General features: G+C 61.9%; 56 protein-coding genes and 1 tRNA gene (1 of these 57 cut by a window edge). 25 read left to right on the plus strand and 32 right to left on the minus strand.

Going from position 1 to position 55,661, the window contains the following annotated elements; translation table 11 throughout:
• Positions 1-464 precede the first annotated feature (464 nt).
• Positions 465-1,226: an SH3 domain-containing protein gene (locus LC298_RS03015; RefSeq protein WP_131564797.1), complete on the minus strand. Its 762-nt coding sequence runs from the start codon at positions 1,224-1,226 to the stop codon at positions 465-467.
• 370 nt (positions 1,227-1,596) lie between these two features.
• Here LC298_RS03015 and LC298_RS03020 point away from each other — a divergent pair, with 370 nt between their 5' ends.
• The 3 genes from LC298_RS03020 to LC298_RS03030 all read left to right on the plus strand — a co-directional run bounded on the left by LC298_RS03020 (position 1,597) and on the right by LC298_RS03030 (position 4,964).
• Positions 1,597-2,583 carry a glycosyltransferase family 2 protein gene (locus LC298_RS03020; RefSeq protein WP_131564795.1) on the plus strand — a complete coding sequence of 329 codons (987 nt, stop codon included), beginning with the start codon at positions 1,597-1,599 and terminating at the stop codon, positions 2,581-2,583.
• Between the two features lie 240 nt (positions 2,584-2,823).
• Positions 2,824-3,000, plus strand: a complete 177-nt coding sequence (locus tag LC298_RS03025; protein ID WP_158284660.1) for a Flp family type IVb pilin — start codon at positions 2,824-2,826, stop codon at positions 2,998-3,000.
• Between the two features lie 305 nt (positions 3,001-3,305).
• Positions 3,306-4,964 carry an ArnT family glycosyltransferase gene (locus LC298_RS03030; protein WP_131564793.1) on the plus strand — a complete coding sequence of 553 codons (1,659 nt, stop codon included), beginning with the start codon at positions 3,306-3,308 and terminating at the stop codon, positions 4,962-4,964.
• 106 nt (positions 4,965-5,070) lie between these two features.
• On the opposite strand, the gene LC298_RS03035 is transcribed toward LC298_RS03030, so the two are convergent.
• The 4 genes from LC298_RS03035 to hppD form a co-directional block, all read right to left on the minus strand.
• Positions 5,071-5,147, minus strand: a tRNA-Arg gene (locus tag LC298_RS03035).
• A 149-nt stretch (positions 5,148-5,296) separates the two neighbouring features.
• Positions 5,297-5,641 carry an SHOCT domain-containing protein gene (locus LC298_RS03040; RefSeq protein ID WP_158284659.1) on the minus strand — a complete coding sequence of 115 codons (345 nt, stop codon included), beginning with the start codon at positions 5,639-5,641 and terminating at the stop codon, positions 5,297-5,299.
• A gap of 138 nt (positions 5,642-5,779) precedes the next feature.
• Positions 5,780-6,337, minus strand: a complete 558-nt coding sequence (locus tag LC298_RS03045; protein WP_131564789.1) for a cell wall hydrolase — start codon at positions 6,335-6,337, stop codon at positions 5,780-5,782.
• A 220-nt stretch (positions 6,338-6,557) separates the two neighbouring features.
• Complete coding sequence (gene hppD / locus LC298_RS03050; protein ID WP_131564786.1) at positions 6,558-7,670, minus strand: 4-hydroxyphenylpyruvate dioxygenase; 1,113 nt, start codon at positions 7,668-7,670, stop codon at positions 6,558-6,560.
• Between the two features lie 115 nt (positions 7,671-7,785).
• Between hppD and LC298_RS03055 the strand changes: the two genes are divergently transcribed.
• The gene (locus LC298_RS03055; RefSeq protein WP_131564784.1) at positions 7,786-8,256 is read left to right on the plus strand and encodes an Lrp/AsnC family transcriptional regulator; all 471 of its coding nucleotides are present in this window, start codon (positions 7,786-7,788) and stop codon (positions 8,254-8,256) included.
• A 38-nt stretch (positions 8,257-8,294) separates the two neighbouring features.
• On the opposite strand, the gene LC298_RS03060 is transcribed toward LC298_RS03055, so the two are convergent.
• The 4 genes from LC298_RS03060 to LC298_RS03075 form a co-directional block, all read right to left on the minus strand.
• Positions 8,295-10,673 carry a dipeptide ABC transporter ATP-binding protein gene (locus LC298_RS03060; RefSeq protein ID WP_223385514.1) on the minus strand — a complete coding sequence of 793 codons (2,379 nt, stop codon included), beginning with the start codon at positions 10,671-10,673 and terminating at the stop codon, positions 8,295-8,297.
• Between the two features lie 10 nt (positions 10,674-10,683).
• Complete coding sequence (locus LC298_RS03065; RefSeq protein WP_131564782.1) at positions 10,684-11,895, minus strand: ABC transporter permease; 1,212 nt, start codon at positions 11,893-11,895, stop codon at positions 10,684-10,686.
• A gap of 20 nt (positions 11,896-11,915) precedes the next feature.
• Positions 11,916-12,920 carry an ABC transporter permease gene (locus LC298_RS03070; RefSeq protein ID WP_199223192.1) on the minus strand — a complete coding sequence of 335 codons (1,005 nt, stop codon included), beginning with the start codon at positions 12,918-12,920 and terminating at the stop codon, positions 11,916-11,918.
• A 124-nt stretch (positions 12,921-13,044) separates the two neighbouring features.
• Positions 13,045-14,688, minus strand: coding sequence for an ABC transporter substrate-binding protein (locus tag LC298_RS03075; protein WP_131564777.1), 1,644 nt, complete (start codon positions 14,686-14,688; stop codon positions 13,045-13,047).
• A gap of 433 nt (positions 14,689-15,121) precedes the next feature.
• On the opposite strand from LC298_RS03075, the gene LC298_RS03080 reads away from it, so the two are divergent.
• Positions 15,122-15,928: an undecaprenyl-diphosphate phosphatase gene (locus LC298_RS03080; RefSeq protein ID WP_131564775.1), complete on the plus strand. Its 807-nt coding sequence runs from the start codon at positions 15,122-15,124 to the stop codon at positions 15,926-15,928.
• A gap of 42 nt (positions 15,929-15,970) precedes the next feature.
• Here the strand turns inward: LC298_RS03080 and LC298_RS03085 are convergent, their stop codons facing one another.
• Positions 15,971-16,969, minus strand: coding sequence for a complex I NDUFA9 subunit family protein (locus LC298_RS03085; RefSeq protein ID WP_131564773.1), 999 nt, complete (start codon positions 16,967-16,969; stop codon positions 15,971-15,973).
• Positions 16,970-17,103: 134 nt separating this feature from the next.
• On the opposite strand from LC298_RS03085, the gene LC298_RS03090 reads away from it, so the two are divergent.
• Entirely contained in the window at positions 17,104-18,099 is a 996-nt protein-coding gene (locus LC298_RS03090) for a 2-dehydropantoate 2-reductase (RefSeq protein WP_131564772.1), read from the plus strand.
• On the opposite strand, the gene LC298_RS03095 is transcribed toward LC298_RS03090, so the two are convergent.
• Positions 18,096-18,593 carry a pyridoxamine 5'-phosphate oxidase family protein gene (locus LC298_RS03095; protein WP_131564770.1) on the minus strand — a complete coding sequence of 166 codons (498 nt, stop codon included), beginning with the start codon at positions 18,591-18,593 and terminating at the stop codon, positions 18,096-18,098. The two genes, LC298_RS03090 and LC298_RS03095, sit on opposite strands and share 4 nt — an antisense overlap.
• A 196-nt stretch (positions 18,594-18,789) precedes the next feature.
• Between LC298_RS03095 and LC298_RS03100 the strand changes: the two genes are divergently transcribed.
• The 4 genes from LC298_RS03100 (at position 18,790) to LC298_RS03115 (ending at position 23,143) form a co-directional block, all read left to right on the plus strand.
• Positions 18,790-19,173, plus strand: coding sequence for a response regulator (locus LC298_RS03100; protein WP_131564768.1), 384 nt, complete (start codon positions 18,790-18,792; stop codon positions 19,171-19,173).
• A gap of 82 nt (positions 19,174-19,255) precedes the next feature.
• Positions 19,256-21,820, plus strand: a complete 2,565-nt coding sequence (locus tag LC298_RS03105; RefSeq protein WP_199223165.1) for a GAF domain-containing hybrid sensor histidine kinase/response regulator — start codon at positions 19,256-19,258, stop codon at positions 21,818-21,820.
• 99 nt (positions 21,821-21,919) lie between these two features.
• Positions 21,920-22,306 (plus strand): PRC-barrel domain-containing protein, encoded by a 387-nt coding sequence (locus tag LC298_RS03110; RefSeq protein ID WP_131564766.1) that lies wholly within the window; start codon positions 21,920-21,922, stop codon positions 22,304-22,306.
• A 69-nt stretch (positions 22,307-22,375) separates the two neighbouring features.
• Positions 22,376-23,143 carry a glutathione S-transferase family protein gene (locus LC298_RS03115; protein WP_131564764.1) on the plus strand — a complete coding sequence of 256 codons (768 nt, stop codon included), beginning with the start codon at positions 22,376-22,378 and terminating at the stop codon, positions 23,141-23,143.
• A gap of 7 nt (positions 23,144-23,150) precedes the next feature.
• Here the strand turns inward: LC298_RS03115 and LC298_RS03120 are convergent, their stop codons facing one another.
• Positions 23,151-23,579 carry a hypothetical protein gene (locus tag LC298_RS03120; protein WP_131564762.1) on the minus strand — a complete coding sequence of 143 codons (429 nt, stop codon included), beginning with the start codon at positions 23,577-23,579 and terminating at the stop codon, positions 23,151-23,153.
• A 683-nt stretch (positions 23,580-24,262) separates the two neighbouring features.
• On the opposite strand from LC298_RS03120, the gene LC298_RS03125 reads away from it, so the two are divergent.
• A complete protein-coding gene (locus LC298_RS03125; RefSeq protein WP_131564760.1) occupies positions 24,263-25,225 on the plus strand; it encodes a LysR family transcriptional regulator in 963 nt (320 codons plus the stop codon).
• Here LC298_RS03125 and LC298_RS03130 read toward each other — a convergent pair.
• The 4 genes from LC298_RS03130 to LC298_RS03145 form a co-directional block, all read right to left on the minus strand.
• Positions 25,179-25,646, minus strand: a complete 468-nt coding sequence (locus tag LC298_RS03130) for a hypothetical protein (RefSeq protein ID WP_131564758.1) — start codon at positions 25,644-25,646, stop codon at positions 25,179-25,181. The two genes, LC298_RS03125 and LC298_RS03130, sit on opposite strands and share 47 nt — an antisense overlap.
• Before the next feature lie 32 nt (positions 25,647-25,678).
• Positions 25,679-26,482: a MipA/OmpV family protein gene (locus tag LC298_RS03135; RefSeq protein WP_131564756.1), complete on the minus strand. Its 804-nt coding sequence runs from the start codon at positions 26,480-26,482 to the stop codon at positions 25,679-25,681.
• Positions 26,483-26,505: 23 nt separating this feature from the next.
• Positions 26,506-26,985 carry a DUF992 domain-containing protein gene (locus LC298_RS03140; protein ID WP_131564754.1) on the minus strand — a complete coding sequence of 160 codons (480 nt, stop codon included), beginning with the start codon at positions 26,983-26,985 and terminating at the stop codon, positions 26,506-26,508.
• 61 nt (positions 26,986-27,046) lie between these two features.
• Positions 27,047-27,373 (minus strand): hypothetical protein, encoded by a 327-nt coding sequence (locus LC298_RS03145; protein ID WP_131564752.1) that lies wholly within the window; start codon positions 27,371-27,373, stop codon positions 27,047-27,049.
• A 210-nt stretch (positions 27,374-27,583) separates the two neighbouring features.
• Between LC298_RS03145 and LC298_RS03150 the strand changes: the two genes are divergently transcribed.
• Positions 27,584-27,862, plus strand: a complete 279-nt coding sequence (locus tag LC298_RS03150; protein ID WP_131564750.1) for a DUF1294 domain-containing protein — start codon at positions 27,584-27,586, stop codon at positions 27,860-27,862.
• 191 nt (positions 27,863-28,053) lie between these two features.
• Here the strand turns inward: LC298_RS03150 and gyrB are convergent, their stop codons facing one another.
• Both gyrB and LC298_RS03160 read right to left on the minus strand, forming a co-directional pair.
• The gene (gene gyrB, locus LC298_RS03155) at positions 28,054-30,510 is read right to left on the minus strand and encodes a DNA topoisomerase (ATP-hydrolyzing) subunit B (protein ID WP_131564748.1); all 2,457 of its coding nucleotides are present in this window, start codon (positions 30,508-30,510) and stop codon (positions 28,054-28,056) included.
• Between the two features lie 157 nt (positions 30,511-30,667).
• Positions 30,668-31,609: a LysR family transcriptional regulator gene (locus tag LC298_RS03160; protein ID WP_131564746.1), complete on the minus strand. Its 942-nt coding sequence runs from the start codon at positions 31,607-31,609 to the stop codon at positions 30,668-30,670.
• Positions 31,610-31,681: 72 nt separating this feature from the next.
• Between LC298_RS03160 and LC298_RS03165 the strand changes: the two genes are divergently transcribed.
• The 6 genes from LC298_RS03165 (at position 31,682) to LC298_RS03190 (ending at position 36,103) form a co-directional block, all read left to right on the plus strand.
• Positions 31,682-32,104: a GFA family protein gene (locus LC298_RS03165; protein WP_131564744.1), complete on the plus strand. Its 423-nt coding sequence runs from the start codon at positions 31,682-31,684 to the stop codon at positions 32,102-32,104.
• 197 nt (positions 32,105-32,301) lie between these two features.
• Complete coding sequence (locus LC298_RS03170; RefSeq protein WP_131564742.1) at positions 32,302-33,192, plus strand: STAS domain-containing protein; 891 nt, start codon at positions 32,302-32,304, stop codon at positions 33,190-33,192.
• Entirely contained in the window at positions 33,185-33,547 is a 363-nt protein-coding gene (locus tag LC298_RS03175; RefSeq protein WP_199223164.1) for an STAS domain-containing protein, read from the plus strand. Before LC298_RS03170 ends, LC298_RS03175 begins: the two co-directional genes overlap by 8 nt.
• Positions 33,544-33,951, plus strand: coding sequence for an ATP-binding protein (locus LC298_RS03180; protein ID WP_131564737.1), 408 nt, complete (start codon positions 33,544-33,546; stop codon positions 33,949-33,951). Before LC298_RS03175 ends, LC298_RS03180 begins: the two co-directional genes overlap by 4 nt.
• Positions 33,948-34,958 (plus strand): ATP-binding protein, encoded by a 1,011-nt coding sequence (locus LC298_RS03185; protein ID WP_131564735.1) that lies wholly within the window; start codon positions 33,948-33,950, stop codon positions 34,956-34,958. Before LC298_RS03180 ends, LC298_RS03185 begins: the two co-directional genes overlap by 4 nt.
• A complete protein-coding gene (locus tag LC298_RS03190) occupies positions 34,955-36,103 on the plus strand; it encodes a sensor histidine kinase (protein ID WP_131564733.1) in 1,149 nt (382 codons plus the stop codon). Before LC298_RS03185 ends, LC298_RS03190 begins: the two co-directional genes overlap by 4 nt.
• Before the next feature lie 36 nt (positions 36,104-36,139).
• Here LC298_RS03190 and LC298_RS03195 read toward each other — a convergent pair whose 3' ends face one another.
• The 6 genes from LC298_RS03195 to LC298_RS03220 form a co-directional block, all read right to left on the minus strand.
• Complete coding sequence (locus LC298_RS03195) at positions 36,140-37,765, minus strand: long-chain-fatty-acid--CoA ligase (protein WP_131564731.1); 1,626 nt, start codon at positions 37,763-37,765, stop codon at positions 36,140-36,142.
• 486 nt (positions 37,766-38,251) lie between these two features.
• Positions 38,252-38,740: a c-type cytochrome gene (locus LC298_RS03200; RefSeq protein ID WP_131564729.1), complete on the minus strand. Its 489-nt coding sequence runs from the start codon at positions 38,738-38,740 to the stop codon at positions 38,252-38,254.
• A gap of 72 nt (positions 38,741-38,812) precedes the next feature.
• Positions 38,813-39,586, minus strand: coding sequence for a hypothetical protein (locus tag LC298_RS03205; RefSeq protein WP_223385515.1), 774 nt, complete (start codon positions 39,584-39,586; stop codon positions 38,813-38,815).
• Between the two features lie 235 nt (positions 39,587-39,821).
• Positions 39,822-41,180, minus strand: a complete 1,359-nt coding sequence (locus LC298_RS03210) for a GAF domain-containing protein (RefSeq protein WP_131564727.1) — start codon at positions 41,178-41,180, stop codon at positions 39,822-39,824.
• The gene (locus tag LC298_RS03215) at positions 41,177-41,722 is read right to left on the minus strand and encodes a hypothetical protein (protein ID WP_131564725.1); all 546 of its coding nucleotides are present in this window, start codon (positions 41,720-41,722) and stop codon (positions 41,177-41,179) included. Before LC298_RS03215 ends, LC298_RS03210 begins: the two co-directional genes overlap by 4 nt.
• Positions 41,723-41,883: 161 nt before the next feature.
• The gene (locus tag LC298_RS03220; protein ID WP_131564722.1) at positions 41,884-42,348 is read right to left on the minus strand and encodes a cupin domain-containing protein; all 465 of its coding nucleotides are present in this window, start codon (positions 42,346-42,348) and stop codon (positions 41,884-41,886) included.
• 211 nt (positions 42,349-42,559) lie between these two features.
• Between LC298_RS03220 and LC298_RS03225 the strand changes: the two genes are divergently transcribed.
• Positions 42,560-42,832, plus strand: coding sequence for an usg protein (locus LC298_RS03225; protein WP_131564720.1), 273 nt, complete (start codon positions 42,560-42,562; stop codon positions 42,830-42,832).
• A 3-nt stretch (positions 42,833-42,835) separates the two neighbouring features.
• On the opposite strand, the gene LC298_RS03230 is transcribed toward LC298_RS03225, so the two are convergent.
• Positions 42,836-43,291 carry a thermonuclease family protein gene (locus LC298_RS03230; protein ID WP_223385516.1) on the minus strand — a complete coding sequence of 152 codons (456 nt, stop codon included), beginning with the start codon at positions 43,289-43,291 and terminating at the stop codon, positions 42,836-42,838.
• Between the two features lie 204 nt (positions 43,292-43,495).
• A complete protein-coding gene (locus LC298_RS03235) occupies positions 43,496-44,071 on the minus strand; it encodes a thermonuclease family protein (RefSeq protein WP_158284658.1) in 576 nt (191 codons plus the stop codon).
• Positions 44,072-44,238: 167 nt separating this feature from the next.
• Here LC298_RS03235 and pncA point away from each other — a divergent pair, with 167 nt between their 5' ends.
• From pncA to LC298_RS03250, 3 genes are all read left to right on the plus strand, one after another.
• Positions 44,239-44,838, plus strand: a complete 600-nt coding sequence (gene pncA / locus LC298_RS03240) for a bifunctional nicotinamidase/pyrazinamidase (RefSeq protein WP_131564716.1) — start codon at positions 44,239-44,241, stop codon at positions 44,836-44,838.
• A gap of 9 nt (positions 44,839-44,847) precedes the next feature.
• Positions 44,848-46,155, plus strand: a complete 1,308-nt coding sequence (pncB, locus tag LC298_RS03245) for a nicotinate phosphoribosyltransferase (RefSeq protein ID WP_131564714.1) — start codon at positions 44,848-44,850, stop codon at positions 46,153-46,155.
• A 102-nt stretch (positions 46,156-46,257) separates the two neighbouring features.
• Entirely contained in the window at positions 46,258-46,770 is a 513-nt protein-coding gene (locus tag LC298_RS03250; protein ID WP_131564713.1) for a thioesterase family protein, read from the plus strand.
• On the opposite strand, the gene LC298_RS03255 is transcribed toward LC298_RS03250, so the two are convergent.
• The 5 genes from LC298_RS03255 to LC298_RS03275 all read right to left on the minus strand — a co-directional run bounded on the left by LC298_RS03255 (position 46,771) and on the right by LC298_RS03275 (position 51,801).
• Positions 46,771-47,814: an aldo/keto reductase gene (locus LC298_RS03255; RefSeq protein ID WP_131564712.1), complete on the minus strand. Its 1,044-nt coding sequence runs from the start codon at positions 47,812-47,814 to the stop codon at positions 46,771-46,773.
• A gap of 89 nt (positions 47,815-47,903) precedes the next feature.
• Positions 47,904-48,626: a polyamine aminopropyltransferase gene (locus LC298_RS03260; protein ID WP_131564711.1), complete on the minus strand. Its 723-nt coding sequence runs from the start codon at positions 48,624-48,626 to the stop codon at positions 47,904-47,906.
• A gap of 31 nt (positions 48,627-48,657) precedes the next feature.
• A complete protein-coding gene (locus tag LC298_RS03265) occupies positions 48,658-49,722 on the minus strand; it encodes an ABC transporter substrate-binding protein (RefSeq protein ID WP_223385517.1) in 1,065 nt (354 codons plus the stop codon).
• A complete protein-coding gene (locus LC298_RS03270; RefSeq protein ID WP_131564710.1) occupies positions 49,719-51,125 on the minus strand; it encodes a sensor histidine kinase in 1,407 nt (468 codons plus the stop codon). Before LC298_RS03270 ends, LC298_RS03265 begins: the two co-directional genes overlap by 4 nt.
• On the minus strand, positions 51,118-51,801 hold the full coding sequence (locus tag LC298_RS03275; RefSeq protein ID WP_131564709.1) for a response regulator transcription factor: 684 nt from the start codon (positions 51,799-51,801) through the stop codon (positions 51,118-51,120). Before LC298_RS03275 ends, LC298_RS03270 begins: the two co-directional genes overlap by 8 nt.
• Positions 51,802-51,900: 99 nt before the next feature.
• On the opposite strand from LC298_RS03275, the gene LC298_RS03280 reads away from it, so the two are divergent.
• From LC298_RS03280 to LC298_RS03290, 3 genes are all read left to right on the plus strand, one after another.
• The gene (locus LC298_RS03280; RefSeq protein WP_131564708.1) at positions 51,901-52,875 is read left to right on the plus strand and encodes a Bug family tripartite tricarboxylate transporter substrate binding protein; all 975 of its coding nucleotides are present in this window, start codon (positions 51,901-51,903) and stop codon (positions 52,873-52,875) included.
• A 79-nt stretch (positions 52,876-52,954) separates the two neighbouring features.
• Positions 52,955-53,386, plus strand: coding sequence for a tripartite tricarboxylate transporter TctB family protein (locus LC298_RS03285; RefSeq protein ID WP_131564707.1), 432 nt, complete (start codon positions 52,955-52,957; stop codon positions 53,384-53,386).
• A gap of 18 nt (positions 53,387-53,404) precedes the next feature.
• On the plus strand, positions 53,405-54,928 hold the full coding sequence (locus LC298_RS03290; RefSeq protein ID WP_131564706.1) for a tripartite tricarboxylate transporter permease: 1,524 nt from the start codon (positions 53,405-53,407) through the stop codon (positions 54,926-54,928).
• Positions 54,929-54,938: 10 nt separating this feature from the next.
• Here LC298_RS03290 and LC298_RS03295 read toward each other — a convergent pair whose 3' ends face one another.
• Positions 54,939-55,661: the 3' portion of an efflux RND transporter periplasmic adaptor subunit gene (locus LC298_RS03295; protein ID WP_223385518.1), read on the minus strand. It continues 489 nt past the right edge of the window; 723 of the gene's 1,212 nt are visible here — the last part of the coding sequence; the start codon falls outside the window, past its right edge; its stop codon occupies positions 54,939-54,941.

Below are 55,661 nucleotides of genomic sequence, written 5' to 3' on the forward strand. Positions count from 1 at the left end.
GCGACACATTTCCTCGCGCGCTTGAACATCATATCCAGCCTCGATCGAAACGTCGTCTGATCAGATTACTCCAGCCCATACGAATACCAAAACGAACTGCCTGAAGGCTGCCATCGCAACCCACCATGCGCTCAACAGAGATGATCGTCTCGAGACATCAGCGGCGCCCTGGAGAAATCTTCAAGGCCGGCACGATCATCGGCACAGTCGCCGCGTAGGCGGCGTAGTCGGGAAACACGGATCGCAATATCCTTTCCTCGTTAAACATGCGCCGGAACTGAAATGCGATCTGGAGTGGGCCGCGAAAAAAGCCCGAGATGGAAAAGTGGGACAAGACCACTCCGATGACCGTTGTCGCTTCACTCAGGTAAAGGGGATGGCGTACACACCTCTTCTCGATACATTTCCGCGGACTTTCGTCCACCGGATACAGTCGGAATCTTCCACCTAAACAACGGCTGTTATCAGCGGAAACCTCGCTTGGTCTTGACGTCTGCGAAGACGCGGTCCCCCATGGTATCGCCTCCGCAATATGCGAGGTAGATATTTTCATCCGCAGCGCCGCCTGCACGACTGAAGCCTCCCTGCCGGCTGATTTCCGCCTTGGTGCAGAAACCCCGTTGCACCAGCTCCATCGCGGCCTCGGCGAAAGCGTCGCGATGCAACCTGAAGTTTTCAGACCCTGCCACAATCGCCTCGAATTCATCGATTTCCCTGGAGCCGCTGGACGGCAGCGCCCGCGAGAGATATTTTATGAGTGTCCATTCAGAGTAGCGGCCCTGGCTGATCCCGTTCGAAGGTTCGCAAACATCATTTCCGACCCGAATTCGCCGCGAACGTCCATTGACGCATAACGCTTTCCGGTTCTCAGCAATCTTGACCCATTCCCCTGACCGATCGAGCACAGTCACCGGATCGCGAAATCGGACTATCCCGGCGACACCACAATCGAGCGATGGGCAAGTTCGGGTTTCCGCTCGCTCGGCGGACAGCCAGTAATGGTCCCCCTCATTGTCGGATGGATGAAGATAAGACAGAGCGGTCGTCAGTTCGGGATCGCCGAGCCGGCTGGCGAATGTGAACCCGATTATTATCATGGTGAAAGCATTCAAGCCGATGACCAGAATGATCGCGCCCCAACGCCCTCCCCTTGCTCGAACTCGAATCAGCCTGAAAACTGAAAACGCCAGAACGAAAGATGCAACCGCGAAAATCAACCACAACATCGGAAATCGAATGCTCCTACCCCCGGATCACCGAGGTCTATGACGGCGTTCCGATTGTCTGGCTCTCTAATCCCAGAACCGGTTTCGAGCAACGGAGCCGTCCTTCAATAAGCAAAGCGCTACCTTTCATCCGAGTTTAAAAGAGGGGCCTATGGAATTGCTACCCTTGGCGGCGGCCGCCATATTCCCACGGTCATCGGCTGCCCTCTGAACCGTCCAGCAGAAGTACAAGCGACCTGACCTCGGTTGTTATCGGAAGGGGCGCACAGTCGCAGATGTTGACAGCGACATCAATCTGGCCGCTTTCTTGTCGGGCGCGATGAAACCGGAACTATACTCGGGTTCGTGGAGAACGTGAATTGGGGGCCGTTTGAAACTGATCATCCAGATTCCCTGTCTCAATGAAGCAGAAAGCCTGCCCGCTACCCTTGCCTCTCTGCCGAAGCAGGTCACCTATTTTGATACGGTTGAGTGGCTGGTGATCGACGATGGCTCGACTGACAACACTTCCGAAGTGGCCCACCAAAGCGGTGTCGATCACGTCCTTCGTCTGCCGCACAATCAGGGATTGGCCAAGGCGTTCATGGCAGGTCTGGAGGAATCGCTCCGTCAGGGCGCGGACGTCATCGTCAACACGGATGCCGATAACCAATACGACGCCTCATGCATCCCTGACCTGGTAGCGCCGATCATGTCTGGGGAGGCGCAAATCGTTATCGGGGCCCGCCCTATCGAGGAAATAGCGCACTTCTCGCCCCTCAAGAGGCGACTGCAGCGTCTTGGGAGTTTCGCCGTGCGGTTGGCGAGCGGCACGAGCATCCCCGATGCCGCCAGCGGGTTCAGGGCCTTCCATCGCGACGCGGCGATGCAGCTTTATGTTTTCAACCCTTTTACCTATACGCTTGAAACCATTATCCAAGCCGGTCGAAAATATATCCCGATCACCAGTGTGCCAGTTCGTGTCAACGGCCCAACGCGGCCATCGCGACTGTTTCGCAGCACCCCGGTATATATTTGGCAATCGATCAAAACGACGCTTCGCATTGCCACGCTGTATCGCCCATTGCGCACTCTGAGCTGGGTCGCCCTTTTCATGGCTCTTCCTGGCGTTATCGCGATATTGCGTTTCCTTTTTCTTTACGTGTCCGGTGATGGCCGCGGGCATATACAGTCGCTGGCAATCGCCGGGACTCTCTTGTCGATCGCTGCGATTATCGCGATGGGCGGCCTGATCGCCGATCTGGTCGCTGCGAACAGGCGGTTGCTGGAGGATATTCGCTCGCGGCTGTTGCGAGGCGAGATCGAGCGAGCTTCTTCTGTAAAGCGAGATGCGCAGGTTCGGTCCCCGTCCACGTGAGAACAGTGAGACGGAGCTTCATTTTTTCGCTTGAGAGGCCGATGTCGGAGGGCGAAGACGCCGCCGGCCATAGCACCGAGTTCGACGGGAATAAAAAATCCTGTGGCAGTTCATGAGAAGCACCCGCTCCTGTTATGCGCGGAATCGATTTTTTGATATGGTGCGAATCATGATGGTTAAAGGGATATTGAACCGTCTTCATGCAAATCGCTTGGCTTCGATCCAACTAGACGGTTAGCGATGATTCCGAAACTTTCAGATTTCTTTAAAAATGACGTGGGCGTTTCGCAGGTCGAGTATCTCGTACTCCTCGGCCTAATGATTGGCGGCGTGATCGTCTCCGTTTCGCTTGCCACCGCAGCATTGAGCCAGTCCTTCGGCAGCTGGGCGCAGTTTTTCCTATATCTTCGAGTTTGAGACGGCGCCACAGGGCACATTGGCGCCTTGGAACATTTCTGATTAAGTTCTTCGATGACAAACCCATAGTCGGACGACGCTGTTCGCAAGACCAGGGACAGAATTTTTGATTTTTTTATGGTGTACGCATGCCATGTTGCCAGCGGACCGCCATTTTTTTCTACGTTGTTTGCATCGTCCCAATCCTCGTGCCGCCGTATTTCTGGCCACCTTGGCCGCGGCTCTCCGGATCGCAACTCAGAGGAGAACTGAAAAATAGAGATGAGATTTGTCGACGAATGCTGTGCCGCAGGAGCATTCTGAAAATGCAACGCGCTGCGTACCTCTTCATGATCGCTGTGATTGAGGGAGCGATCTTACTGAACGTCTTCGTTCGTCAAATTCACTTGGACGAATATCTGTTTCTTGAGCAGATATACAAACATGTCTTGGGCGAACTAGAAAAACCTGTTCAGACATTTTACGTATATATCTTTGAATGGGTTGTATTTTTGCCGCTCGACGACATTGAAAAAGTTGTCACGGGCCGCTTCGTGATGTGGTTATTCCATCTCTCAACGCTTTTCTTCGTTTTCCGAATATCGGAGTCGTTTGGTACGAAGAAGGGTGCGTGGCTCAGCGTTCTTGCCTACGCCTCGTTTATCTACACAGTTCAGCACGCTGCGAGTTTTCGTGCCGATCCACTCGTTACCGCCCTTCTGATGGCGGTTCTGTTCACCTTGACAAGAATGACGATCTCTCTACCAGGCTTGCTGCTTTCGGGAGTTACTACCGCGATTGCGGGCCTTATATCGATAAAATCGATTTTCTACCTTCCTCTTATCGGAGCGGTCGTCTGGCAGCACTTTCGACACAGCCGTAGTTCCAAGCTGTTCTGGTCGCTTCTGGCCTCGCTGTTGGTTGCGATTATTGCCTTTTCCGGACTGATGTTCTTGCATTTGGACGGAGCCGATCGCCTGAACGACCTCGTTATTCCGTATATATTTGGAGCCGTCAGAAAGCAGTTTGGTGAGAAAGAGCCATTCGATACCGTTTGGTACCTGCTGGTCCTCATTATTTTCAATTTGCCCAACTGGATTGTTATCACATACGGGCTTGTGCAGGCAGCGAACCTTGCTTGGTCAGGTCCACCCGCGATCCGGGACCGTGCCCGTCTCGCTCTCGTCTTCTTTCTCCCGATCATGCTCGTCTTCGTGTACCGGAACAGCTTCCCGTATTTCTACGTTTTTGCCCTCGCGCCGGTGGTCATTCTGGCTGGGTTTTCGATCCCGTCAGGCAGCACCAACGTCATCCAACGGTTAAGCCTTCCGATTGCCGTCACGTTGACGTTCTTGGGAGTCCTCCATGGCAGTAGGGAACTCTCGCTGAGTAATTCCGGACAGAAATCCATGCTCGAAGCAGTCTCGGCCGTATATCCCGACAGGGTGCCTTACTATGATGGTTTTGCCAGTATCCCGAGTTACCCGAGAATCGGGCCATACCTTACATCCTGGGTGATGGAGGACTACCGCCGTCGGGGACGGCCGGAGATTGCACGCCTTGTCAGAGAGATGAAACCGCGCTTCGTTATTGCCCAGCACGATCTGATTCTGGACGCGCTCACAATGGGTGCGCAGGTTCCACAGAAGCAATACAGCCTGTTCCCCCCCGACGCCGAGGCATTGCACAACAATTTCATACCGCATTGGGGCCAGTTTTGGATCGCCGGAAAGCGTCTCCGCCCGCGCAACGCTGCCGCGCAGGAATTCGAAATCAATATTGCCGGAAAGTACACATTCGAAGGAAAAACGGCTGGCCTAATCGATGACAGGTCCGTCAAGCCGGGTGAGGTTGTCAATCTCCGCGAGGGCAATCATCTTTACGAAGGCGCCGCTGCCCTTCTCCGCTATGGTGACCACCCCCCGGTCCCCGACCGAGATCCGCCGGCGCATCTGTATCGGAAACACTTTGCATCCGGATTTTGAGTTGGAGAAGTTCGGGCGTGCTGGTCGAGGGGGCTGATGACGGCCGGCTTTCGTCTCAATTCCGGATGTGCCTCGATACAGCCCACTGTGCGGATGATCGAAATCATGGCGCACCCGACAGGATTCGAACCTGTGACCTCTGCCTTCGGAGGGCAGCGCTCTATCCAACTGAGCTACGGGTGCCTGCGGCCTGAGGCCGAGGACGCAGCCCGCGCGAACACGAGCCTGCGCCTAGTTAACCCAGCCGGCGTCAAGCTTCAATGCGGAAAGTAGCATCTTCTTGCGAGCCGGATCGATGCGTGTTTCCGGTGAAAGCCGGGTAGAGGCCGCTATCAATCCGTTAGCGTCCGACGCCGTTCGTCGAACTCCTTGGCGTCGATCTCCCCGCGTGCGAAGCGCTCCTTCAGTATGGTCATCGCACGGTCGGCGGACCGATGCCTATCGGGCTCAACCGCGCCCAGTCCAAAGGCGCGAAGAAGATAAATGATTCCAGCCACCGTTGCGATGAAGATCAAAATCATAAGGAACGGTCCGAAGATCATGCCAAACCCGGTCCCGTATCCGCCCCACATCATGCCCGGCCCGTAAGCGCCGCGAATAAACGTGTCCGCATCCTGGGCCATGGCGGCGGGTACCGCTCCGCCCAAGGCAACACTTCCCAAGAGAATTTTCTGCAATCCGGAAGACATATCCTAAACCTCGTCATGGTAGCGGCGCATTGTGCGCCGTCATCGATTGCAGATTAGATGCGAGACGATCCGTGGCCATGACATGGATCAACCGCCACGGAAGCTCGTGTTGAATCGCAGTTCACGTCAGCCGCGATAGAAGATATGCCTCCCGACGGCGGAAAGGCGCTTCATCTTCGGAGCCCAGTAAGGCTTCACATAATCGGCATGATAGTGAGTAGCGGTCGCTATATCGCGCACGAGACTCCGCCCCTCCAATACCGCGGTGGCGACATCTTCTGCCTTGTCCCAAGCATGCTTCTCGTTTACCGCCTCCGGCAGGCCGTCACAGGCGAACGAGAACTGACAAGCATTGCGCATATGATCGTTCTGATACACCACGTCGCAGATCGTGTCCGGATATCGATCGTTCCTCACCCGATTCAGGATAACCTGCGCGACCGCAGCCTGTCCGGCCTTGGGTTCACTGCGGGCCTCAAAATAGATTGCAGTGGCAAGACAATTTTTCTGTTTGACCGACAGATCCGTCCATTCTTCGGCTGCTGTTGCCCCCACCGCGACCCTCGGATTGGGATAGTCGGCAAGCGCAGGCGACGCGACACTGGCGAATATCGCTGCACACCCGAAAAAGGCCGAGCAAAAGAAACGGCGCGGCGTGGCACGCCGATTTTTTTTCCGGATCATGGAACTTTTCTCTTTAGCTGATCGTTGTTGAAGGTTGGCCCGCGTTCACGCGACCGCGACTTGGACGCTTAGAGCCGCCGAACTTGATCAGACCGCGTCGCCTTTAAGACAATCTCTGGACTATTCGGTGTCCGAAATTTGTTGGATGGTGCACCGCACATGCAGGATGACAACTACGCTTCTGGGGCTGTTATTCACGATCCATGGCGTGAAGTTCCGTCTATCCCAACGCGTCGGCTTTCAATTCCCCGCTGTCGATCTGCTCGCGCTCGATTGATTCGAAAAGTGCGCGGAAGTTTCCTTCGCCGAAGCCCTCGTCGCCCTTGCGCTGGATGAACTCGAAAAAGATCGGGCCTATTACGGTCTTTGAAAAAATCTGTAGCAGGATTTTGGTCTCGCTGCCGCCGACGACGCCTTCTCCGTCGATCAGGATGCCATGTTTCTTCATCCGGTCGATCGGCTCCTCATGGCCTTTCACCCGGTCGCTGCTCATTGCATAATAGGCATCCGGCGGCCCGGGCATGAATTGCAATCCGTTGGCAGCAAGCGCATCGGTTGCGTCGTAGATGTGCTGCGCTCCCACCGCGATGTGCTGGATGCCCTCGCCGTTGTATTTCCTAAGATAACTTTCGATCTGACTCTTGTCGTCGGTCGATTCGTTCAGCGGAATGCGGATCTTGCCGCAAGGCGACGTGATTGCGCGGGAGACGAGCCCGGTCAGCTTACCCTCGATGTCAAAGAAGTGGATCTGCTCGAAGCCGAATAGTTTACGATAGAAGTCCCACCACTTGTCCATGTTGCCGCGATAGACGTTATGGGTCAGGTGGTCGAGATAGTAGAAACCGACGCCTTCGGGCTTGGGATCCCGCTCGCCAGTCCAATCGAACTCCGCCTCGTATGCCGATCCCCTGTCGCCGTAATTGTCGATGAAATAGAGTAGCGACCCGCCGATACCGACGATCGCCGGAACGTCCAGCACCCTCTCGTCGCCCTCATAGGGCTCGGCACCTTTAGAGACCGCATGTTGAAATGCATGTCGTGCGTCGACGACTCGCCACGCCATGGACGGCGCGCATGGACCGTGCTCCGCCGCGAAACGTACCGCGTGCGAACCGGGTTCCGCGTTGACGATGTAGTTGATGTCACCTTGACGCCACACGGTGATCGCCTTGGTTCTGTGCTTCGCGACGGGCTCATAACCCATTCGCGCGAACAGCATCTCCAGATGCTTTGGCTCGGGATGGGCAAATTCAACAAATTCAAAGCCGTCGGTACCGGCGGGGTTCTCTTCGGTGATTTGCGCCCGAGGCGCATCGTGCGGGAACGGGCCCATCAACTTTCCTCCAATACCACCGAGCCCACAATATCGCATCCGGCTTGCAACATGGTTGCGAAGCGATGCTCTCCAAACCATAATCATGCACGAATTGTGCACGTTGAGATTTAGAATGATCGAACATAGAATCCTGGATAAGAGTGATCGCAAGATCCTTGCGCTCCTTCAGGAGGATGCTCACCTCACGAACAACGATCTCTCCGAGCGGGTGAATCTGTCGGCATCGCAATGCTCGAGACGACGGGCCAAACTCGAACGCGATGGCATCATCGCCGGTTATCACGCACGGGTCGATCGCGAGAAAACCGGGTTCGGGATCGTCAATTTCATCTCTGTGACGCTGGCGACGCACGACCGCGACAATGCCGCGCGCTTCGCGACACTGATGGCCCAATTGCCTGAAGTTCAGGAAGCGCACGCGCTAACCGGTGAAATGGATTACTTGCTGAAAGTCGTTACATGCGATCTGCGGGAGCTTTCCGATTTTGTCAACGAGACCCTTCTGCCCCACGAGGCGGTTCAGAATGTGAAGACCACGATCGTTCTGCAAACCCTGAAGGAGACAGGTGTCCTGCCCTTGTAAGCGCATCGACAGGGCGACTCCCCAGATGCCTTGAGGCGTCAGGTCCTGCGCGCCGGTCGACCGTTGCGGGGCGATCTTGTATCCGGCTCGGACTGCGGCTTCGATACATCGTCAGAAATCAGCTTGCCGTCCGTTGTCTCGACGACGCCGGACCTCGGATCCTCGACCCTTGTCGCGATCCCGCTGGCGCCGGGCGCGCGCGCCGTCCTCCCGCCGCCCTTGCCCTTGATTCCCTTCACCTGAGCCGGGGCCTTCTTTTCTTTCGCGGTATCGATCTTCTTCGACGGGTCCCTCGGCTCCGTGGAGTCGAAGGAAATCACCGGCTCCATCGCAGCGAAATCGGCGTCGGACAGGTGGCAGAGAACCGTATGTCCCTCTTCGATGCGCCGCACGGGAGGAACCTCCGTCTCACACTTGTTGCCCGGCACCTGATGTTTATGCGGGCAGCGCGTCTGGAAGGGACATCCGGATGGTGGGTTGAGCGCCGACGGGATCTCTCCCTCGAGGATGATGTGCTTCTTCTTGACGCTGGTATCGGCTATCGGGATCGCGGAAAGCAACGCTTCCGTGTAGGGATGGTAAGGGGGCGCGAACACTTGGTCAGTGGTTCCCTGCTCGACAATGTAGCCGAGATACATGACGACCACGCGATCGGCGATATATCGCACCACGGAAAGGTCGTGGCTGATAAACAGCATGGTCGTACGGGAATCGCGCTGAATGTCCATCAACAATTCCGTCACCGCCGCCTGCACCGACACATCGAGCGCAGAGACCGGCTCGTCGGCAACGACAACCTTCGGGCCGCCCGCAAAGGCGCGTGCGACGCCTATGCGCTGTTTCTGGCCGCCCGACAACTGGCGCGGCATGCGGTTCTCAAAGGCCCGGGGCAGCTTCACCAAATCGAGAAGTTCAAGCATACGTTGCCGGCGTTCCTCCTGATTGGCGCCAACCTTGAATTTCTCCAATGTCCGTATGATCTGGTTGCCCACCGAGTGGCTTGGGTTAAGCGTGTCGAACGGGTTCTGGAACACCATCTGGATATCAGAGACCAGTTCCGCTCCGCGGTTCTGCACCTCGACGGTTTCAATCCTCTGGTTGCCAAGAGTGATTGAGCCGGCCGTTGCCGTCTCCAGCCCCAGGAGCACCTTGGCAAGCGTCGACTTTCCGCAACCGGACTCGCCAACGATGGCGACCGTTTCGGCTTCGCGTGCCTCGAAGGAAATACTCTCATTCGCCTTGACCGTTCGGGTTTCGCCGGCACCGAAGATGGCGTTGGCGGCGACGTCGTAATATTTCCGCAAATTATCAATTTGCAGAATCGGGCCGCCCGGATCGACCTTGGCGTGCGTCTTCAAACCTTCCGGCATTGCGGTCCAGTCAACTTCCCGGAACCGCTCGCAGCGTGTGAAATGCGCGTCGTGGTCCGGGACCGCATACATCGGCACCTCGGCGGCGTTGCAGACACCGTCGACAAAATGGTGGCAGCGCGGGCCGAAATTGCATCCCTTCGGCCGTTCATGCGGCAACGGCAACTGACCCGGGATGGCGATCAGTGGACGGTCGTTCTTGTCGGCGCCCGGCAAGGGGATCGAGCGAAAGAGTCCCTGTGTGTAAGGATGGCGCATGCGGTCGAAAACGTCGCCGACGGAACCCGTCTCCACCGCTTCGCCCGAATACATCACGGTTATACGGTCGCAGGTCTCGAGGATCAGGCCGAGATTGTGGGAGATGAAAAGCATAGACGTACCAAGACGCTTGCCGAGGTCCTTCACCAGTTCGACAATGCCAGCCTCGACGGTAACGTCCAGCGCAGTGGTCGGTTCGTCGAGTAGCAGCAATTCCGGGTTCGAAAGAAGCGCCATGGCAATGACCACACGCTGCTGCTGCCCGCCCGATATCTGATGCGGATAGGAACCCATCACGCGTTCCGGATCGGGCAGACGCACGGCGGCCAGCATCTCGACGGAACGCCGATAGGCCTCTTCCTTCGAAACGTTTTCGTGAATGATCGGCACTTCCATCAATTGTTTGCCAACCTTCATCGCTGGATTGAGCGAGGCCATCGGCTCTTGATAGATCATCGCGATCTTGGAGCCGCGGAGATCACGTAGTTCGGCACGACTCATCTCGCCCATGTCGCGGCCCTTGAATTTAATGGTGCCGGACTTGATGTGACCGCGGTTGCCCATGTCGCGCATGATGCCGAGAGCTACCGTCGATTTGCCGCATCCCGATTCGCCGACGATGCCCATTGCCTCGCCAGGCATGACCTTGCACGAAAAATCCATGACGGCGGGGATCTCGCCGGCGCGCGTGTAGAATGAGATATGCAGATTCTCAATCTCGAGGATCGGCGTTTGGTCGCCCCCTGCCAAAGCGGTATCGCGAGATTCCTCGGTAGCGGTGATTGCCATTCTCGTTACCTCAATCCTTCAGCGATTCTTCACGCAGTGCATCGGCAAGCAAGTTCAGACCCAGAACGAACGACATCAGCGCGATGGCGGGTACGATCGCCGGCCAAGGTGTTAGCCGCAGAAGCTGCGATCCGTCCTTGATGGCGGTGCCCCAGTCGGGACTCTCGGGCGGCATGCCAAGACCGAAATAACCGAGCGTGCCGAGCAGGATGGTGGTGTAGCCGATGCGCAGGCACGCATCGACAATCAGCGGCCCGCGCGAGTTGGGCAGCACTTCCCACAGCATAATGTACCAAGGGCTTTCGCCGCGCGTCTGGGCAGCGGCGACATAGTCCCTGGTCTTGATGTCCATAACGAGCCCGCGCACGATCCGGAACACGCCCGGTGACGAAGCGAAGACTACGGCGACGAAAATGTTGAGTTGCCCCGGCTCGATCGAGATGACCTTGAAGACCGGAAGATCGAAAAACCATCCCAGCGGCGAAAGGCCGACCCGATACAGAGCGGCCACGACAATCTCATTGGAAACCAGCGAGACCCAGACCCAGACGCCGACCACCACTGACAAGATGATACCTGTCCACATGACCATCGGCCGCGGCTGATAGCGCGTGTAAAACAACGTGACGAAGAAGATGATCGGGAAAACGAAAAACAGCCCGGCCATGGAGTATGGAATGGGGGTTTCGATAATGCCGGGAGTTACCAGCAGATAGAAGAGCAGGATCACCGGAAATGCGAGCACGAGATTGGCGAGAAAGGAAAGCGTGGAATCTATCTTCCCGCCATAGTAGCCCGCCGGAAGCCCCAGGGTGATCCCGACCATCAACGCGAAAGCGGTGGCCGCCGGCGCGATGACGAGAACAATCCGCGATCCGAAGACCATCCGCGAAAAGACATCGCGGGCGAGCTTGTCTCCACCCAGAAGGAAGGCCTCGCCCGACCCGGCGTCGACGGCTCCGGGCGCAGCGTTCTTCATGATCGGGACGACACCGATCGGATCGAACGGCGCGATTATACCGGCGAAGATGGCGGTGAAGACCCAGAAGCCGACGAACAGCACGCCGGCGACCCCGACGCTGGTGTCGAAAAGGTGTCCGTAAAGGCCGAGCCGCGAACGGTAGACGTAGGATAAACCTCCGGCGACCACGAGCGAGAGCCAGACCGGCCAGAAGCGCCAGACAATCTGAAAAATGATTTCGAAGGTCGAAAGGCTCTCCATATCCCGGTCTCCGTTCGTAGTCAGGACACGCGGATGCGCGGGTTGAGAAGGGCGTAACCGACGTCCGACAGGAGCTGGGTCACGAGAACCACAATCACCGACACGAGCGAACAGGCCAGCAGCAGGTCAATGTCGTTATTGCTTGCTGCCTGAACCAGCGTGTAGCCAAAGCCCTGGTAGCGGAACATTGATTCAACAATTACGACACCGGTCAAGAGCCACGGAAACTGCAGCATGATGACTGTGAACGGGGCGATCAGGGCATTGCGCAGAGCGTGTTTAATGACCACGGCGTTGAATGACAGGCCTTTCAGCCGGGCGGTGCGGATATATTGCGCGGTCATGACCTCGGCCATGGAAGCCCGCGTCATACGTGCAATGTAGCCCATGCCATAGATCGCCATGGTCATCACGGGCAAGGTGAAGTTGTAGAATGAGATCCCCGAACGTGTCGCGGTGGCCGCTGAGCCGTTCAGCCACCCGAGCCAGGAAGCGAACACGACAGTGAATATGATACCGGAGACGTATTCCGGCGTCGCCGTCGAGGCGATGGAGGCAACCGACAAGCTCCGGTCCATACGAGAACCCTCGCGCATACCGGCCAACACTCCGACGATAAGAGCGCCGGGAACCATCACCAGCATCACGTAAAACATCAGCCAACCGGTGGCGACCAGCGCCGGAAAGAGTTTCTCGCCGACGGTTGTCTTGAATTTCGTCGAGCAGCCAAAATCCCCTTGCAGGACACCGGAAAATCGAGCCTCCGAGGGCTCATCACAGAAGCGGAAGCGGGGAGAAGCCTCTCCCGTGGCAGCGTCGATGTTCGGCTGTTTGGGGTAGACGCCGAGCCAGGCACCGTAACGCTCGAAGAAATTGTCCCGATAACCGTTTCTGACGAGCCAACTCTCAATCTGCGCATCGGTTGCGCGCATGTTCGTTTGACTGATCGAGAGCTTGCGTAAATTGGGTTCAAGATTGACGAGAAAGAACACCACGATGGTCAGACAGAGCATGGTGAGCACCATCACGCCCAACCGCCGAAGCAGGAATGTCAGCACAAAACCCCTCCCGTGAAACCCTGCCGCCTTGTGTAGCGGTCTATCAAGTGGCGGGCGCCCGGCTGAAAGCCAGGCGCCTCGCGGATGTTACTCAACTGTCGAGGGAGACCCCGGCCAGATCGAGCTCGTAGGTCGGATGCTGGTAGTAGTTCACAACCTCGTCAGTATTGAAGTTGAACAGCGACCGCCAGTAAGCCTGAATGATGATGCCGGAATCCTGCAATATCTTCTCGATGTCCACCATCAGTTCGCGGCGTTTGTCGACATCGGCGACGCCGAGCGCCTCGTTCAGCTTCGCGTCAAATTCCGGGTTGGAATAGGCTGCTTCGTTCCACGCTTCGCCCGTACGATATGCGAGAGCGAGAATCTGCACGCCAAGCGGCCGGTGATTCCAGTTCGTGGAGGAATATGGATACTTCGTCCAGTCGTTCCAGAAAGTCGAGCCTGGAAGGACCGTGCGTTTCACCTTGAAACCGGCTTCGCGAAGCTGCGCCGCGACCGCATCCGTGGTGTTCTTGCGGTAGTCGTCGTCGATGGAAATGAGCTCGTGCTCGAAATCCATTTGGCCTGCCTCCTCCATCAACGCCTTGGCGGCCTCGATGTCGCGGGAGATCGGCGGCAACTCCGCATACTCCGGATGGATGGGAGCCACATGGTGATTCTCGGCAACCGTGCCCTGCCCGGCGATGCCGAGCTGGAGAACGACATTGTTGTCCACGGCGAGCTGTAGCGCGTTCCGAACTTTCGGATCGTCGTATGGCGGATTGTTCGTGTTGGTGCGAACAACCACAGTCGCACCGGTCACGGCCTCGTTCTTCTGCAAGCCGAGCCCCTCAAACACTTCAACGAAGTCCCCCGTGGTCTCGTAGTTCGCGTGAATCTCCCCGGACTCGAAGGCAGCGATCTGCGCCGACTGATCCGTGCCGTAATCGATGAACTCGATGCCATCCAGCAGCGCCTCGCCGCCCCACCATGCGCTTTCCCTTCGCTTGTACTCGGCGCGGTTGCCAACCTCAAAGGAGACAAGCTCGAACGGGCCGGTTCCGATTGGGTTTGCCGCAAGCTCGCCCGTCTCTGCATAGGACCGGTGCACGAGCAGAGCCGGATAATCGGCCATGCCGGCAATCAGCGTGATGTCGGGGTTCGGCAGGTTGAGCTTGACCGTGTGGTCATCAACTTTCTCTATTGCCCCTTCCATCGCCGTGTTGGTTTCGGGATCGATAATGACAGCGAAGCGAGACGCCATCGAGTTGCCTTCGACGTCCTTCTCACACCAGCGAGTGAGATTGAAGATGACGTCGTCGGCCGTGAAGTCGTCGCCATTGTTCCATTGGACGCCCTTGCGCACGTTCAATGTGTAAGTCTTGGCATCATCCGAGATATCCCAACTCTCCAGAAGCTTGCCTTCGAATGTGAATTCATTGGTGTATTTGACGAGCGGCTCGAGGAACTGACGTCCGAGATTGCCCATCTGAGACCAGTCGAACGTGCGAGGATCTTTCAACTCGCGAACATCCATCGCGATCCGGATAGTTCCACCCTTCGTGCCCTCCTGAGCCCTGGCGGACGTAGGAGCCGAAAGACCGATCATCGAGTAGGCGATCGCGGTGGATGCACCGAACGTGCTGGCGAGCGCGAGAAACTCGCGGCGATCCATTTTGCCATTTTTCGTGGCTTCCGCCATCTCGACCACATGGTCGGGCATGCGTTCACCACTGCGTTTGAAGAATGCCATCTCATTACCTCCCGGAGTTGGGTACTTCGTCAATCAGCTTTTACCATCGCGTTCACGATGTCAAAACGAGTTGCAGCATGACGCGGCGTCCAAGGATCGTTTTTCCTTGCCCGACATGCGCCACGATAACTTAGCCGGATGAACGGTTAGGCTGGACTGACTCATTTCCCAGCTAGCGGAGGATGTCCGGACATATGGTTCCCGCCGGCTTGCTCCTGACGGATAGTCCGATCCGGCAAGAAATGCCAAGGGTATAATTCCACTGCCGGCTTTTCCGAGACAGTATGTGGGCCAGGATGCCGAAACCGAGCAGGTAGCAAGGATCGTGCAGGGGAATCGCGGGGCTGTAACGGCCACTGCTTTTCGTGTATGGCCGCGCGGAGTCACGCCATACCGATTCCCTTCAAGGCGGCAACACCGGATTTTCCACACAATGGCAGAGCAGACGATCGTCGAAGCATTGCTTCTCGGGATCATCGAGGGACTGACTGAGTTCATTCCGGTTTCGTCCACCGCACATGTCTTGCTGGCCGGGCATTTTCTCGGCTTCGAGTCGACAGGAAAAACATTCGAGGTGCTGATCCAGCTTGGCGCAATCCTGGCCATTCTGAGCGTCTATTCCGCGCGCCTGTTGCGCATCGCGACTAATTTTCCGTCAGACGGCAAAACGCAGCGTTTCGTCGCCGGCGTGCTTCTCGCCTTCCTTCCTGCTGCAGTCGCGGGAGCGCTGGCGCACAATTTCATCAAGACTGTCTTGTTCGAAAGCCCACTGCTGATCTGCATCGTCCTGATCGTCGGCGGAGTCATCCTTCTCGTGGTCGACCGGTTACCATTAAAGCCCTTCTACACCGATGTGACAGACTATCCGCTGAGCCTCTGCTTTCGGATCGGCCTTTTTCAATGCCTGGCGTTGATTCCAGGCACCTCACGATCCGGCGCGACGATCGTCGGTGCCCTGCTCATGGGAACCGATAAGCGCTCCGCGGCCGAGTTCTCATTTTTCCTTGCCATGCCCACCATGACAGGCGCCTTCGCGCTCGACCTGTTCAAGAACCGCGATATCCTGACGGCGGACGACGCGACGATCATCGCGATCGGGTTTGTCGCTGCGTTCATCATCGCGGTGTTCGTGGTACGGTATCTGCTCGACTACGTGTCCCGGCATGGCTTTTGGCTTTTTGCCTGGTGGCGGATCGCGATCGGCGCCGCGGGCCTCGCCGGCCTTCTGCTTGTCGGCTGAGCGCGCCGCTACAGTAGCGAACGACCGAAGGTGCCGCAGCGTTCAGCCGGTGCCGCCATTTTCTGAGGGGGCCGCCGGATTGGTGAACTGTCCGGCCTCCCGGTAGCGCCAAAGATAGGTCGGCAGAATGGCATCGACCGACGCGGGTTTGATGCCGATGGCGTCAAGTGTCCGGCCATCGACGTCCGCTTCGGCAGAGACGACATTGTCGCGCTTGAGAAGTGTCACCTGATCGGTGGTCAGGAGCGGTTTGGGTAGCATCCCCAAAATCCTGCCCTGCATCATCGCCGCCCACCAGGGGATGTTGACGAAAAAGCGCTTGCGGCGAGTGATCTTCAATACCTCCTCGAGACACTCCCTGAAGGTGAGGACCTCCGGTCCGCCAAGTTCGTATATCCGGCCGCCGGCGACTTCGCCGTCGACGGCACGGGCAAAGGCTTCCGCGACATCACCGACATAGACGGGCTGGAATTTCGTCGTTCCGCCGCCGATCAGGGGCAGTGCGGGTGAGAACCGCGCCATGTCAGCAAACTTATTGAAGAAGTCATCCTCCGGGCCGAATATGATTGACGGCCGCATCACGATAGCCCTGTCGCCAAGCGTATCCAGCACCGCTTTCTCGGCGCGCCCCTTCGTCTTCGCGTACTCGGCTTCGCCGTCGACATTTGCTCCGATGGCGGACATATGAACGAGCGGAACGCCTGCGTCCCTGCACGCTTCAGCAACGGCCTTCGCGCCGAATTCCTGGACCGCCGAGAAAGTCTGCTTACCGGACTCGAACAGGATGCCGACGAGATTGATCACCGCATCGGCACCTTCGACGGCGCGGTCAACCGACCAGCGGTGTCTCAGGTTGGCTTGAATGGCCGTGATCTGGCCGACGTCACCGATCGGCTGCAGGTGGATTGCGAGATCGGGGCGGCGCACGGCGACGCGGACGCGGTGACCGCGTTTCACCAAGGCACGCACCACATGGCGCCCGACGAAACCTGACCCGCCAAAGACGGTCACCACTTTCGGGAGATTGGCTTTCTGGGTCATCAGGACTTCGGCCTCGTGCGGGATGGTAGCAGGCGATGCACTACCGCCTTTGATCCGGCAGGTGAAGAAAAAAGTGGGTTGACCGGTGCAAGCGCGGCGTTTCCTCTGATGGATGGGCAGAGGAGCACGCTGTAATGAAACCGGGGATATTCGGAGCTGGCTCGGTCGGCTGTCATGTTGGCGGTGCGTTGGCGGCAGCAGGGATGCAGCCGGTTTTGGTCGGGCGGGCCTCAATGGGCACGAGACTGGCAAACGGGATCAAAGTCACGCGTCATGATGGCTGGTCGCGGGAGGCCGGAGCGAAGGATTTCACATATTCTGACGAACCCGGCGCGCTGGCCGATTGCGATGCGGTCCTGGTATGCGTGAAATCGAACGCGTCCCACGAAGCCGGCGAAAAGCTCGCGGCGACCCTCAGGCCGGGGGCGCTCGTTGTCAGCCTGCAGAACGGCGTTTCCAATCCGACTGTACTGCGTGAGGCAATGCCCGGGCGCACGGTGCTTGGCGGCATGGTCGGATTCAACATAGCCCAGACCGACGGCAACCGCTTCCATTGCGGTACCGAGGGAGAGGTGGTGATCGAGGCAGGCGGCGAAGAGGTGGCACGAGCACTGAACGAAGCCGGGGTTGCGGCACACACGACCGGCGACATCGTCGCGGTTCAGTGGGGCAAGCTTCTACTCAATCTCAACAACGCTGTGAACGCGCTCTCCGACAAGCCATTGAAGGCGCAACTCTCGGAACGGGCCTACCGGCAGGTGCTGGCTGCCGCCATGCGGGAAGGGCTGGCGGTCCTCGCGGCTAACGGGATTCGCCCCGCCAAGGCGGGAAGGCTCGGCCCGCGCATGATCCCGCCGCTCCTGGAAATGCCCGACTGGCTTTTTACGCGAGTCGCCGGTTCGATGCTGAAGATCGACACCGAGGCGCGCTCATCGATGGCAGAGGATCTGGAGCGCGGCCGCCCGCCAGAGATCGACTGGCTGAATGGTGAGGTAACGTGGCTGGGCCGGAAGACCGGCACACCCACGCCGGTTAATGACCGGCTGACCGAACTGGTGAAGGATGCCTTTTCCGGCACCGGGCGCGCCAGATGGAGCGGTGCGGCGCTGCGTGACGCGGTCCTCAGCTAAGCTCCCATTGCGAATTGCGCATGATGGCCAATATCCGGTTCTTCGTTCGTCAGGTTCGCCTTGGCGATCTCCCAGCCGAAGCGAAGCGAGCTGTCGGAGGAGGCCCACACGGAGGCATGGTCGGGCACCAGTTCGAGCAAAGTCATCTCGGGGTCATCCTTGCCCTCGAACCACGCAGCAACGACCGGCGACCAGAAGCGTTCGATATGCCGGGGTGACCTGTTCTCGATCAGCGCCCCTGAGACGCAAGCATGATAGTCCTGATCATCGGATACGACGCACATCTGCGCCTTTCCGGATCCCGCAGCGCGCACGAGCTCGCTGTCGCGCCTAGTGAAGAACCAGACCCGGTTCTCCTCGCGCGCCGCCATCGGCGCCATCGGTTGCATATGCTGTCCGGAGGAAGGAATGCCTAGCATGACTGCGCGGACGTCCTCAATCTCGTCCCACAATTGTTTTTTCGGATCGTTCCTCGCTTCCTTGAGGTCTACCATCAATCGCTCCCATCGGTTCTGCAAAGGAAAATCCGGCGGCGCGCCAAAGGTTCCTTCGCGGCCGTTCGGCACGGCCGGCCTTCGGGCGCTGTGAAAAAAAGCGGGTGCCATTTTTGGCCGAAATGGGAATAATGCCTGAGCCAAGATACCGAAGCCGACACAAGGCGAAAGAAGACGAGGCGACAGACCAATTGCGATGACGGACACTTCGCCCCAGAAACTGCGCATTCTTGTCGTCGAGGACGACGCCCTAATACGGTTGACGACAGTCGACATGCTACTCGATCTGGAGCACGAGACCTTCGAGGCTGCCACTGGCGCCGACGCTCTTTCGATCCTGGAGGAAAAGGACATGGACCTGCTCATCACCGATGTTGGCCTGAGCGAACTGTCCGGCGTCGACGTTGCGCTCGCTGCTGTTCGCCGCAATCCGGAAATGGCGGTAATCTTCGCGACCGGACACAGTTCCGTCGACGGGCAAAAGGAACATGATGAGCTGCGTGGCGCGGTGCTTCTCCCGAAACCGTTCGACATGGATGCACTGGCCGCGGCGATCGTCCAGTCGACGGGTGCCGGCTAGGCATGCGCGATGAGTAAAACGCCATTCCGGTCAGCGAGGCAGAAGGGTCGGTCGCTCCGGGGCAGTGCGGAGGATAGGCGACTTGCCTGATCCGGACTTCCTGGCAGGCGGTGGGCAAATGGGGGCGCTGATGCGGTCCCGTGACTGGTCGGTAACGACGCTCGGCCCCCCCGAAGAATGGCCGCAAGCCCTGCGCACCGCCGTCCGGATTCTGCTCAACACCAAACACCCGATGTACATCTTCTGGGGTCCGGCCCATGCCTGCCTCTACAACGATGCCTACAGCCTCTCGATAGGGCCGGAACGCCACCCCTGCTCGCTTGGGGAACCAGGCCGCGAGGTCTGGGACGAGATCTGGGACATCATCGGCCCGCAGATCGACCAGGTCATGAGCGGCGGCGGCGCCACATGGCACGAGAATGCGCTCGTCCCAATCACGCGAAACGGCCGCCGGGAAGACGTCTACTGGACGTACAGTTACGGGCCAATCGACGACGAAGAGTCCGACACCGGCATCGGCGGCGTACTCGTCGTCTGTTCCGAGACCACGGATGCGGTAATGGCCAACGCCCGCCAGGCGTTCTGGCTCGAACTGGGCGAACGGCTGAGAGAAATCTGCGATCCCCGCGAAATCATGATGACCGCGTCCGAAATGCTCGGCAGGCATTTGAAGGTCGGACGTTGCGGATATGGCGAGGTGGAGGACAACGGTGCATTCGCAACCATCGCCCGCGACTGGACGGACGGCGAAATGCCGAGCATCGAGGGGCGTTTGCGGCTCGACGATTTCGGCCCGGCAATAATCCGGGATCTGCGCAGCGGTCAAACAATCGTACTCGACGATCCGATGGAGGACGAGCGCACGCGCGATGTCATTGCCGCCTTCACGGCTGCAGGGGGCATGCGAGCGGGAATTTCGGTGCCGCTGATCAAGCAGGGGCGTTTCGTCGCGGTTTTCTTCGTCAACCAGACCTTGCCGCGGCGATGGACCGATAACGACTTGCTGCTGGTGCGCGGCGTGGCAGAGAGAACATGGGCAGCCGTCGAGCGGGCGCGCGCCGAGAAGGCCCAGCGTGACGCGGAGGCGGAACTGAAGGCGCTGACCCAGACACTGGAACGCCAGGTCGCCGAGCGCACAGCCGAGTTGGAGGAAAAGGAAGCCCGGCTGAGAACCATCTTCGAGACAAGCTACCAGTACCAGGGGGTACTCGACCTCGAGGGCCGGGTGCTCGATGCCAATGCCAGTTCCCTTGAGGGTATCGGCGCGAAATTGCGCGATGTGGCCGGCAAGCGCCTGTGGAACACGCCATGGTTTACCGGAACACCGGGCATGCCGGAGAACGTGGGCCAGGTTTTTTTCAAGGTCGTCCAAGGCGAGACATTCCGCAAAGAGATGCGCGTGAACCTGCCGAATGGCGGGTGGCGATGGTTCGATTTCGCGATGCGCGCAGTCCGCGACGAAAGTGGCGAGGTCATCGCCGTCGTGCCGGAAGCGGTGGAGACCACGGAGCGCCACCAGGCAGAGGACGCACTGCGCCAGGCGCAAAAGCTTGAGGCGATGGGCCAACTCACCGGCGGCGTGGCGCACGACTTCAACAACCTTCTGACACCCATCGTCGCGACGCTTGACGGTCTGCGCCGGCGTCAGGTTGTGGCGGAGCGCGATCAGCGGCTGATCCATGCCGCACTGCAGGCCGCCGACCGCGCCAAGATTCTCGTGCAGCGGCTGTTGGCCTTTGCGCGGCGCCAACCGCTGAAACCGCAACCGGTCGATGTCGTGCGTCTGGTCACCGAAATGGCGGCGCTCGTGAACAGCACGACCGGGCCGAAAATCAACGTGGTCGTCGAGGCCGGAGACGGCCTGGATGCGGCGATCGCCGACCAGAACCAGCTGGAGATGGCGATCCTCAATCTCGCCGTAAACGCCCGCGACGCCATGGCCGATGGCGGAACGCTGCGCATCTCGGTCTCGCAAAGGGAGGTAAGCGCGGAAGACAGCGCAGTCGCGATGCTGGAGCCCGGCAGCTATATATTGCTGGAGGTTGCCGACACCGGGGAGGGGATGAGTGCCGAAACGCTGGCGCATGCAATCGAGCCGTTCTTCTCGACCAAGGGGGTCGGCAAGGGAACCGGACTCGGTCTTTCGATGGTGCACGGCCTTGCCTCCCAGCTCGGTGGAGCGCTGACGCTCGAGAGCGAGGCCGGCAAGGGAACGACGGCACGGTTGTGGCTGCCGGCGAGCAGGGAAAGACCGGCGGGACGTAAATCCGTTGCGGTGGAGGCGACAGCAAACGGCGTGGGCTTGGTCCTGCTGGTCGACGACGAGGCCTCGGTGCGCGAGAGCACAGCGGAAATGCTGACCGAACTCGGATATATCGTGACCGAGGCCCGGTCTGGCGAGGAGGCCAAGGCGCTCGTCGACAAGGGGTTGCACCCCGACCTCTTGATCACCGACCACCTGATGCCCGGCATGACCGGTTCGGAACTCGCCAGGGCGGTGCGCGAGAAGATGCCGGGAACGAAGGTGCTGATCATTTCCGGCTATGCCGAGAACACTGCGCACGGCCCCGATTTTCCATGGCTCGACAAGCCGTTCCGGCAGGAGGAACTTGCGAGAAGGCTCGCAGAAATCGATGCCGATGGTTGAGCGGCGCATGTAACACAAGGTGAACGGCGCGCAGGAACGAAGGCGGCGGGGCATCGTTCTCCGGTCTGGGATGACACCCAGAACCAAAGGGAGAATGAAATGTCTGAAGCAGCACGCAATTTCGAGAACCCTGAAGTCCGCGAATCGCACGACCTGATCGGCAGCGACAAGGTGGAGGGCACCAAGGTCTATGACCGCAACGGCGACCATGTCGGCCAGATCGAGCGCATCATGCTCGAAAAGCGCGGCGGCCGCGTCTCCTACGCCGTCCTCTCGTTCGGCGGTTTCTTCGGAATCGGCCACGACCACTACCCGCTTCCGTGGGAGAAACTCGATTATGACGAAGATCTCGGCGGATACCGCGTCGACATCACGAAGGAGCAGGTGGAGAGCGCGCCGAAATCCTCGAATGAGGACCGCGACTGGACACCCGATCGCGGCCGCGAGATCTACCAGCATTACGGCGTCGCCCCGTACTGGATCTGATCGGACGACCACGGCCCGGCCATGGGCCGGGCGGTTTGCCCCGTTGCCGCCATGGGGTAGTGTGGGCGGATGACCAAGGACGTCCTGCTTTACGATTTTCCCGCCTCGATCTGCTCGCAGATGGCGCGCCTCGCGCTCGCCGAAAAGGGCGTGACGTACCGCCGCCGGATTGTCGACATCATGGACCGGGCCGAACAGTTCGAGCCCTGGTACACGGCGCTGAACCCGCAGGCGGTGGTGCCGACACTTGCGATCGGCAAGGAAATCGTCACCGACACCAAGGCCATCGTGCGGCGCATCGATGCCGATTTCGACGGCCCGCCGCTGACTCCCGCCGACCCCGACCAAGTGGCGGCGATGAACGAGACCATGGACGCGATCATGGACCTGCACTACGGCGTGCTGCTCTATGCGGGGCGGCTCGACGAGGACCGGAAATCCGACACCGTCGAAGCCCGCGGCAAATTTCTGCGCGCCATGCGGGACGATCACCGCGAGCTGGCCGACGCGCTCAATGCCCGGATCGAAGGCAATGCGCGGCTGCGGCGCATCCTCGCGGACCCGGCAGAGGTCGGCCGCCATGTCGGCGAAGCGCGCGAACTGGCCGAACGGCTGAACGGGGCGCTCGCCGAAAGCGCCTTCGTCGCCGGAGACGCCTATTCGCTGGCCGACACCTTCGCCACGGCTGCGCTGGCGCGGTTCTGCATTCACGGCTTCAACGTCTGGTGGGCGGACGGGAAGATGCCGCATCTCGCCGGCTATTACGCCCGCATGAAAGACCGGCCGAGCTTTGCGGAGGCGGGCGTCGTCGATACCGGCAGCGAGCGCGACCTGTAGGCGCGCATCACGTCCCGGTCAGGTCGGCGAGCCCCTCATGCGGATCGCCCTCCTGCAGATCGGCGCCAAAATCGCGCGCGATCGCCCAGGCCTTGTGGCGCTCGCGGATGCCGATCGCGTGGTTGTAGAGATAGATCGAAAGCAGCATCGCCGATTCGTCCCAGCCGGGGCTGGCGCAGGCGTTCGGGCCGCCGAGCGCACCGCCCCCCAGACACGCCTTTGCCGACCGGCAGGGCTTTTTCGGACACTGCACGTGACATTTCCGCAGGGTGGCGGCATCGCGCCCAGCATGCTGCTCTATCGCACGTTCGTCGTAGACCGGATCGAGCATGCCGGCGGGTATGCGGGTAAAGTTGTAGCAATCGGGGTCGTTGACGATGGGTTCAATGGTCGGGCTGGGTTCCTGGGGTTCGGGTGTGGGATTGCGCTTGGGCATCGAGGCCTCCTGTGCGGGTTGCGGAAATTATCGGGACGGTTGGCGGGAGGTGGAGACGTTCGGGCGCGCTTCTTCGCCACCGCGCTTCATCCCTGAAGCCGGGTTATGTCAAAGAAGCGGAAGACGGGCGGCCCGGGGATCGCTCATCTGATTCTTGTTACGTGCGTTCCACAGGACCGCCCGCTCGGCGTTCTTGCGGCTTCAGTCCCCGCGGCGCCGTCTCCGTGAGAGAGAGGCTTCCCGCCGGTAGAACCCGGGGCCGCTCCACTCACGGAGAAACGCCCAGGGCCGGGCGGGTCGGTGGAGTTTCAATCGCAAGCGGCAAGCCGCTATCCGAATTCTCCCTTCGTAAGCGGCAAGCCGCTGTCCGGGATCCACACGCCACGAACCATCATGCCGCCCTGCCGTGGAGGTTCACCACCAAAACCGCGACACTCCCTCGCGGCCCGACAGGCGCCGTTCCCCTCCCCGGTACCGGTGCGCATCCGGGCTTCCAACGAGAGGACAGCACCGAGAATAAGGGACGCGCGGGAGGTGTTGATAAGTTTTTGGCAGAGAAATGCGAATGCCGCGCGATCTCAACGGGTTGGGCGAAAAGCGGCGAAAAACTTATACACCCCGCGTCGCGAGCGAGATTCGATTTTCGGCTTGCGAAGTCACTCGAAAACGGATGCTCTGGACAGATGGACACCGAACTTGCCCGCACGTTCCTCGAAATCGTCACGTCCGGCAGTTTTCTCAGCGCCTCGAAGCGCCTCCACGTCACCCAATCCACTGTCAGCCTGCGGGTCAAACGTCTGGAGGAGTTGCTTGGAACGCCGGTTTTCATCCGCAACAAGGCGGGCGCGGAACTCACGCCGGCGGGCGAACAGTTCGAGCGTTTCGCGCGGTCGATGCTGAAGGTCTGGGAAGAGGCAAGGTATCAGGTTGCGGTGCCCGAAGGCTTCGAGCGCTCGCTGATCGTCGGCAGCCAGTACAGTCTGTGGCCGAAATTCTCGATGCGCTGGCTGCGCCTTCTGGAACGGCTGATGCCCGATATCGCCCTGCGTGCCGAGATGGGCGTCCCGGACGGGCTGATCCGGATGATGCTGGACGGCGTGCTCGACATCGCGGTGATGTATACGCCACAACTGAGGCCGGGCCTGGAGGTCGAGGTAATCATGGAGGACTCGCTGGTGCTGGCCTCCAGCGATCCGGAAAACGGAGGCGGTCTCGACACCGACTATATCTTCATCGACTGGGGGCCGGAGTTCGTCCAGGCGCACAAGACCTATTTTCCCGACTTTCGCGCATCGCATGTGACGCTCAGCCTCGGAACGCTGTCGGCCCGCTACGTGATCGAGCACCAGAGATCGGCCTATTTCCCGGCGCGCTTCATCGAGGACGAGGTGGAAGAGGGAACGCTGCATGTGGTACGCGACGCGCCGGTGTTTCCGTTTCCGGTCTACGCGGTCTGGCACAGCGAATCGGACACCGAGCTGGTGGAGCGGGCGCTGACGACATTGCGGCGGGTGGCGGGCCGCGTGGAGGAGGATCAGGCGGAGCTGCTGGAGGAAGCGGGCGTGGAGCCGGTCAGCATGGCGCCGCGCCTCGTCGATATTATCGAGGACACCGACCAAGTTCCGACCGGATCAGTCCCAGGCTGAGCGCCTCGGCTTCGCTTCGCGCCAGATGCAGGTCCGGATTGTCCGGCGAACTCTCAGCAAGCCAAACGGGCAGTGGCAGGGAAACGTTATCGTGTTCGACGGTCAATTCCGCGAGGTAGCAGCGCAGGCCATGCACCCGACCGGAAACCGGCAGCGTTTCGCAGAGCGAAATGCGCGCCGTAAACCGGGTCGCGGACCGGCCGGAGAACCGGAAGCTCAAGGACGGCTGCCCGAGATGGGAGTAGACCTGTGCGTCGTGCACCCAGAGAACGCTGCGGCCGAATGCATCGGAGCGGACGTAACGCAGTTCGCGGCCGCAATAGGCGGGGAGACGCAGCGCGCCAACGAAGGGCAGGGCATCCGCGCGTTCCGTGGGGGAGCGGTCAGCTCTCGACGGACCGAAAGTCGCTGCAGCAATCATTCTGCCCCTTCCTTCTGCGTCGAATGCGGCGCTCAGTCGCCGAATCCGAGTGAAAATTTTCGCACCAGGCCGATGCCGGCGGAGAACTGGTCGCGCGAACCGGCGGCGACGATCGGCGAATTCCCGGCATCGCCGATCAGACGGTTCCACGATGCTTCCGCCTCGAGCGCCCAGCGATCGTCGAATTGATAGCGCGCGGCGGTGCCGACGCCGGCGGACTTGAAGCCGCCGGACGGCGCAAACGCGGAGAACGGGCTGGCGGCCGCCTCGCCGGCGGTAACGCCGAAATAGGTGCGCATGTAACGGTCATCGGCAAAGGACAGGCGCGGGCCGGCGCTGACGGTCAGACGTTCGGCCGGGGCGGCGATCATGTCGGCGCCGATTTCGCCGGTGATGCCGTTGTGGCCGATCGCGCCGTAACGCAGATCGCCGAACAGGCGGACGTTTCCGGCGGTATAGCGCAGACCGCCGCCGATCTCGACGGCGGCGTCGACATCGCGCAGGCCGGTCAGTTCCGGCGCGTCCTCAGCCTTGCGGGCGGCGCGATACCTGAACGACGGCGCGGCCGAAAGGCCCTGCCCGTCGCCGCCGCCGAGAGCAAATCCGTTCGGCAATTGCAGATAGCCGAAGCGGATCAGCGGGAAGGGGCGGACCCGATACCGGCTGGAGCCCTCGTAATGCGGCGCGGTAAGCGCGCCCGCTCCGAGCTCGAACTCGATACCGGGGCCGCGCTCGTCGGCCGTGGCGCCTCCCGCCGCCACGGAAAGAGCGGTGGAGAGAGCCACGGCGATCAGCCGCACGCGAGGGACGTGCATGAATGGCAAACGATGCGTCATGACCCTCTCCGTCCCCCAACCGGTTACTGCGCCGCCTGCAGCGAGAGCTGCGAGACCGCGAGCGCCACATTGAGGCCGGTCTGGCCCTCGATGCTGAGCGGCTGCAGGCCGATGTTCTTTTCCTGGCCGCCGACGAGCGCATTGGCTCCGAGGCCGATGCCGAGTGACAGGCCGGTGGATACGCCCGCATATTTGCCGGCAAGCGCGAACTTGCCGATCTCGCTTCCGGCCGGCGTGAACACGATCCACTTGATGTAGGACTTGCCGGTGATGCCGACGTCGAGGCCAAGCTTGTTGATCGTGCCGGTATAGTCCTCGCTGCTGCCGTCCGCCGCAGAGAAGGTGCACTGCATCTTCTTGCTCGATCCGATCAGCAGGCCGATGCCGCCCTCGACTTCGCAATCGAGCGAGCCCACCTTGGTGCCCGTGACCTCGGCGGAGGCGGGAAGGACGGTTGCGGACGCCGCGATCGCGGCTGCTGCAAGAATGTTGATAATGCGCATGAGATGTCTCCTTTTTGAAGTAAATTCCGTTGAAACGGGATCGGTTTGGGGGGATTGCCGGTCAGCGGCATTCCGGCGTCGCGTAGCCGGTGTCCCGGCAGTAGGCTGCGCGGGCGGCCGCCATCATGGCCTCGCCCTCGCGGATGCGGTCTTCTCCGCGATTGACGCGGTTTTCGCCCTTGCGGGCGAGCTTGCGGCCCTCGCGGACATCCTTGCGGCCCGCCTCGATCAGCTTCTCGCCCTTCTTGTAGTCGCCGGCGATGGCGCTCGCCTGTTCGCTGCGCGTCTCGAGCGTCTCGCCGAAGTCGGGCGACGTGGCGCAGCCCGCCAGCAGAAGGGCGAGAGCCAGCATGGACGCCGTCAGTTTTGGTGTCGCGATGGAATGCATCGTATGGACCTCCGAAGTGTGCCGGCGGACCCATAGCCGAAAATTAACTATCGGTATAACGATATTTAATGATAGGTAAGATGAGGATTTTCGATATCTTGCGGAGGCTGGAAGGGCGCGACCGGTCCGCGCGGCAGGCTTTCCCCGCGACATTGTCATCCCCGCATCGGGCGTTTGCAAGGCGCCGCCGCACGGGATAGGCGAACCCAAATGATCGCCGAAACGCTCATCGCCCTCGCCGCCGTCAACGTGGCCTGTTGCGCCCTGTTCGGATGGGACAAGTACTGCGCGGCGAAAGGAGTGTGGCGCGTGCCGGAATCGACCCTGCTGGCCTTCGCGCTGATTGGCGGGACGCCCGGCGCGTTTGCCGGCCGTGCGCTGTTCCGCCACAAGACGCGCAAGCAGCCCTTTGTCGGGCAGCTTTATGGGATTGTGGGATTGCAGGCGGCCGGGCTGGCCCTGGCGGGGTGGTATTTACTTTTGCGGTGAAGAGCGCGCCTTATGGCGAGGACCCCCGCCCCCTCTCTTGCAATTTCCAGCACTTAGCCTGCGGCCAAGGCGCTGAATTTGCCCGGCGCTTTGCTACGGCTCCGCGCGTTCGTCGCTCCAATCGACAAATCGTTGTCGATTGGCCGCCTGCGGCGACCGCTACTCACCCCCACCAAGGGGGGAGTGGGGCGTCAGATATCCAAATTGGCCACGCTCAATGCGTTGTCCTGGATGAAGTTGCGGCGCGGCTCGACCTCATCGCCCATCAGTTGCGAGAACAGCGAATCGGCGTCGGTGGCGTCGTTGATCTTCACCTGCAGAAGCGAGCGGGCTTCGGGATCGAGCGTCGTTTCCCAGAGCTGCTCGGCGTCCATCTCGCCCAGCCCCTTGTAGCGCTGCAGGGTGAGCCCCTTGCGGCCGAAGGCGAAGACCAGATCGATCAGCTTCATCGGTCCGGGAATCGTGTCGGCCGCCTCCTTGCGGCGCAGCACCGGCGGCGCGGCGAACACTTCCTGAAGATGCGGTGACAACTGGTTGAGCGCACGCGCATCGGCCGAGCCGATCAGCGCGGCGTCGAGCACCACGGCCTCCTTCACGCCGCGCACGGTGCGCTCGAAGATCAGCCCGCCGGAGCCGTCATTCGACGGATTGATGCGGCCAGTCCAGCCGCGCTCGGTCTCCTCGGAGATCAGGTCGAGACGGCGAGCGACCTCCGCGGCGGCCTCCTCGGCGCGGGCGAGATCGGCCAGCACCGCCGGGTTCATGGCGCCGGCGATGGTGGCCTGCTCGACGACGGCGTGATCGTAGCGCGAATGCAGGCCGCCCAGCAGGGTGCGCATGTGCAGCGCGGTCTCGATGACGGCGCGCAGATCCTGCCCGGCGCGGACCTCGCCATTGGCGAGTTCCAGCGCGGTGTCATCGAGAGACAGGTCGATGAGGTAATCCTCGAGCGCCTTCTCGTCCTTCAGATATTGCGAGGCCTTGCCGCGCGTCACCTTGTAGAGCGGCGGCTGGGCTATGTAGAGATAACCGCGCTCGATCAGCTCCGGCATCTGGCGGAAGAAGAAGGTGAGCAGCAGGGTGCGGATGTGGGCGCCGTCGACATCGGCGTCCGTCATGATGATGATCTTGTGGTAGCGCGCCTTTTCGGCGTCGAACTCGTCCTTGCCGATGCCGGTGCCGAGCGCGGTGATCAGCGTGCCGACCTGGTCGGAGGACAGCATGCGGTCGAAGCGGGCGCGCTCGACATTGAGGATCTTGCCGCGCAGCGGCAGGATCGCCTGGTTCTTGCGGGAACGTCCGCCCTTGGCGGAGCCGCCGGCGCTGTCGCCCTCGACGATGAAGATTTCGGATTTCGCCGGGTCCTTCTCCTGGCAGTCGGCGAGCTTGCCGGGCAGCGAGGTGATGTCGAGCACGCCCTTGCGGCGGGTGAGCTCGCGCGCCTTGCGGGCAGCCTCGCGGGCGGCGGCGGCCTCGACCACCTTGCCGACGAGGGTCTTGGCTTCGGCAGGGTTTTCCTCCAGCCATTCCGACAGGCGCTCGTTGACGAGGCTCTCGACGACCGGCCGCACCTCCGAGGAGACCAGCTTGTCCTTGGTCTGCGATGAGAATTTCGGATCGGGCACCTTGACCGAGAGGACGCAGGTCAGCCCCTCGCGGCAATCGTCCCCGGTGAGCGACACCTTCTCCTTCTTGGTCAGGCCGGACCGCTCAGCATAGCCGGTGACCTGCCGGGTCAGCGCGCCGCGAAAGCCGGCCATGTGGGTGCCGCCGTCGCGCTGCGGGATGTTGTTGGTGAAGGCGAGCACGTTCTCGTGGTAGGAATCGTTCCACCACAGCGCCACCTCGACGGTGATGCCATCCTTCTCGCCGGTGATGTGGACCGGCATCTCGATCAGCGGCTTCTTTGCGCGGTCGAGATAGCGGACGAACTCCACAAGCCCGCCCTCGTAGAACAGTTCGGTCTCGCGCGGGTCGGCGTGGCGGTGGTCGGTCAGCCTGATGCGGACGCCGGAATTCAGGAAGGCCAGTTCGCGCAGACGATGCTCCAGCGTCTCGTAACTGAACTCGACATTGGTGAAGGTGTCCTGCGAGGGCGTGAAGGTGACTTCCGTGCCGGTGTAGTCTCCGGCCTCGCCGGTGACCGTAAGCGGACCGTCGGCGACACCGTGGGTGAAGCTCATCTCGTGGAACTTGCCGCCCCGGCCGATCTTCAATTTGAGCGAGACCGACAGCGCGTTGACCACCGAGACGCCGACGCCGTGCAGGCCGCCGGAGACCTTGTAGGAGTTCTGGTCGAACTTTCCGCCGGCGTGGAGCTGGGTCATGATGACCTCGGCGGCCGAGATGCCCTCGCCCGAATGGATGTCGGTCGGAATGCCGCGACCATTGTCGGTGACGGTCACAGAACCGTCGGCATTGAGGGTGACGGTGACTAGGTCGGCATGGCCGGCGAGGGCCTCGTCGATGGCGTTGTCCACAACCTCGTAGACCATGTGATGCAGGCCGGAACCATCGTCGGTGTCGCCGATATACATGCCGGGCCGCTTGCGCACCGCGTCGAGGCCTTTTAGCACGCGGATGGAATCAGCGCCGTACTCACCGGCATCGGCCGGAATTTCTTCTGGAATATCAGGCGTTTCGCTCATATTTTCTTGGGTCTTTCGGTGGGCGGGGCGCGCGTGATCCACTGTCCCCGAATCGTGCACGGCAAAGAGAGCCTAGATATAGGATTTCAAAGGCGAAAAGCCAAATCGGAAGGGCGGGCCGACGGACCGCTTCACAGGAGCGCGAGACAGGCCGCTGTCACGTTCCCTTCCGTTCACCGGCTTCATCGCGGGCGACGTGGACGACCTGTTCCAACAGCCACCGGTGCAGAGCACTCTTGTCGTTGCGGCGATGGATCAGCGCGTTGATCTCGAAAGTACGGATCGTAATCGGCGGCTGTCGCACAGCCAAACCGAAAGCAGTTCCGAACCGCCGGGCCAGGCCGGCCGGCACCGTGGCGATCAGATCCGTCTGCGACAGGGCCGCAAACGCGGTCAGAAACTGTGGCATTGCCGCGACGACACGGCGGGACCTTCCGAAGTCTTCCAGATGCCGGTCCACAATTCCGTAAAGGTCTCCTGCTGGGGAGACGATCAGGTGATCGGCGGCGACATATTCATCGAGGGTCGGATCCCCTCTCAACAGCGGGTGATCTGCACGCCCGACCACACGGTAGGTGTCGGTTCGCAGCAACTCTCGAATGGCGTCGTGCTCCTGCCAGAAGAAGCCGATGGCGAGATCGATCTCGCGGTTTTCAAGAGCAGCCAGCGCTGCCTCGCGGCCGAGAATCCGGAATCCGACCGATATGCCCGGCGCCTCACGGCGCATTCGCGCCAGCAAAGCGGACCCATAAACGGCAAGTTCGCCGTCGAACGCGCCGATGTCCACGCGCGCGGTGGCCCGCGCCGGATCGAACCCGGTCGCCCCCTGCAGGGCGGCGTCCAGCACATCAATCACCGCGCGGACCTGGGGCTCCAATTCGAGGGCCCGGGCGGTCGGCTCCAAGCCGTGCGGCCGGCGCAGGAACAGCGGATCGCCAAACACGTCCCGAAGGCGAGCAAGCGTGTGGCTGACCGAGGATTGGGTCAAGCCCATTTCCTGCGCGACGGTCGTCGCCTTGCCGTGCCGCAGCAGTGAAAGAAACGTCACCAGCATGGCCATGTCGAGCCGCCTGAGATTGATCTCATCAATATCTGCCATGATTATTTTTCATTTTCGTTGATAACGGTCGCCGTCCTATCGAGGTTAACGGGGATTGAAAAGGCCGACTCGATGAACATGCAGGTCGACTCGCGGGGAAAAGTGGACGGATTGACTGCCCGCTGTCATTGCGGCGGGGTGTCATTTATCCTGCCGACCAGTCGCTCTGGCGTGGTGGCCTGTCATTGTACCGATTGCCGTACTCTGCACGGCAACTACAATGCGATGCTGGCTGTTCCGCGAGAGGCGATCGTCATGCTGTTCGACGATACGCTGGCCTGGTACGACAGTTCGGAAAATGTGCGGCGCGGGTTCTGCTCCAAGTGCGGCTCGCGGCTGTTCAAGGACAGGCATCTGGCGGACCACGTCATGGTCTCTGCCGGCTCCGTGATCGGGCCAGTGGGCGCGCGCATCGTCGAAAACATGTTCGAGGAATCCAAGGGCGACTGGTACGACCTGCCGAGAACCCGTCGCGACCAACTTCCGACCGCCTAAAGCCTAAAGATTTTCGCAAGCGGCCTCGCGGCGCTAGTTCTTGCGGGTCATATTTCAGGTAACATCCTCGATTCTACCATGCGCCTCGGGAAAAATCCGCTCTTCTTATCGAAAAGATCATCAAAACATATAGCGTCGCCCCGTCTCGAAAGGTAAGGAGCCGCCAAGGGACAGACGGACACCAAAAGGGAGCGCACATGCCCAACCGGAGCGACGGCAAGGGGCTGGAAATCATCGAGGACGATTTCGACGCGGTCGTGAACGACTGGATCGAGATGCAGAAGGATGAGGGTATCCAGCGGACTGACCTTTTCTCGGAAACAGAGATACATGAGCAGACCCGCAGTTTCCTGCGGGCCTTCATCCACGGAATTCGAGCGGGCGGCTCGGTCACCGATTTCAGTCTCGAGCACAAATCCTGGCAGGAATTGCGTGACGTTCTCGACGACATCACTCGCGAGCGAATCGGCCGCGGCGTGCCTGCCGGCGAGATGGCGGGTTTCGTGCTTGCACTGAAGGAACCGGTCTTCAACCGGCTGCGCGAGCATTACGGCAAGAAGGTCGATACGATGCTCGACGAGATCGTCAAGTTCGGCAGCGTGGTCGACGAGCTCGCACTGTTCACCAACCAGCAGTTCATCATCGAACGCGAGCAGGTCATCGAACGCCAGCGCGACGAGATGCTGGAACTGTCGACCCCGGTCGTAGAGTTGTGGGAAAGGGTTCTGACCATCCCGCTGATCGGAACGCTGGATTCCGTTCGCGCGCAGGAAGTCATGGAAAATCTGCTGGAGGCAATCGTCAGACACAGGGCCGAAGTGGCCATCGTGGACATTACCGGCGTGCAAACTGTCGACACACAGGTCGCCCAACACCTGCTGCGGACCGCCGCGGCGGTACGGCTGATGGGCGCCGAGTGCATCATTTCCGGAGTGAGCCCGAAGATCGCCCAGACAATCGTCCAGCTCGGCGTCGATGTCGGCGACGTGACCACGCGTTCGTCGATCCGCACTGCGCTGGTCCATGCCTTTGAAACGGTCGGTTACACGATCACGCGGCGCGGCGGCGAGGCCGAACAGTTTGTCTAACGCGGTCGGCATCTACGCCGTCGAGGACGTGCTGCTGGTCTCCATCAAGGACGACATCACGGATAGCGACGTCATCGAGCTGCAGGACGGGCTGTCCGAGGAGGTCGTGCGAACGGGCGCGCGGGGCGTGGTGATCGACATCAGCGCTCTCGATATCGTCGACACGTTCGTCGGCCGCATCTTCGCCCAGCTTTCCGGCGTGGCCAAACTGCTCGATGCAGAAACCTACATCGTCGGCATGCGCCCCGCGGTCGCCATGACCCTGGTGGAGCTCGGCATGACATTGCCGGAGAGCAACATGGCCCTGTCCGTCAGCCAGGCGCTGCGGCGCATCAGGGCTAACCGCACGAGATGACCGTTCCCGGCGGCCGCCTGGTCGCGACAGTAAAGCTTTCCACCGACCGCGATGTGGCGCGCGCGCGACAGGCCGTGTCCCGTGCGTTCGATGACCTCAAGGCCCGCGCCATCCGGAAGACGCGATTCGTCACGGCGGTCAGCGAAATAGCGCGGAATGCCGTGACCCATGGGCGCGGCGGCGAAATGTCCATATTCGTGCACGACCGCCCGCCGGGAGTATCGGTGATATGCAGCGACAACGGGCCGGGGATCGAGAACACGGAGCAGGCAATGTCGGACGGCTTCAGCACGGGACGCAGCATGGGCAAGGGGCTTGGAGGCGCGCGGCGGCTGGCCGACACATTCGAGCTGGTTTCATCACCTGGAAGCGGCACGGTTGTACGCATGTCGGGGACGGCATGAGCGAGTTCGTCAGGATCACCGACCAGAGTTCCGCCGCGGACGCACGCCGGCGATTGCGGCGAGTTGCCGCCGCCGAGGACTTCGACAGCGACACCATCGAGCGCGCCGCCATCGTCGCGACCGAGGCCGCCACCAACATCGTCCGGTACGCCGGACGCGGCAACATCCTCATCGACACGATGCCTCTTTTCGGCACGAAGAAGCTCGTCATCATCGCCATGGACAAGGGCTCTGGCATCGCAAAGCTGGAGCGAATGATGCGGGACGGCGAATCGACGGGTGGCGGGAGCGGAACCGGCCTCGGCGCGATGCAGCGCCTGTCGGATCGCTTCGACATTCACACGGAGCCCGGGGCCGGGACGGTCGTAGCCTGCGAATTCGGCCCATCCGCCTCCGACGGCAAGACCCGGCGGTTCGACGCCGCCGGACTGCGGCTGAACCACCCCGGCGAGAGCGAATGCGGTGATGCCTGGCTGCTGCGGACCACGGGACGGAGCAGCCAGTTTTTCCTGTGCGACGGTCTCGGCCACGGTCCCCGCGCCGCTGAAGCCGCCAATCGTGCGATCGAAGGTCTGAAGAACCATGGCGGAGCGCCGGTGGAGACGATACTCGACGACCTCTCACACACAATGCGGCCGACGCGCGGAGCCGTCGCGGCGCTATGCCAGGTGGAGGGGGAATCGCCGACGATGACCTATGGGGGTATCGGCAACATATCCACACTGCACCTTTCGAACGGAGCCATACGCCGGCTGGCGTCGCGGGACGGACGGCTGGGCGCGGTCGAGCGGCGGGCGATGGTGGAGACGCTCGACATCCAGCCGGGCGACACGGTGGTGATGCACACCGACGGGATCTCCACGCTGCGCGGCTTCGAGAGCCGGACCGGCCTGCTGCGCCGCTCCGCCCTGACTATCGCCGGCGTGATCTTGCGGGATCATCTGCGCGGGCGCGACGATGCAGGGATCGTGGTCGTAAAGATCCGGAAAGACCAGGACCAACGATGAAACGGCTGGCATCCGTGCGGGTAACACGCGAACAGGACATCGTGCGAGTACGCCAGATCGGCCAACTGGTCGCGCGGACGACCGGCTTCAGCGCGTTTGCCGAAACACGGGTGGTCACAGCCTGGCTCGAACTGGCGCGCAACATCCTGCAGCACGGAGGGGGCGGCCGCATCAACTTCGCCCTCGATGCGCACCGCAGGAAGATCGCCGCGATCGGTACCGCCATCGACGAGGGCCCGGGGATCGAGCGCGTTGACGATCTGCTGCAGGGCCGGCGCCGCCCGGCGGACAAGGGGGGTCTCGGTCTGGGCCTGCGCGGCGTGCACCGCATGGCCGACCGTTTCGACATCAGGACCGGGCCTGAAGGAACACGCGTGGAAGCAGGCTTCCTGTCGGAACGGCCGGAAGGCGAATTGCTCGACACCGTGAAGGAGGCGGCCGATGCGATCGAAGCGCTGGACCAGATCGATCCCGCAGCGGTGCTGGCGCAGCAGAACGACGACCTCATGCGGGCGCTGAGCGAACGCGACCTGCTGATTGCCGAGATTCATCATCGCACGCGCAACAACCTGGCGCTCGTCTCCAGTCTGGTGCGGCTCAGCCGCTCCGGCGCGAAGCAGGAGGAAACGCGCGCGGCGCTCAAGGAACTCGAAGGCCGGATCAACGCGATCATACAGGTGCACCAGCAATTGCAGCATGCCGAAACCAGCGGCGAGATGCAGCTGGTTCCCCTGCTCGAGGAAGTCGTAGCCCAGGCACGCCGGGCATTCAGCGCCCCGAACCTGCTCATCTCGACCGAGGTTACAGGAGACCAGGTGACTGTCGGAAGCGGCGCCGCCGTGGCTCTCGGCCTGATCGTCGGAGAACTGATCACCAACGCGATGAAGCATGGCTTCGCCGGACGTTCCGAGGGACGCATTACCGTTTCGCTCGACTCATCCCAGGACGGCTACCTGACGCTGGTAACGGCCGATGACGGCAACGGCCTTCCCGCCGGCCAGGACCGCCCCGAACGGTCGTCGTCTCTCGGCTGGCGGATGATCCGCACAATGGCGGACAAATATGGCGGCCAGATTACCACCGACGGCACAAAGGGTCTGCGGGTGACCATCCGCTTCGACAGGGATCTCCTGACCGAGACCTGAGGGCGCGCTCGCCGTTAACCGCCCGTCCGCAGTTAATCAGGCCGGCAGTTTGTAATCAGCGAATTGCTTGCGCAGGGCGGTCTTCTTGATCTTGCCCGTGGCCGTGTGTGGAATCTCGTCAACGAAGGCGACATCGTCGGGCAGCCACCATTTCGCGATCTTGCCCTCCATGAAGGAGAGAATGTCGTTCTTGGCGGGGGACTTGCCGTCTTTCTTGACGATGACGAGCAGGGGCCGCTCGTCCCATTTCGGATGGGCGACGCCGATGACGGCCGCCTCGGCGACGTCGGGGTGACCAACGGCCAGATTTTCCAGATCGATGGTCGAGATCCACTCCCCGCCCGACTTGATGACGTCCTTGGAGCGGTCGGTGATCTGCATGTAGCCGAACTCATCGATATGGGCGACATCGCCGGTGTCGAACCAGCCTTCGTCGTCGAATTGCTCCGCGCCCGCGCCGCCGTAATAGGAGGAGGCGACGGCGGGTCCGCGGACCTTGAGGCGACCAAATGTCTTGCCGTCCCAGGGAAGATCGTTTCCGGCGTCGTCTGTGATCTTCATCTCCACGCCAAACGGCGCAGGGCCCTGTTTCTGCTTGATGTCCATCAGCCTGTCGCCGGTCCGATCGGCATATTCCGGTTTCATCGTGCAAAGGGAGCCGAGCGGGCTCATTTCGGTCATCCCCCAGGCGTGAACAACCTCGACATCGTAGACCTTCTCGAACTTTTCGGTGATGGCGCGCGGACAGGCCGCGCCGCCGATCACCACCTTTGTCAGATGCGGCAGCTTGTTACCGGTCTGCTCGAGATATTGCAGCAGCATCAGCCAGACTGTCGGCACGGCAGCGGTGAAGGTGACCTTCTCGGCATCGAGCAATTCGTAGATGGACTCGCCGTCCATCCGGCCGCCCGGCATGACCAGCTTGGCGCCGATCATCGGCGCGGTCTGGCCGAGGCCCCAGGCATTGGCATGGAACATCGGGACGACGGGCAGGATGACATCCCTGGCGCCGACGCCCATGGCGTCCGGCAGCGCTGCCATCATGGCGTGCAGGACGTTGGAGCGGTGCGAATAGAGCACACCCTTGGGATCGCCCGTCGTTCCGGAGGTGTAGCACATGCCGCACGCGTCGTTCTCGCCGACATCGACCCAGGCAAAATCCCCATCGGCCCCGGAAAGCCAGTCCTCGTAGCAGACGACGTTTTCCAAAACGGTTTCCGGCATGTGTGCGGCATCGGTCATCACGATGATCTTTTTCAGCGTCGGCACCTGCGAGGCGATCTTTTCGACGATCGGCACGAAGGAGAGGTCGACAAAGATCGCGCGATCCTCGGCATGGTTCATGATCCAGGCAATCTGGTCGGGAAAGAGGCGCGGATTGAGCGTGTGATAAACGCCGCCGGCACCCATGATCCCGTACCACGCTTCCAGGTGAAGCGCGGTGTTCCAGGCGAGGGTGGCAATGCGGTCGCCCTTCCTGAAGCCCTCGCGCGCCAGCAATTGCGCGATCTTCAGGGAACGGTCCCGCACATCGGAGTAGGTCGTGCGCACGATCGGTCCCTCGACCGAGCGCGAGACGACCTCGCGTCCTGGATGCTGAAGGGCGGCAAAGTCAATGATCTTGTGGCAGACGAGCGGCCATTCCTGCATCAATCCGTGCATGCGTTCCTCCCCCGGATGCTTTCCGCCCAATCTGGCGAACCGTCAGGAAATGTCCAGAGGCGATGAACACGTCCAGCAACCGATCCGGCGTTTTGGTCGGCCGTCGCGCCCGGCATCGCATCCAGGTCCGGAGATGCCGGGCACGTGCCTGCTATGCCACGAGCGGAAGGGGGATTTCGATTCGTTCGAGCGTGCCCGCCTCCAGCGCGTCCGCGAGACGTGCGGCCTGTTCGAAAAGGTCCACCGGAGGAACGACGCGAATGCCGGGCGGGAACGGCGGCGAAGTGCTTGCTCTGTTCCCGCTCGTGGCCGCGGCGCCGATTGCCCCCCGGGCGGAAGTTTCAGCGGTACTCTGAAGATACGTGCACGACATGATGTTTCTCCGTCCGCAGTGGAACGCGAGCCCTTTCGATACGCCGCCCAAGCAATCGGGCCGGCTGTGTTCATACCTGTTTTCGTCCGGTCGGGAATGTTGCCCGGCACTATCTAATCCGGCACGACCACCCTGTAGAAAGGCGCGGAGTGGTCAGACTTCGACGGGTCCGGGGACGTCCTTTCCACCGGCTCGACGGACATCAGATATGCGGCAAGTGCTCCCGCGTCTTCGGGCGTGAGCGCCGAATAGGCCATCCACGGCATGGCCGGGGAGAGCGCCCGCCCGTCGGGACGCACGCCGTAGCGCACCGCATTGATGATCTGCGCGGATGTCCATCCGCCAAGCCCGGTTGCGTGCGGCGTCAGGTTCGGCGGCCAGATCGTCCCGTCAGCCATTTCGAATCCGATATTCCCGCCCGAGAGACCGGCGTCCGCCAGCGGTTCTCCGCCGGCACCGCGCGGCATGTGGCAGCCGGCACAATCCATGATTTGCGCCAGATAGGCGCCGCGCTGCAGCTTGTCCGAATCCGTGCCGGCAGAAACCATCACGGGCAACGTGACCGCCAGTGCGGCGAAGGCAAGTGTCCTTTTCAGTGTCATCTCTCTGTCTCCCTCTGCGGCAGGGCGCCATCGGTGCCGGCCCTGCCGCGATGTCAGGCAAATTCCGGCAACTCACTCCTGGCCGGCATCGGCGTGTTGCGGACCGCCCCGGTGATGCTCGCAGGTGACGGCCGGGTTGAACTGGGCGAAGACGCCATTCGGATTTTCGCGATAGAGCCAGACATGCCTGTCAAAGTGAGGTTCGAACATGTGGGCCTCGTCGATCTCGGTGGCCGGATCGTCGAACATGGTGTCATAGGCGACGCCGTGGAAGGTCGGAGGCGCATCGTAGCCCGCCTGTTTCCAGGACTCCGCAAACACCAGATTTTCGACGGCAACCAATTCGAGCGACCCGTCCGCCTGTGGCTCGTAGATCAAAATCGATGGGGTCGAAAAGTCGGTATGCTGGCCGTTTCCGTCGACACGCGGATTTGGCGGCGCCGATATGCCCAGCAGATCCGGCCTGAAAAAATGGATGCCCATCGCTCCCAACTCCGCGGGCCTGCCCATCATGTCGGCGGTGTCGCACACATCGCCAGGATCGCGCAGGTAGCCCTCGGCCAGCGCGACATTGACATTGCGAAACCGCTCGGTCGCGGTACGAACTTCGGCAAGGCTCGGTTCTCCGGCTTGCGGGACCGACGACGTGTCGACCCGCACCGTGTCGAGGCGAGCCCGCTCTCCTGCCCAGGCAGCAGTTGCCATGAGGGCAAGCGCCGAAACGGCGATGACAGCAGACTTCACAGCTGCCCGGGTCAGTTCGCGGTGTTCCAGCGTCCTTGCGGCTGGACCAGCCCGTTCCTGTCCCGCACCGGCAGATTCAGTGATCCGATCATTTGTGTGCATTTCGTTTTCCTCTCGGATTCGCGAAGGTGGCCGGCTGCCGCAGGACAACCGGAGACCACCCCTGGCGAGGTTGGTTTTCACGGTGAGACCCTTTCGGGGGGGACGCGACCCGGATCCGGCGCGAAAACAGGGGGGTCGTCTCGCGGGGACGGCGGGGTTCGTCCGGGACGAGCAATTACACCCTGACGACGCGGAAGGCTTGCTAAGAGATTCTGCGCGGAATGCTAAATCTTTGCTAAACGGCCAGCGGCTGACCGGTTTCTCCCATCTCCTCCAGTTCGAGCTGAGACCGGGCGAGGAGACGGAAACGGCCGCGGCCGGACTTCTCGAGACGGATGCAGGCGTCGCGCTCGTCCAGGCGCTTGCGCAGGAGGATCAGCCTGGCATCAAGGTTTTCCGCGTGCGCCGGCAACCGCAACGAAGGATCGAGCCGCAATTCGCGGTTGGAGAATTCCGTTCTGCCGGTCTGAACATGTTCAGAAACGAGACGCCAGAGGATCGCTCCGGCCACACCCTTGATCAGGTAGTCGTGGTCGAGAAAAATGCTTTGGTCGAGCCGGTGATATCGGATCGTAACCGTATCGGCCGACGGAAGCGATTCCTGCACGAGCGGTTCCCCCACGGCCTCCTCATCCTCCCGCAGGAGCGTTAACAGCACGGCGAGATGGCTGGCGACAATGCGCAACGCATCTTCCTCCTCGTAGCAGAAAGCCATGATTTCCTCTGACTCGGCGAAAAGAATGCCGAGGATTTGTCCGCCCAGCGAGATCGGCACCGCGATCTGGCTTTTGGGCGCATGCAGACCGGGAAACGGGATTTCGACCGGCGTTATGGCGATGATCCCGGCGCGCCGGGCCGAATCCATCAGCGTCGCTCCGTAACGGTACTCCGTTGTCATGTGGCCGATGCGTATCGGGGTGTTCTCGCGCGCCGCCACCCCGATGACGCCTTCGCCGAAGGCGACCTCCGAGCCGATGCCGGACGTCTCGTAACCGTGGGAGGCGACCGTGTAGAGGCGCCGGGCATGCGACTCCACCATCAGCACCATCGAATAGGCGATACCGAAGTTGCGATCGAGACAATGCAGGGCCCGGTCGAGCAGCTCGTCAAGATCGGACATGACGGCGAGTTCCGTACAAGTTTGCTGCGCCGCAGAAAGAAGTGAGCGGTTGTTGGGCGGCGGGTGAAGTACCGGCTCCGAAACCGTCTCGATCGACAAGACGCGGAACAGGTCGGAACCGAGCAGCCGGAAGACGCCTTCCAGACCCGAGTGGGAGGCGATGCCGGCCAGCTTCGCCTTCATCGTTTCGAACAGCGGGCCGCTTGTCAGCGTCTCCCGGTACTCGAGCTGCAGACGGTGCATCGCCAGCGTGGTGCCGTCGGTGACGAGGACCGACGCGAGCCGGTTCACCATGAGGTTGCGGCGTGTCTTGTTGAAAAACTGGTATGAAAGAGCAACCTGCTGGCGCTCGACATAATGGACCTGCGAAATCATCGAGACGTTCGGAGTGCCGTCACCATCCACGGTGGCGAGAACCGCCGGAATCACCCCTTCCAGCGCACCCCGCAGGGCTTCCAGACACAGATCGTTCATAGCGAAAGCGGGCTCCCGGCCCCGGGTCCCGGAGTCTGTACATAGGCGCTGACGGGAAAGAACTCCATCGCGAGGACGTCATCGGGTTCCCACGCCGTCAACCCTTCTGCAATTGGCGGCGCGTATCCGATGTCGACGAGTTCGCCGCAGAAGACGGCGAGTTGACGGGCAATCTCCGGCGTGTCGTCCGGGCCCGCGGGCCGGATGGCGGCGCTTCGCGCCTTGACCTGGAACCCGCGATGGTCGCGGACGCGTCCGAAGGTCACGGCAATGCCGCTCCCCGCTTCAAGCGCGGAGAGCAGCGGTTCGTTGCCGGCGCGGCCGAACAGCACCCGTATCTTTCCGGCCTGGTCGACGCGGCAAGCAAGGCCATTGCCCGCGACCGGGTAGCCGTCGCTGCTCCGGCATCCCAAAATGATACTGGCGCCGGCCTGAGCAAGCTCAATGAGGTCCGTCGTCAGAACGCCGCGAAGCGTTGTCTTACCTTCGCGGTATCTGGCGATGTCTTCTTCCGGCGTTGCGGGGCGCTCGTGAGTTCCCATGGCTGCCTGTCCGAGCAAATTGTGCGCAACGAATAATCGTTGCGCGCTTTTGCTCGGCTTGTCTATCGCAAATGCGCAGCGGCGCCGGGACTGACGCCCGCGCCAAAGGGGTTCCAGCTGCTTAGATCCGTACCAGATATTCGATGATGGCGGCGGGCGGGTCAGCGATGAATGTCGTCGGTCCAGATCACCGTTTCGGGCTCTTCGACGGGTTCCAGGTCGAGGTTGACGACGACGGGCTCCTGGCCGGAGCGCATGACAACGCATTCGAGCTGCTCTTCGGGTCTTGCGTTTATCTCCTGGTGCGGCACATAGGGCGGCACATAGATGAAATCGCCCGGGCCGGCCTCGTCAGTGAATTCAAGGTTTTCTCCCCAACGCATCCGCGCCCGCCCCTTGATTACGTAGATGATGCTCTCGAGTTCGCCGTGGTGGTGGGCGCCGGTCTTGGCATTGGGCTCGATCACAACGGTGCCAGCCCAAATCTTTTCCGCGCCGGTGCGCGCGTGGGTGATAGCGGCTGCGCGGTTCATGCCTTCTGTCTGCGGGGTGTTGGTGTCGAGCTGGTCGGAAGGAATGATCTTCACCCCGTGCTTGCGCCAGTCGATGGACTTTTGTTCGGCCATGTCCTGCCCTCCTTCAAGCCCGGGAAAGGATGCTGAAAATCTTCCCTTACGTCAATCCAGCCCATGCGAGGCGTCCGGCCAGAATGCACGCCCGGGAGGTCCCTCGGTGACGAGCACTCATTTGTGATGGCTGCCAAGAAGCTGTATTTGTTGACAGATTCCTGTTTTGAGGTAGCGTTTAAAGGTGCAGAATCACTCGTGAGGAGCACCGATGCAGGACAAAAGCGCTTTCGAACTGCAGCTGGAAGGCTATGGGTTGACGACGGCTCATATCCTCTACCGCATGCCGGACCACCTTGAAATCCTTCAAACTTATATCTGGCAAGACTACGATATCGCTCCGGACTTTCCGGAGATGTACCGGTTTCTGGATTTCTGGGAGGCGAATCTGGACGGTCCGCTGCACTCAGTGCGCTACACGCACCAGCGGCTGATCCGGCCGAGCGAGTTCAAGCGGGTCGACGGCGAGATCCTGCTGCATTAGGGGCTAGCCTGCGCACAATGTGGAGGCCGGCTCGCGCCGTCCGCGCCAGCGAACGGCAAGCTGCTGGCGCACCAGCGCCTCGCCGACATCGCCATCGGGCGTTGCCACAACCGCAAGCGTGCGCCCGAACCGGTCACTGCCCAGCGCCCGTATGCTGATCGGCTTACGATCCAGCAAATGCCCAAGGCGGCGCGTGGCTTCCGCCGCCAGCACCGATTCCCGGCCGCAACGGCCGCGAACTTCCGGCGCATCGATATTGGCGACCCGGATCTTCTCGCCGTCCACCCACAGCGTGTCGCCGTCGACAACGCAGTTGAAGCGCCGGCCCGACCCACAGACCGGCATCGCCCGAGGCCTTGCCGGGACCGGCAGTTCGAGCTGCGGCACGGTGGCATTCGTGACGACCGGGTCGGTCGTTATCGTGGGGATGAGATCCGATACCGACAGAATGAAAGACACGGCCACAGCGCCGAGCATGACCCCGACGACGGAATTCAGGCCGAGAGAGACCGCCCGGGAAAGGCGCCGCCCGCCCCTTGCCGCGAGACGCCGGGATCTTCTCGTCTGTCCACGAATCGCTTTAGGCCGGCCCATGGATGCGAGGTTTGTCAGGGAGAGGTTACCCGGAGGTTGACGCGGCAGACCGGGTGCGAGTCCCGAACGTCAGCCGGCGGCACACCAGTCGTTGTCGGGTTCGGCCCGGCCATTCCAGGGTTTCGCCACCCGCCAGCGGACCATGTTGCGGCCGACGTCGCCTTCGCGGGTCGAAACCAGTGCCAGCAGACGGCCTTCGCGGTCCCGGCCCTGACCGCGAATATCGATCAGCTTGCCATCGAGCAGCTTTGACAAGGTGCGCGTGGCGTCCCGCGCCGCGGCTTTCCCGGCGGCGCAATCCGTATCCCCATCCGGTGCATCGATATTCGCAATGCGGATGTGGTATCCGTTCAACCAGAATGTGTCGCCATCCACGACGCAGTTGTCATGGGGTTCAGCACCGCATGGCCTAAAACGGCGCGGCGCGGCGCCCTCAAAGGTATCGTACTTGGCGGAGCGTTCACCATAAGCACTCGTGAAAATCGAGTTCCGGGCCAGAGGAGCCTTTTCCTCTGTAAAACGCTCGAAGAAATACCAGCCGCCCGCCATAGCGACCAGCAGGGCGGCGGCGACCGCCGTATAGGCACGGCGGCGCGGCGCGGGAAGCGCCTCCACCGCGTTGTCGTCAGCTTTTACGATACCCATACCCCTGATCATGAAGCGACACTAGCCCGATTGCATTACCAATCGGTTCATCCTGATCCGTAAAATCAGGGAATTCCGTAAGGGAATGCATTTCTCGGTCCGCCGGCTGCCCTTCACTTCGCCCTTTCGTTGTCCTATTCGTGGGCACAACCGGCAAGGAGGCGTAAATGGCGGACAAGGCGCTCATCGTCATAGACGTGCAGAACGACTTTTGCCCCGGCGGGGCGCTTGCCGTCGATGGCGGCGACGAGATCGTGCCGCTGGTCAATCACCTGATTTCCAGCCACGACCATGTCGTGCTGACACAGGACTGGCATCCGGCGGGGCACGCATCGTTTGCTTCCCAGCACCCCGGCAGGGAGCCGTTCGAGACGATCGAGGTGGATTACGGGCCGCAGACGCTGTGGCCCGACCATTGCGTGCAAGGCTCGAAAGGCGCGGAATTTCATCCCGATCTCGAGTGGACGCGGGCCGAACTGGTGATCCGCAAGGGCTTCCGCCCGGAGATCGACAGCTATTCGGCGTTTTTCGAGAACGACCACACGACGCCGACAGGGCTTGGCGGCTATCTGAACGAGCGCGGCATCGCCGAGGTGGTGCTCGCGGGGTTGGCGACGGATTACTGCGTGGGATTTTCCGCGCTCGATGCCGTCAAGTGCGGCTTCAAGGTCTCGGTCGTGATGCCGGCCTGCCGGGCGATCGATCTCAACGGCTCGCTTGCCGCGATGACCGACACAATGCGCGCTGCCGGCGTGCACCTGCTCTAGGATCGTCCGTTGGCTCGCGTGCTCGACATCGCCAAACGCGTCCACGATCACACGTGGAAGCTCGATCCAATCGTTCGCTCGCTGCTCGATACCGATTTCTACAAGCTGATGATGCTGCAGATGATCTGGAAGATGCATCGCAACGTCGATGTCACCTTCTCGCTGATCAACCGCAAGCCGGAAATCCGCCTCGCCGACGAGATCGACGTCAACGAATTGCGCGCGCAACTCGACCATGCACGCACGGTGCGGCTGTCGAAAAAGGAGCGCATCTGGCTGGCGGGTAACACGTTTTACGGCCGCCGGCAGATCTTCGATCCGGAGTTTCTCGCCTGGTTCGAGGATTTCCGCCTGCCGGACTACGAACTGGCCGAGCGTGACGGACAGTTCGAATTGCATTTTCACGGGCCGTGGACCGACGCGACGATGTGGGAGATCCCGGCGCTCGCCATTATCAACGAGTTGCGCTCGCGCGCCGCAATGCGCGGCATGGGGCCGTTCGAACTCGACGTGCTCTATGCCCGCGCCAAGGCCAAGATGTGGGAGAAGGTGGAGATGCTCAAGCGGCTCCAGGGCCTGCGCATTTCCGATTTCGGCACAAGGCGGCGACATTCCTTCCTGTGGCAGCGCTGGTGCGTGCAGGCGCTGGCGGAGGGCATTCCAGGCGCCTTTACCGGCACGTCGAACGTGCTGCTGGCCATGGACAACGACCTGGAGGCCGTCGGCACAAACGCGCACGAATTGCCCATGGTCTACGCGGCGCTGGCGGAAACCGATGCCGGCATCCGGCAGGCGAACTACCGCGTTCTGGAGGACTGGAACAAGCTTTACGGCGGCAATTTGCTGATCGTGCTGCCCGATACGTTCGGCACGGCGGCGTTTCTGCGCGACGCGCCGGACTGGGTCGCCGACTGGACCGGCTTTCGCCCGGACTCGGCGCCGTCGATCGAGGGTGGCGAGCGGATCATGGCGTGGTGGCGCGAACACGGTCAGGATCCGCGTGAGAAGATCCTGATCTTCTCCGACGGGCTGGAGGTGGATACGATCGTCAGAACCTTCCATCATTTCGAGGGCAGGGTGCGCATGGCATTCGGTTGGGGGACCAACCTGACCAACGATTTCGTGGATTGCGCGCCGCAGAAGAACGATCAGTTGCGCGCCATTTCGCTGGTCTGCAAGGTGACCGAAGCGAACGGTCTTCCGGCGGTGAAGCTTTCGGACAATCCGAACAAGGCTACCGGCGACCCCAGCGAGATCGAGCGCTACATCAGACTGTTCGGCACCGAGGAGCGGGTCAAGCAGGCGGTCGTCGTATAGCGTTTCCGCCGGCGACGTCCGCACCCCTCATTTGACGACCGCTCGCTGGAATTTAGCTTACGCGAGCGCTAGAGAGACGGCGACGAGCCGGAGCCTGAACTGATGAATCTGATCTTTCGCCTCGTGTGGGTCGCGATCGCCTCCATGTGGCGGCCGAAACTGGAAATGATGGACGAGAGCCGGCTAAGCTTCCGGGTGCTGCCGAACGATCTCGACATCAACATTCACATGAACAACGGACGCTACCTGACGATCACGGATCTCGGGCGGGTCGACCTGATCATGCGGGCGGGGCTGTTTCCGGTGCTGCGCAGGCGCAAATGGTATCCGGTGATCGGCTCGATGCGGGTCAGCTACCGCCGTCCTCTGGAACCGTTCCAAGCCTACGAACTGGTGACACGCGTGCTCGGCTGGGATGAGCAATGGCTCTATTTCGAACATCGTTTCGAGGTGGGCGACAGACTGATGGCGCGGGTACTGATGAAGGGCCTGTTCCTGCATGGCCGCGAGAAGGTGCCGACCGAGGAACTCGCCGCCGCGCTCGGCCATGATGGCGTATCGCCGGAACTCGACCCGGCGGTGGTGGACGCGCTGCGGCAGCGCGAGACGGCCTGATCACATCGGGATCGGATATTTCCGGTAAACCGCATGGATGTCGGCGAGAATCTCATCCGACAGATCGACGTCGATCGCGCCGATATCGGCCTTCAACTGGTCCATGGAGGTCGCGCCGATGATGACGGCGGTCATGAACGGGCGCGACAGGCAGAATGCGAGCGCCATCTGCGCCGGATCAAGGCCGTGCCTGTCGGCGACCTGCAGATATTCCTCGAGAGCCGGCTTGGATCGTTCGGTATAGCGCCCATTGAGATCGGGTTGCATCGATAGCCGTGTGCCGGGCGGAACCGTCCCGTCCCGGAACTTGCCCGACAGGATGCCGGCTGCAAGCGGCGAATAGCAGATCAGTCCGACATCCTCGTGATGCGAGAATTCGGCGAAATCGGTGTCGTAGATCCTGTGCAGCAGCGAATATTCGTTCTGCATGGTCTGAATGCGCGGCCAGCCGTGCCGCTCGCCGAGTTCGAGGTAACGCATCGTACCCCAGACGGTCTCGTTCGACAGGCCGGCGTGGCGGACCTTGCCCTCCTTGACGAGCGCGTCCAGCGTTTCGAGGATCTCGCGGATATCGTCCCGGGCCCTGGCGCTGTCTTCCTTGTGCGGTTTCCACGTCCAGGTCTGGCGGAAGTGATAGGAGCCGCGGTTCGGCCAATGCATCTGATAGAGGTCGATGTAGTCGGTCTGCAGACGCTTCAGCGAGCGGTCGCAGGCACGGCGGATCTTCTCGGCAGACAGGGGCGCGCCGTCGTCGATGTAATCGCGCCCGGGGCCGGCGACCTTGGTGGCGAGCACGATATCGTCGCGTTTGCCGCTCTTTGCAAACCACGTCCCGATGATCTCCTCGGTGCGGCCATAAGTCTCCGCCGACAATGGCGTCGTCGGGTAGAGTTCGGCCGTGTCGAAGAAATTGACGCCCTTGCCGACGGCGTAGTCCATCTGCTGGTGGCCCTCGGCCTCGGTGTTTTGCGTCCCCCAAGTCATGGTGCCGAGGCAGATCGCGCTGACGTCAAGGCCGGTCCGGCCGAGCTTGCGGTATTTCATGGAGGGTCTTTCGGAAAATTGGCGAGGGAAGACGTCGCCGCAATATAGGCAGGCAGCGACGATCCGCAACCAACACCGCGAGGTGGCCGCTAGGACGCCTTGTGTCCGAGATAGACCGTCTGCGTCACCGGGCGGCCCTCCTGCAGAGGGTTTGCGAAGACAACCGGTTCGGCGCGGACATCGGCGAACACGGTGTCGAGGCGCTTCACGAATGCGTCGTCCGGTCCCTCGTCGGACCACAGGGCGACGATCCCGCCGGGATGCAGATGGGAGGCGAGGCGCGCGAGGCCCCCGGGCGTGTAGAAGCCGCCGCTGCGGTCGTCGAGCAGCCGGTCCGGCGTGTGGTCGATGTCGATCAGGATCGCGTGGAAAAGACGGCCCGGGGCATCCGGATCGAAGCCGGAATCCGATGCTGCAAGGGCGAAGAAGTCGCCTTGCAAGACACGGCAGCGCGGGTCGGCGGAAAGCGGCGGCTCCAGGGGCAGGAGCCCCTGCTCATGCCAGTCGATGACCGGCTCGAGCATTTCGATAACGGTCAGCGAGCGGACATTTTCATGTTCCAACACGGCCTGCGCCGTATATCCGAGACCGAGCCCGCCCACGATGACGTCGAAAGGCCCGTCGCCGAGAGCGGCGAGCGCCAGCCGCGCCAGCGCGATCTCGGAGGCGGTGAACAGACTCGACATCAGGTGTTCCTCGCCGAGCAGGATCTCGAACACATCTTCACCCAGCGCGTGGACCCGACGGCGGCGCAAACTGATCGCGCCAATCGGCGTCGGGCGGTAATCGAGTTCCTCGAAATAGAGACTCATGCCGGGTTCCGCTTTCCGTGGTTTGCCGCCATCAATCGGCGCCGATGCCGAGCGAATCACGCCACTGCTTCAGGAACAGGCGGCGCTTCATGGTGTCGAGGCCCGCCATCAGCGCCGGGCGAAGAGCGACGGGGCGGATCGACCGGCTCTCTGCGTCCTCGATGCCGGCCTCACGGAACATGTGCTCGCGTCCGTCGAGCGGGGAGAACAGCAGCGCCTGCTCGTTGAGGATGCGCCGCCCGGCCTGCGTCTGGGTGAATTCGAGAAAGGCAGCAGCGTCGGCCTTGTTGGCGGCGTCTGCCGGAACGAAGGCGGCGCGCGACAGGACGAGCGCATAGTCGGACGGCACGACGACGGCAAGATCCGGGTTTTCGCGCGCCCGGGCGAATGCATAGGAGCCGAGCACATTGTAGCCGAGCAGCAGTCGGCCTTCCGCGACGCCGTCAAGAATCTCCGACGTGCAGCAATAGAGACGGACATCGTTTCTGCCCATCCCCTCGATGAGACGGCCCCAGGTCGACGAACGCTGGTCGTCGAGAGTGGCGAACAAATAGCCAAGGCCGGAGGATTCGATGTCGTAGGTCCCGATCCGGCCGCGGAACCGTTCAGGGTCGCGCAAGAGGTCGAGGAGATCGAAATGATCGCGCGGCGCCTCGCGAGGGGAAATCAGCGTTCGGTTGTAGACGATGACCGAGGGCTCGTAGGTGAGGCCGAAGAGCTGGCTTCGCCATTGCGCGTAATCGGGCAGCGCGTTCAGGCCCGGACGGCTGAGGGTGACCGCACAGCCATCATTGACGAGCTTGACCTGCAGGTCCATCGCCGAGGAAAGCACGACGTCGTCGCGCACGGCTCCCTGCCTGCACGCCTCTTCGGCCTGCGCGTAGAGCACGCGCGTCGTCTCCTCGCGATAGCGGACGGCAACCGTAGGATAGGCGGACTGGAACGCCTCGATCACCGGACGGATGATTTCGATGTCTGTGGTGCTGCCGATGACGAGCGTGCGCCCGGGGCCGAGGACGGCCGGAAAATCGTAGTCGTCCGCAGACGCGAAAACCGGCGCCATAAGAGCGGCAAGAACAAGGATCAAGCGGATCACGGCGTTCCCTCTTCAGTTTGCGGCAGCCGGAGGCCGATCTCAAAACCGTCATCTTCCGTATCGCGCATGTGGAGCCGCCCACCGTGCGAAACGGCGACCTCGTGCGCGATGGCCAGACCGAGGCCGGCGCCCTTGCCTCTTGCCGGCCGCTTGCCCCGGAAGCGCGTTCCCGCCGATCCGCGCTCGGCCGGCGGGATGCCTTTTCCCCTGTCGGCGACGGCGATCGACGCCTCGCCGGGGTGGGCGCCGACACGGATGACGATCGGTGGGCTGCCGTGCTCATAGGCGTTGTTGACGAGGTTCTTCACGGCTTCGCGCAGGCTGAACCGGTCGCCGGTGACGATCACCGGCTCTTCCGGAAGATCGAGCACCGGCGCCGCGCGGCTCTCCTCGGCCAGACTCCGCGTCTCCTGTTCGGCCTCCATTGCGACACGCCTCAAATCGACGCTCTCGCGCGGTTCGGCGTCGGTGCGGTGGGTGATCATTGCATGGCTGAGCAACTGGTCGGCCAGGCGGCTGACCGCGACCGAACGATCGAGGATGCGGCGGTTGATACGGCGAAGGCGATCCGGCGAAGTTTCACCCGCGGCAAGCTGCGCCTGGGCGCGGATCGCTGTGATCGGCGTGCGCAGCTGGTGCGCCGCATCGGCGACGAAGGATTGGACGCTGCCAATCCGACGGTCGAGACGGCGGGTGAAGCGGTTGATTGCGTCGACCACAGTCTCGATCTCGCGCGGCGTCTCGATGTCGAATGGCGAGAGGTCGTTGGGATCACGCGACAGCAGTGCGCGCTCGACGCGGGTCAGCGGCGCCAGAGCGTAGCGTACCGCGACATAAGCGAGCAGCACAATCGCCAGCGCCGCCGCGCCGACGAGGATCGCCGCCTTGGTCGCGATGTCGCGTGCCAGCGCCATGCGTTCGTGGATGGTATGGGCGACGACCACGCTGACCTGTCCGCTGAGGGTGCGCTCGGCCACCGGGCGGGTGGTCATGACGGCACGAACCGTCTCGCCGGAATATTCTATCTCGTAGACCATCGCATCCGCCTCGCGCCCGGACGGCGGCGGCAGATCAGGATACCCTGTCAGGGTTTCACCGTCGGTGCCGATCACGCGATAGAAGATCCGGTCATTGCGCGCGAGTGAAAGCAGCTCGAAGGCCGACGAGGGCAAATCGACCACCAGCTCGCCATCGATCACAGCGACACGTTCGGCGATCTGCAGCGACGCGCCGGTCAGGAGCCGGTCATAGGCCTCGTTTGCCGCCTGAAGGCCGTAATTCCAAGCGGAATAGAGCGCTGCCGTCACCGCCAGCAGCAGGATCAGCGAAACCGCGATGGTCAACCGCAGCGCGAGCGAGGGACGCCGGGCGGGGCGGGATACGTGGGCGACAGTTTCAGCCATCGGCGGCCTGACGGGTGGCGAAGGCCTGATAGCCGAGGCCCCGCAAGGTACGGATTTCCAGCGAGGCGGACGGGATCTTCTTGCGCAGCCGCGCGACGTACAACTCGATTGCGTTGAGGCCCGCCTCCTCCTCCAGACCGAACAGGCGAGAATGCAGCTCCTCCTTGGCGATGACGCGGCCGCGCGAGGCGAGCAGGATCTCGAGAAGCGCCTGTTCGCGCCGTGTCAGTTCGCAGACCTCGCCGCGCACGGTGACCTGCCTCGTCGCCGTGTTGAAGGAGATGTCCCCCGCTTCCAGCACGGCGTCCGTCTCGCCATGGCGGCGGCGTGACACGGCGCGGAGGCGCGCTTCCAGTTCGCGGATGTCGAACGGCTTGACGAGGTAATCGTCCGCGCCGGCATCGAGCGCATCAACCCGGTCGTCGACACCGAGGCGGGCGGTCAGCATGATCACGGCCAGCGTCTCTCCGCGGACACGAATCTCGCGCAGCAGGTCGAAGCCGCTGCCGTCGGGCAGGTTGATGTCGAGCACCATCAGGTCGAAAGGCTGCACGGCCAGGAACTGGCGCGCGTCGGCGAGCGTGCCCGCGCGGTCGCAGGCGTGGCCGAGCCGCGACAGGCTTTCGGCGATCGCGTCGGCAACATCCTCGGCATCCTCGACAATGAGCAGCCGCACTCTTTTCCTCCCGAATGACAGCTAGGTGACAGCTTCGTACACTAATAGAGTTCGCCAGCAACGGAGCGCAACGCCCGTTCGCATCACGGGAGGACTACCATGAAGAAACTGATCGGCCTCGCGGCCGCATTCACGCTTGCATCCAGCATTTCGGGCTTCGCGTTCGAGCCGACGAATCCGGAGTGTATCGCACCGGCCAATCCGGGCGGCGGATGGGACTTCACCTGCCGTCAGGTGGGCAAGACCATGCAGGACCTCGACCTGGTTCCGGGTACGGTGCAGGTGACCAACCTGGCAGGCGGAGGCGGAGGCGTTGCCTATGCCGAAGTCGCCAACAAGCGCGCCGACGACAACAACCTGATCGTCGCTGCATCGTCAGCGACGGCGACGCGGCTGGCACAAGGGGCCTATCCGGGCAACACGATGGACGAAATGCGCTGGCTTGGCGCCGTCGGCGCGGACTACGGAATCGTCGCCGTTGCCGCCGACTCGGAGATCAACACGCTTCCTGAACTGATGGACAAGATCAAGGCCGACGCCACGTCCGTTTCGATCGCCGGCGGTTCCGCGGTCGGCGGCTGGGATCACCTGAAGGTGCTTCTCGCGGCCAAGAAGTCCGGGATCGACGACGTTCGCACGATCAAATACGTCGCCTTTGACGGCGGCGGCGAAGCAGTCACGCAGCTGCTCGCCGGTTCGGTGCAGGCATTCACCGGCGATGCGTCGGAGGCCAAGGGCTTTGTCGACTCCGGCGATATCAAGGTGATCGCAGTTCTGGCACCCGAGCGCCTCGAGGGCGACTTCTCATCCTTCCCGACGGCCAAGGAACAGGGCATCGACGTGATCGGCGCGAACTGGCGCGGATTTTACGGCCCGGGCAAGATGTCCGAGGAAGCCTATGATTTCTGGACTGACGCGATCGCCAAGACCTACGCTTCGGACGAATGGAAGGAAGCGATGGCACAGAACGGTCTCGCGCCGCTCGACATGACCGGGGATGAGTTCCAGGCGTTCGTCGCGGACTCCGTCGCCAACATCACCGATCTTTCCAAGCAGATCGGCCTGATCCAGTAATCCGGCGAGAGCCGAGAACAAGCTGCCCGGCGGTCGAACTGCCGGGCAGGGCCTTACGAGCACACGGGGAGGGGCGATCATGAGCGATCGCGTATTCGGCGTCATTGGCATTTTGCTGGCGGCGTTCTACGCCTGGCAATCGACGCTTATCCAGGAAAGCTTCATCCAGGACCCTGTCGGTCCAAAGGCATTCCCCCTCATAATCGCTATAGTCCTGGCGCTCTCCAGCCTCGTGTTCATTCTCAAGCCCGATCCGGAACCGGACTGGCCAGCCGTCGGGCAATTGTTCGAAATCGGCATTTCCGTCGCGCTGCTGGTCGCTTATGCGCTTGCGCTGCCCGAAGCCGGCTTCGTCGCCTCGACAGCGGTCGCCGCGAGCTTTCTTTCCTGGCGGCTCGGCGCCGCGCCGCTGCATGCAATCCCGGCCGGGATCGCCATCGCCGCCGGCATCTATGTCGTCTTCCACCTGATCCTCGGTCTGTCGCTGGCGCGCGGACCGTGGGGCTTCTGAGCGAAAGTTTTTCGAGCCATGGACGTTCTCGCCTCTCTCGCTGACGGTTTCGCGATCGCGCTGACCTGGGAAAACCTCGGTCTCGCGCTGCTCGGTTGCTTCCTCGGCACCATCATCGGCGCCCTACCCGGGCTCGGCCCGTCAAACGGGGTCGCGATCCTTATCCCGCTTGCCTTCACGCTCGGACTTCCGCCGACGCCCGCGCTAATCCTGCTGACAAGCGTCTATTACGGCGCCATGTATGGCGGGCGCATCTCATCCATCCTGCTCAATATCCCCGGCGACGAGCCGGCTCTGATGACAACGCTCGACGGTTACCCGATGGCCCGGCAGGGGCGCGCCGGAGAGGCGCTGGCCCTATCGGGCATTGCCTCCTTCGTGGGTGCGTTCTTCGCGACCTGGGGCCTCGTCTTCCTTGCGCCGCAGCTTGTGCGGGTCGCGCTGCTGTTCGGACCTGCGGAATATTTTGCGCTGTTCACGCTTGCCTTCGCGACGCTCGGCGGCATCGCCAGCCGCAACCAGGCAAAAGCGGCCTTCGCCGCGGCGCTCGGCCTGGGTATTGCCACCATCGGTGTCGACGGTCAGACCGGCGTGCCGCGTTTCTCCTTCGGCGAGGTCCATCTCTATGACGGGATCGACTTCCTGGTCGCCATCGTCGGCCTGTTCGCCCTGTCCGAAGTGTTCGTTTTTCTGGAAAGCCATCGCGGCGACGCGGATGCAGCCGCCGACAAGATGAAGATCGGCCGGGTGATCCCGTCGCTGAACATTCTGCGCAGGACGACCGGGGCGATGAGCCGCTCGACCGTAATCGGGTTCATCTGCGGCGTGCTGCCGGGTGCCGGCGCATCGCTCGGCTCATTCATGGCATATTCGCTCGAAAAGCGGGTTTCCGACAAGAACAAGACGTTCGGGACCGGCGATCCACGCGGCATCGCCGCGCCGGAAGCCGGCAACAACGCGGCCGCCGGCGGCGCGCTGGTGCCGATGCTGGCGCTCGGCGTGCCGGGATCCGGCACGACGGCGGTGCTCCTTGCCATGCTGCTGGCGCTGAATATCACGCCGGGGCCATTGCTGTTTCAGCAGAATCCGGACGTGGTGTGGGGCCTGATTGCCGCACTCTTCATCGGCAACGTCATGCTGCTGCTGATGAACATCCCGTTGGTGAGCCTGTTCGTCCGGGTGCTGCTGATTCCGCCGAAATACCTCATGCCCGCTGTCGCCATGATCTCGTTCGTTGGAATCTACGGAATTTCCGGCTCGACCTTCGATCTCATGGTCATGGTGGGGTTCGGGGTGATCGGCTGGGTGCTGCGCAAGCTAGACGTGCCGCTGGTGCCGGTGATTCTCGGTGTGCTGCTCGGCGACCAGATGGAAAAGAACCTCCGCCGCGCCATGACGATTTCGGACGGCGACTGGACCGCGCTGTTCGCCTCGCCGCTGGCAATCGGCCTCTGGGCCTTTGCGATCATCGGTTTCGTCGCGCCGATCCTGTTCGGCCGGTTCTTCCGCATGAAGCACCGCGAGGAGGATGTGGGCGACTGAGCCGCCGGCTTCAGTCCGCCTCGCGCTCGGCGACGCGCCTACCGTCCCGGATCCGATCGCTCGGATAAAGGATGACGCGATCGCCGGCCGTCAAGCCGGCGAGGATTTCGGCGACCTCGTCGTTCATCCGCCCTACGGTGACCTCTTCCAGGCCGGCCCGGCCATCCTTTACCGTGAATGCGGTCCACGCCTCATTTGTCCGGAACAAGGCGGCCACCGGGATCATCAAGACATCGTCTGCCTGCCAAAGCGTTATTGTCGCGGTGACCCGATAGTCGTGGCCCAGCCGTGCCCAGGCCTCCGGCGGCTCCGTAATCTCGATAATGACATTGACCCTCAGTTCCTCGATCCCAAGAGCGGAGACTTCAGGAAAACCTGTCGGCTCGACGTGGGTGACGCGGCCCTCGAGCGCGGGTCCTCCCCAGCCCGTGATCTCCACCGGCGCGCCGACATTCACCCGAACCGCGTCGGCCGATAGCAGATCCGCGACAATCTCCAGATCTTCCGTGTCGGCGACATCTATCAACGGCGTCCCGGCTGGGACAACGGTTTCACTTTTCTGGAGAATGCGGAGGACCTCTCCGGAAATCGGCGCCTTCAAACGCATTTCGCGCCCATTGTGCTCCGATGCGAAGGCCGCTCCCGGGTCCCTGAGCTGGGCTTCGATCGCCGAGCGTTCGTTCCGCCGCATTTCCAGCTGCGCGGTGGCCGCCTCGATCGCATGTACCGCCGC

It is taken from the genome of Oricola cellulosilytica (assembly GCF_019966575.1).
In the GTDB taxonomy this organism is placed as follows: Bacteria; Pseudomonadota; Alphaproteobacteria; order Rhizobiales; family Rhizobiaceae; genus Oricola; species Oricola cellulosilytica.

What these genes read in the sequence shown, in the direction of transcription:
- LC298_RS03015 (WP_131564797.1), bottom strand. Translation starts at nt 1,226, where the DNA reads ATGTTGTGGTTGATTTTCGCGGTTGCATCTTTCGTTCTGGCGTTTTCA.
- LC298_RS03025 (WP_158284660.1), top strand. Translation starts at nt 2,824, where the DNA reads ATGATTCCGAAACTTTCAGATTTCTTTAAAAATGACGTGGGCGTTTCG.
- LC298_RS03030 (WP_131564793.1), top strand. Translation starts at nt 3,306, where the DNA reads ATGCAACGCGCTGCGTACCTCTTCATGATCGCTGTGATTGAGGGAGCG.
- LC298_RS03045 (WP_131564789.1), bottom strand. Translation starts at nt 6,337, where the DNA reads ATGATCCGGAAAAAAAATCGGCGTGCCACGCCGCGCCGTTTCTTTTGC.
- hppD (WP_131564786.1), bottom strand. Translation starts at nt 7,670, where the DNA reads ATGGGCCCGTTCCCGCACGATGCGCCTCGGGCGCAAATCACCGAAGAG.
- LC298_RS03055 (WP_131564784.1), top strand. Translation starts at nt 7,786, where the DNA reads ATGATCGAACATAGAATCCTGGATAAGAGTGATCGCAAGATCCTTGCG.
- LC298_RS03060 (WP_223385514.1), bottom strand. Translation starts at nt 10,673, where the DNA reads ATGGCAATCACCGCTACCGAGGAATCTCGCGATACCGCTTTGGCAGGG.
- LC298_RS03065 (WP_131564782.1), bottom strand. Translation starts at nt 11,895, where the DNA reads ATGGAGAGCCTTTCGACCTTCGAAATCATTTTTCAGATTGTCTGGCGC.
- LC298_RS03070 (WP_199223192.1), bottom strand. Translation starts at nt 12,920, where the DNA reads ATGGTGCTCACCATGCTCTGTCTGACCATCGTGGTGTTCTTTCTCGTC.
- LC298_RS03075 (WP_131564777.1), bottom strand. Translation starts at nt 14,688, where the DNA reads ATGGCATTCTTCAAACGCAGTGGTGAACGCATGCCCGACCATGTGGTC.
- LC298_RS03080 (WP_131564775.1), top strand. Translation starts at nt 15,122, where the DNA reads ATGGCAGAGCAGACGATCGTCGAAGCATTGCTTCTCGGGATCATCGAG.
- LC298_RS03085 (WP_131564773.1), bottom strand. Translation starts at nt 16,969, where the DNA reads ATGACCCAGAAAGCCAATCTCCCGAAAGTGGTGACCGTCTTTGGCGGG.
- LC298_RS03090 (WP_131564772.1), top strand. Translation starts at nt 17,104, where the DNA reads ATGAAACCGGGGATATTCGGAGCTGGCTCGGTCGGCTGTCATGTTGGC.
- LC298_RS03095 (WP_131564770.1), bottom strand. Translation starts at nt 18,593, where the DNA reads ATGGTAGACCTCAAGGAAGCGAGGAACGATCCGAAAAAACAATTGTGG.
- LC298_RS03100 (WP_131564768.1), top strand. Translation starts at nt 18,790, where the DNA reads ATGACGGACACTTCGCCCCAGAAACTGCGCATTCTTGTCGTCGAGGAC.
- LC298_RS03110 (WP_131564766.1), top strand. Translation starts at nt 21,920, where the DNA reads ATGTCTGAAGCAGCACGCAATTTCGAGAACCCTGAAGTCCGCGAATCG.
- LC298_RS03115 (WP_131564764.1), top strand. Translation starts at nt 22,376, where the DNA reads ATGACCAAGGACGTCCTGCTTTACGATTTTCCCGCCTCGATCTGCTCG.
- LC298_RS03120 (WP_131564762.1), bottom strand. Translation starts at nt 23,579, where the DNA reads ATGCCCAAGCGCAATCCCACACCCGAACCCCAGGAACCCAGCCCGACC.
- LC298_RS03125 (WP_131564760.1), top strand. Translation starts at nt 24,263, where the DNA reads ATGGACACCGAACTTGCCCGCACGTTCCTCGAAATCGTCACGTCCGGC.
- LC298_RS03130 (WP_131564758.1), bottom strand. Translation starts at nt 25,646, where the DNA reads ATGATTGCTGCAGCGACTTTCGGTCCGTCGAGAGCTGACCGCTCCCCC.
- LC298_RS03135 (WP_131564756.1), bottom strand. Translation starts at nt 26,482, where the DNA reads ATGACGCATCGTTTGCCATTCATGCACGTCCCTCGCGTGCGGCTGATC.
- LC298_RS03140 (WP_131564754.1), bottom strand. Translation starts at nt 26,985, where the DNA reads ATGCGCATTATCAACATTCTTGCAGCAGCCGCGATCGCGGCGTCCGCA.
- LC298_RS03145 (WP_131564752.1), bottom strand. Translation starts at nt 27,373, where the DNA reads ATGCATTCCATCGCGACACCAAAACTGACGGCGTCCATGCTGGCTCTC.
- LC298_RS03150 (WP_131564750.1), top strand. Translation starts at nt 27,584, where the DNA reads ATGATCGCCGAAACGCTCATCGCCCTCGCCGCCGTCAACGTGGCCTGT.
- gyrB (WP_131564748.1), bottom strand. Translation starts at nt 30,510, where the DNA reads ATGAGCGAAACGCCTGATATTCCAGAAGAAATTCCGGCCGATGCCGGT.
- LC298_RS03160 (WP_131564746.1), bottom strand. Translation starts at nt 31,609, where the DNA reads ATGGCAGATATTGATGAGATCAATCTCAGGCGGCTCGACATGGCCATG.
- LC298_RS03165 (WP_131564744.1), top strand. Translation starts at nt 31,682, where the DNA reads ATGAACATGCAGGTCGACTCGCGGGGAAAAGTGGACGGATTGACTGCC.
- LC298_RS03170 (WP_131564742.1), top strand. Translation starts at nt 32,302, where the DNA reads ATGCCCAACCGGAGCGACGGCAAGGGGCTGGAAATCATCGAGGACGAT.
- LC298_RS03180 (WP_131564737.1), top strand. Translation starts at nt 33,544, where the DNA reads ATGACCGTTCCCGGCGGCCGCCTGGTCGCGACAGTAAAGCTTTCCACC.
- LC298_RS03185 (WP_131564735.1), top strand. Translation starts at nt 33,948, where the DNA reads ATGAGCGAGTTCGTCAGGATCACCGACCAGAGTTCCGCCGCGGACGCA.
- LC298_RS03190 (WP_131564733.1), top strand. Translation starts at nt 34,955, where the DNA reads ATGAAACGGCTGGCATCCGTGCGGGTAACACGCGAACAGGACATCGTG.
- LC298_RS03195 (WP_131564731.1), bottom strand. Translation starts at nt 37,765, where the DNA reads ATGCACGGATTGATGCAGGAATGGCCGCTCGTCTGCCACAAGATCATT.
- LC298_RS03200 (WP_131564729.1), bottom strand. Translation starts at nt 38,740, where the DNA reads ATGACACTGAAAAGGACACTTGCCTTCGCCGCACTGGCGGTCACGTTG.
- LC298_RS03205 (WP_223385515.1), bottom strand. Translation starts at nt 39,586, where the DNA reads ATGCACACAAATGATCGGATCACTGAATCTGCCGGTGCGGGACAGGAA.
- LC298_RS03210 (WP_131564727.1), bottom strand. Translation starts at nt 41,180, where the DNA reads ATGAACGATCTGTGTCTGGAAGCCCTGCGGGGTGCGCTGGAAGGGGTG.
- LC298_RS03215 (WP_131564725.1), bottom strand. Translation starts at nt 41,722, where the DNA reads ATGGGAACTCACGAGCGCCCCGCAACGCCGGAAGAAGACATCGCCAGA.
- LC298_RS03220 (WP_131564722.1), bottom strand. Translation starts at nt 42,348, where the DNA reads ATGGCCGAACAAAAGTCCATCGACTGGCGCAAGCACGGGGTGAAGATC.
- LC298_RS03225 (WP_131564720.1), top strand. Translation starts at nt 42,560, where the DNA reads ATGCAGGACAAAAGCGCTTTCGAACTGCAGCTGGAAGGCTATGGGTTG.
- LC298_RS03235 (WP_158284658.1), bottom strand. Translation starts at nt 44,071, where the DNA reads ATGGGTATCGTAAAAGCTGACGACAACGCGGTGGAGGCGCTTCCCGCG.
- pncA (WP_131564716.1), top strand. Translation starts at nt 44,239, where the DNA reads ATGGCGGACAAGGCGCTCATCGTCATAGACGTGCAGAACGACTTTTGC.
- LC298_RS03250 (WP_131564713.1), top strand. Translation starts at nt 46,258, where the DNA reads ATGAATCTGATCTTTCGCCTCGTGTGGGTCGCGATCGCCTCCATGTGG.
- LC298_RS03255 (WP_131564712.1), bottom strand. Translation starts at nt 47,814, where the DNA reads ATGAAATACCGCAAGCTCGGCCGGACCGGCCTTGACGTCAGCGCGATC.
- LC298_RS03260 (WP_131564711.1), bottom strand. Translation starts at nt 48,626, where the DNA reads ATGAGTCTCTATTTCGAGGAACTCGATTACCGCCCGACGCCGATTGGC.
- LC298_RS03270 (WP_131564710.1), bottom strand. Translation starts at nt 51,125, where the DNA reads ATGGCTGAAACTGTCGCCCACGTATCCCGCCCCGCCCGGCGTCCCTCG.
- LC298_RS03280 (WP_131564708.1), top strand. Translation starts at nt 51,901, where the DNA reads ATGAAGAAACTGATCGGCCTCGCGGCCGCATTCACGCTTGCATCCAGC.
- LC298_RS03285 (WP_131564707.1), top strand. Translation starts at nt 52,955, where the DNA reads ATGAGCGATCGCGTATTCGGCGTCATTGGCATTTTGCTGGCGGCGTTC.
- LC298_RS03290 (WP_131564706.1), top strand. Translation starts at nt 53,405, where the DNA reads ATGGACGTTCTCGCCTCTCTCGCTGACGGTTTCGCGATCGCGCTGACC.